General features: G+C 42.2%; 51 protein-coding genes and 4 pseudogenes (2 of these 55 running past the window's edge). 35 read left to right on the top strand and 20 right to left on the bottom strand.

Annotated elements, in window-relative coordinates; translation table 11 throughout:
* The 5 genes from CKO50_RS08605 to CKO50_RS08585 all read left to right on the top strand — a co-directional run.
* Positions 1-1,306, top strand: the 3' portion of a protein-coding gene (locus CKO50_RS08605; RefSeq protein ID WP_255229501.1) for an ABC transporter permease. Its footprint begins 1,148 nt before the window's first position; only the last 1,306 of its 2,454 coding nucleotides appear in the window; its start codon lies beyond the left edge, outside the window; it ends in the stop codon at positions 1,304-1,306.
* Positions 1,296-2,363: a lipocalin-like domain-containing protein gene (locus CKO50_RS08600; protein WP_095727816.1), complete on the top strand. Its 1,068-nt coding sequence runs from the start codon at positions 1,296-1,298 to the stop codon at positions 2,361-2,363. The genes CKO50_RS08605 and CKO50_RS08600 overlap by 11 nt, the downstream gene beginning before the upstream one ends.
* 178 nt (positions 2,364-2,541) lie before the next feature.
* Complete coding sequence (locus CKO50_RS08595) at positions 2,542-5,820, top strand: MHYT domain-containing protein (RefSeq protein ID WP_095727815.1); 3,279 nt, start codon at positions 2,542-2,544, stop codon at positions 5,818-5,820.
* Complete coding sequence (locus CKO50_RS08590) at positions 5,820-6,803, top strand: HD domain-containing phosphohydrolase (RefSeq protein WP_095727814.1); 984 nt, start codon at positions 5,820-5,822, stop codon at positions 6,801-6,803. The genes CKO50_RS08595 and CKO50_RS08590 overlap by 1 nt, the downstream gene beginning before the upstream one ends.
* A gap of 173 nt (positions 6,804-6,976) precedes the next feature.
* Positions 6,977-7,672: a hypothetical protein gene (locus CKO50_RS08585; protein WP_255229499.1), complete on the top strand. Its 696-nt coding sequence runs from the start codon at positions 6,977-6,979 to the stop codon at positions 7,670-7,672.
* A gap of 271 nt (positions 7,673-7,943) precedes the next feature.
* Here CKO50_RS08585 and CKO50_RS08580 read toward each other — a convergent pair whose 3' ends face one another.
* Genes CKO50_RS08580 through CKO50_RS08570 form a run of 3 tightly spaced genes read right to left on the bottom strand, consistent with a single transcriptional unit; the run spans position 7,944 to position 10,367 of the window.
* Positions 7,944-8,474 (bottom strand): GNAT family N-acetyltransferase, encoded by a 531-nt coding sequence (locus CKO50_RS08580; protein ID WP_095727813.1) that lies wholly within the window; start codon positions 8,472-8,474, stop codon positions 7,944-7,946.
* Positions 8,474-9,808: an FAD-binding oxidoreductase gene (locus CKO50_RS08575; protein WP_095727812.1), complete on the bottom strand. Its 1,335-nt coding sequence runs from the start codon at positions 9,806-9,808 to the stop codon at positions 8,474-8,476. The genes CKO50_RS08580 and CKO50_RS08575 overlap by 1 nt, the downstream gene beginning before the upstream one ends.
* A gap of 1 nt (position 9,809) precedes the next feature.
* Positions 9,810-10,367 (bottom strand): GNAT family N-acetyltransferase, encoded by a 558-nt coding sequence (locus CKO50_RS08570; protein ID WP_095727811.1) that lies wholly within the window; start codon positions 10,365-10,367, stop codon positions 9,810-9,812.
* A 210-nt stretch (positions 10,368-10,577) separates the two neighbouring features.
* On the opposite strand from CKO50_RS08570, the gene CKO50_RS08565 reads away from it, so the two are divergent.
* Positions 10,578-12,017 (top strand): chitinase, encoded by a 1,440-nt coding sequence (locus CKO50_RS08565; RefSeq protein WP_095727810.1) that lies wholly within the window; start codon positions 10,578-10,580, stop codon positions 12,015-12,017.
* Positions 12,018-12,523: 506 nt separating this feature from the next.
* On the opposite strand, the gene CKO50_RS25085 is transcribed toward CKO50_RS08565, so the two are convergent.
* Entirely contained in the window at positions 12,524-12,796 is a 273-nt protein-coding gene (locus tag CKO50_RS25085; protein ID WP_176474632.1) for an ISAs1 family transposase, read from the bottom strand.
* A 337-nt stretch (positions 12,797-13,133) separates the two neighbouring features.
* Between CKO50_RS25085 and CKO50_RS08555 the strand changes: the two genes are divergently transcribed.
* From CKO50_RS08555 to CKO50_RS08545, 3 genes are all read left to right on the top strand, one after another.
* Positions 13,134-14,687, top strand: coding sequence for a hypothetical protein (locus CKO50_RS08555; RefSeq protein WP_095727808.1), 1,554 nt, complete (start codon positions 13,134-13,136; stop codon positions 14,685-14,687).
* Between the two features lie 154 nt (positions 14,688-14,841).
* Positions 14,842-16,041 carry an RsmB/NOP family class I SAM-dependent RNA methyltransferase gene (locus CKO50_RS08550; RefSeq protein ID WP_255229498.1) on the top strand — a complete coding sequence of 400 codons (1,200 nt, stop codon included), beginning with the start codon at positions 14,842-14,844 and terminating at the stop codon, positions 16,039-16,041.
* An 8-nt stretch (positions 16,042-16,049) separates the two neighbouring features.
* Entirely contained in the window at positions 16,050-16,301 is a 252-nt protein-coding gene (locus CKO50_RS08545) for a DUF2999 family protein (protein ID WP_095727807.1), read from the top strand.
* A gap of 54 nt (positions 16,302-16,355) precedes the next feature.
* Here CKO50_RS08545 and CKO50_RS08540 read toward each other — a convergent pair whose 3' ends face one another.
* Both CKO50_RS08540 and CKO50_RS08535 read right to left on the bottom strand, forming a co-directional pair.
* Positions 16,356-17,108 (bottom strand): DUF3667 domain-containing protein, encoded by a 753-nt coding sequence (locus CKO50_RS08540; RefSeq protein ID WP_255229497.1) that lies wholly within the window; start codon positions 17,106-17,108, stop codon positions 16,356-16,358.
* 50 nt (positions 17,109-17,158) lie between these two features.
* Positions 17,159-18,148 (bottom strand): WD40 repeat domain-containing protein, encoded by a 990-nt coding sequence (locus CKO50_RS08535; RefSeq protein ID WP_095727806.1) that lies wholly within the window; start codon positions 18,146-18,148, stop codon positions 17,159-17,161.
* Positions 18,149-18,293: 145 nt separating this feature from the next.
* Between CKO50_RS08535 and CKO50_RS08530 the strand changes: the two genes are divergently transcribed.
* The gene (locus CKO50_RS08530; protein ID WP_095727805.1) at positions 18,294-19,178 is read left to right on the top strand and encodes a DMT family transporter; all 885 of its coding nucleotides are present in this window, start codon (positions 18,294-18,296) and stop codon (positions 19,176-19,178) included.
* A gap of 171 nt (positions 19,179-19,349) precedes the next feature.
* Here CKO50_RS08530 and CKO50_RS08525 read toward each other — a convergent pair.
* Positions 19,350-20,553: pseudogene (locus tag CKO50_RS08525) on the bottom strand (NupC/NupG family nucleoside CNT transporter).
* A gap of 12 nt (positions 20,554-20,565) precedes the next feature.
* A complete protein-coding gene (udk, locus tag CKO50_RS08520) occupies positions 20,566-21,195 on the bottom strand; it encodes a uridine kinase (RefSeq protein ID WP_010603723.1) in 630 nt (209 codons plus the stop codon).
* Between the two features lie 308 nt (positions 21,196-21,503).
* Here udk and CKO50_RS08515 point away from each other — a divergent pair, with 308 nt between their 5' ends.
* The 5 genes from CKO50_RS08515 (at position 21,504) to CKO50_RS08495 (ending at position 26,323) form a co-directional block, all read left to right on the top strand.
* On the top strand, positions 21,504-22,715 hold the full coding sequence (locus CKO50_RS08515) for a phosphopentomutase (RefSeq protein WP_010603722.1): 1,212 nt from the start codon (positions 21,504-21,506) through the stop codon (positions 22,713-22,715).
* Positions 22,716-22,729: 14 nt separating this feature from the next.
* Positions 22,730-23,431: a purine-nucleoside phosphorylase gene (deoD, locus tag CKO50_RS08510; RefSeq protein WP_095727804.1), complete on the top strand. Its 702-nt coding sequence runs from the start codon at positions 22,730-22,732 to the stop codon at positions 23,429-23,431.
* Between the two features lie 194 nt (positions 23,432-23,625).
* The gene (locus tag CKO50_RS08505; protein ID WP_095727803.1) at positions 23,626-24,591 is read left to right on the top strand and encodes a hypothetical protein; all 966 of its coding nucleotides are present in this window, start codon (positions 23,626-23,628) and stop codon (positions 24,589-24,591) included.
* Positions 24,592-24,660: 69 nt separating this feature from the next.
* The gene (locus tag CKO50_RS08500; protein ID WP_095727802.1) at positions 24,661-25,401 is read left to right on the top strand and encodes a ferredoxin--NADP reductase; all 741 of its coding nucleotides are present in this window, start codon (positions 24,661-24,663) and stop codon (positions 25,399-25,401) included.
* Complete coding sequence (locus tag CKO50_RS08495; protein WP_255229496.1) at positions 25,346-26,323, top strand: hypothetical protein; 978 nt, start codon at positions 25,346-25,348, stop codon at positions 26,321-26,323. Before CKO50_RS08500 ends, CKO50_RS08495 begins: the two co-directional genes overlap by 56 nt.
* Here the strand turns inward: CKO50_RS08495 and CKO50_RS08490 are convergent.
* The gene (locus tag CKO50_RS08490; protein WP_095727801.1) at positions 26,301-27,179 is read right to left on the bottom strand and encodes a tetratricopeptide repeat protein; all 879 of its coding nucleotides are present in this window, start codon (positions 27,177-27,179) and stop codon (positions 26,301-26,303) included. The two genes, CKO50_RS08495 and CKO50_RS08490, sit on opposite strands and share 23 nt — an antisense overlap.
* A gap of 89 nt (positions 27,180-27,268) precedes the next feature.
* Between CKO50_RS08490 and CKO50_RS08485 the strand changes: the two genes are divergently transcribed.
* Positions 27,269-27,994, top strand: coding sequence for an ABC transporter substrate-binding protein (locus CKO50_RS08485; protein ID WP_095727800.1), 726 nt, complete (start codon positions 27,269-27,271; stop codon positions 27,992-27,994).
* 218 nt (positions 27,995-28,212) lie between these two features.
* Here CKO50_RS08485 and CKO50_RS08480 read toward each other — a convergent pair whose 3' ends face one another.
* From CKO50_RS08480 to CKO50_RS08470, 3 genes are read right to left on the bottom strand one after another with little or no spacing between them, the layout of a single operon-like run.
* A complete protein-coding gene (locus CKO50_RS08480; protein ID WP_095727799.1) occupies positions 28,213-29,118 on the bottom strand; it encodes a histone deacetylase in 906 nt (301 codons plus the stop codon).
* Between the two features lie 39 nt (positions 29,119-29,157).
* Positions 29,158-29,784 (bottom strand): response regulator transcription factor, encoded by a 627-nt coding sequence (locus tag CKO50_RS08475; protein WP_095727798.1) that lies wholly within the window; start codon positions 29,782-29,784, stop codon positions 29,158-29,160.
* Positions 29,777-30,889 carry a sensor histidine kinase gene (locus CKO50_RS08470; RefSeq protein ID WP_095727797.1) on the bottom strand — a complete coding sequence of 371 codons (1,113 nt, stop codon included), beginning with the start codon at positions 30,887-30,889 and terminating at the stop codon, positions 29,777-29,779. The genes CKO50_RS08475 and CKO50_RS08470 overlap by 8 nt, the downstream gene beginning before the upstream one ends.
* Positions 30,890-31,118: 229 nt before the next feature.
* Between CKO50_RS08470 and CKO50_RS08465 the strand changes: the two genes are divergently transcribed.
* The 3 genes from CKO50_RS08465 to CKO50_RS08455 all read left to right on the top strand — a co-directional run bounded on the left by CKO50_RS08465 (position 31,119) and on the right by CKO50_RS08455 (position 34,806).
* Positions 31,119-33,884 carry a methyl-accepting chemotaxis protein gene (locus CKO50_RS08465; RefSeq protein ID WP_095727796.1) on the top strand — a complete coding sequence of 922 codons (2,766 nt, stop codon included), beginning with the start codon at positions 31,119-31,121 and terminating at the stop codon, positions 33,882-33,884.
* A gap of 178 nt (positions 33,885-34,062) precedes the next feature.
* A complete protein-coding gene (locus CKO50_RS25080; protein ID WP_010369908.1) occupies positions 34,063-34,260 on the top strand; it encodes a hypothetical protein in 198 nt (65 codons plus the stop codon).
* 63 nt (positions 34,261-34,323) lie between these two features.
* Entirely contained in the window at positions 34,324-34,806 is a 483-nt protein-coding gene (locus CKO50_RS08455; RefSeq protein WP_095727795.1) for a hypothetical protein, read from the top strand.
* 78 nt (positions 34,807-34,884) lie between these two features.
* Here the strand turns inward: CKO50_RS08455 and CKO50_RS08450 are convergent, their stop codons facing one another.
* Complete coding sequence (locus tag CKO50_RS08450; RefSeq protein WP_095727794.1) at positions 34,885-35,631, bottom strand: alpha/beta hydrolase; 747 nt, start codon at positions 35,629-35,631, stop codon at positions 34,885-34,887.
* A 63-nt stretch (positions 35,632-35,694) separates the two neighbouring features.
* Positions 35,695-38,283 carry a M1 family metallopeptidase gene (locus CKO50_RS08445; protein WP_095727793.1) on the bottom strand — a complete coding sequence of 863 codons (2,589 nt, stop codon included), beginning with the start codon at positions 38,281-38,283 and terminating at the stop codon, positions 35,695-35,697.
* Positions 38,284-38,804: 521 nt separating this feature from the next.
* Between CKO50_RS08445 and CKO50_RS08440 the strand changes: the two genes are divergently transcribed.
* The 4 genes from CKO50_RS08440 (at position 38,805) to CKO50_RS08430 (ending at position 41,321) form a co-directional block, all read left to right on the top strand.
* Positions 38,805-39,707, top strand: a complete 903-nt coding sequence (locus CKO50_RS08440; protein ID WP_095727792.1) for a LysR substrate-binding domain-containing protein — start codon at positions 38,805-38,807, stop codon at positions 39,705-39,707.
* 201 nt (positions 39,708-39,908) lie between these two features.
* Positions 39,909-40,256 (top strand): hypothetical protein, encoded by a 348-nt coding sequence (locus CKO50_RS24540; protein WP_255229495.1) that lies wholly within the window; start codon positions 39,909-39,911, stop codon positions 40,254-40,256.
* Between the two features lie 74 nt (positions 40,257-40,330).
* Positions 40,331-40,726 carry a hypothetical protein gene (locus CKO50_RS24535; protein WP_255229494.1) on the top strand — a complete coding sequence of 132 codons (396 nt, stop codon included), beginning with the start codon at positions 40,331-40,333 and terminating at the stop codon, positions 40,724-40,726.
* Positions 40,727-41,072: 346 nt separating this feature from the next.
* Positions 41,073-41,321 (top strand): hypothetical protein, encoded by a 249-nt coding sequence (locus CKO50_RS08430; protein WP_255229493.1) that lies wholly within the window; start codon positions 41,073-41,075, stop codon positions 41,319-41,321.
* 488 nt (positions 41,322-41,809) lie between these two features.
* On the opposite strand, the gene CKO50_RS08420 is transcribed toward CKO50_RS08430, so the two are convergent.
* Entirely contained in the window at positions 41,810-42,121 is a 312-nt protein-coding gene (locus tag CKO50_RS08420; protein ID WP_255229492.1) for an MgtC/SapB family protein, read from the bottom strand.
* 137 nt (positions 42,122-42,258) lie between these two features.
* Between CKO50_RS08420 and CKO50_RS08415 the strand changes: the two genes are divergently transcribed.
* On the top strand, positions 42,259-42,417 hold the full coding sequence (locus CKO50_RS08415; RefSeq protein ID WP_010369885.1) for a YqaE/Pmp3 family membrane protein: 159 nt from the start codon (positions 42,259-42,261) through the stop codon (positions 42,415-42,417).
* Between the two features lie 45 nt (positions 42,418-42,462).
* Here the strand turns inward: CKO50_RS08415 and CKO50_RS08410 are convergent, their stop codons facing one another.
* On the bottom strand, positions 42,463-43,068 hold the full coding sequence (locus CKO50_RS08410; RefSeq protein WP_095727790.1) for a LysE family translocator: 606 nt from the start codon (positions 43,066-43,068) through the stop codon (positions 42,463-42,465).
* Positions 43,069-43,286: 218 nt separating this feature from the next.
* Between CKO50_RS08410 and CKO50_RS08405 the strand changes: the two genes are divergently transcribed.
* Together CKO50_RS08405 and CKO50_RS08400 are read left to right on the top strand one after the other, a co-directional pair.
* Entirely contained in the window at positions 43,287-44,639 is a 1,353-nt protein-coding gene (locus tag CKO50_RS08405) for a YncE family protein (protein WP_095727789.1), read from the top strand.
* A 96-nt stretch (positions 44,640-44,735) separates the two neighbouring features.
* Positions 44,736-45,188, top strand: a complete 453-nt coding sequence (locus CKO50_RS08400; protein WP_095727788.1) for a GNAT family N-acetyltransferase — start codon at positions 44,736-44,738, stop codon at positions 45,186-45,188.
* 12 nt (positions 45,189-45,200) lie between these two features.
* Here the strand turns inward: CKO50_RS08400 and corA are convergent, their stop codons facing one another.
* From corA to CKO50_RS08380, 3 genes are all read right to left on the bottom strand, one after another.
* Positions 45,201-46,157: a magnesium/cobalt transporter CorA gene (gene corA, locus CKO50_RS08395; RefSeq protein ID WP_010603700.1), complete on the bottom strand. Its 957-nt coding sequence runs from the start codon at positions 46,155-46,157 to the stop codon at positions 45,201-45,203.
* Positions 46,158-46,242: 85 nt separating this feature from the next.
* Positions 46,243-46,734 (bottom strand): GNAT family N-acetyltransferase, encoded by a 492-nt coding sequence (locus CKO50_RS08390; RefSeq protein WP_095727787.1) that lies wholly within the window; start codon positions 46,732-46,734, stop codon positions 46,243-46,245.
* Positions 46,735-47,352: 618 nt separating this feature from the next.
* Entirely contained in the window at positions 47,353-48,213 is an 861-nt protein-coding gene (locus CKO50_RS08380) for an alpha/beta fold hydrolase (RefSeq protein ID WP_095727786.1), read from the bottom strand.
* A gap of 781 nt (positions 48,214-48,994) precedes the next feature.
* Here CKO50_RS08380 and CKO50_RS08375 point away from each other — a divergent pair.
* The 9 genes and pseudogenes from CKO50_RS08375 (at position 48,995) to CKO50_RS08335 (ending at position 56,406) form a co-directional block, all read left to right on the top strand.
* On the top strand, positions 48,995-49,870 hold the full coding sequence (locus CKO50_RS08375; RefSeq protein WP_095727785.1) for a helix-turn-helix domain-containing protein: 876 nt from the start codon (positions 48,995-48,997) through the stop codon (positions 49,868-49,870).
* A 271-nt stretch (positions 49,871-50,141) separates the two neighbouring features.
* Positions 50,142-50,408, top strand: a pseudogene (locus tag CKO50_RS08370) (helix-turn-helix domain-containing protein); the annotation flags it as partial.
* A 156-nt stretch (positions 50,409-50,564) separates the two neighbouring features.
* Positions 50,565-51,185 carry a hypothetical protein gene (locus tag CKO50_RS08365; protein WP_095727783.1) on the top strand — a complete coding sequence of 207 codons (621 nt, stop codon included), beginning with the start codon at positions 50,565-50,567 and terminating at the stop codon, positions 51,183-51,185.
* A 224-nt stretch (positions 51,186-51,409) separates the two neighbouring features.
* Positions 51,410-52,273, top strand: coding sequence for a helix-turn-helix domain-containing protein (locus CKO50_RS08360; protein WP_095727782.1), 864 nt, complete (start codon positions 51,410-51,412; stop codon positions 52,271-52,273).
* Between the two features lie 45 nt (positions 52,274-52,318).
* On the top strand, positions 52,319-53,185 hold the full coding sequence (locus CKO50_RS08355) for a helix-turn-helix domain-containing protein (protein WP_095727781.1): 867 nt from the start codon (positions 52,319-52,321) through the stop codon (positions 53,183-53,185).
* Positions 53,186-53,713: 528 nt separating this feature from the next.
* Positions 53,714-54,091, top strand: a complete 378-nt coding sequence (locus CKO50_RS08350; RefSeq protein ID WP_095727780.1) for a hypothetical protein — start codon at positions 53,714-53,716, stop codon at positions 54,089-54,091.
* 401 nt (positions 54,092-54,492) lie between these two features.
* Positions 54,493-55,734: an AAA family ATPase gene (locus tag CKO50_RS08345; RefSeq protein WP_176474631.1), complete on the top strand. Its 1,242-nt coding sequence runs from the start codon at positions 54,493-54,495 to the stop codon at positions 55,732-55,734.
* 155 nt (positions 55,735-55,889) lie between these two features.
* A pseudogene (locus tag CKO50_RS08340) lies at positions 55,890-56,145 on the top strand (type II toxin-antitoxin system Phd/YefM family antitoxin).
* A pseudogene (locus tag CKO50_RS08335) lies at positions 56,138-56,406 on the top strand (Txe/YoeB family addiction module toxin). The pseudogenes CKO50_RS08340 and CKO50_RS08335 overlap by 8 nt, the downstream one beginning before the upstream one ends.
* A 296-nt stretch (positions 56,407-56,702) precedes the next feature.
* On the opposite strand, the gene CKO50_RS08330 reads toward CKO50_RS08335, so the two are convergent.
* Positions 56,703-57,671, bottom strand: partial view of a transposase gene (locus tag CKO50_RS08330; RefSeq protein WP_095727778.1) — the 3' portion only. It continues 9 nt past the right edge of the window; 969 of the gene's 978 nt are visible here — the last part of the coding sequence; the start codon falls outside the window, past its right edge; the stop codon is at positions 56,703-56,705.

Raw genomic sequence — 57,671 nt, 5'->3', positions numbered from 1 at the left:
AAGTCTACTGGCAGTGGCCGCTGGGTATTTTTATCTTGGTAGCGAAGCGCCATTTCATGCGCTCGGGTTGTGCGTTTGCCTTCTGTTACTCTTTTTTATGATAACACCAGTGGTACTGCGAGCCGCGTTTAAAGGCATTCCAAGTCAGCATCCATTAGTTAAATGGATGAAAGCAGACAGTGGCGAGCAGATCAGAGTACTTGCAATCAGTGTTTATGCCGTATTGCTTGCGGTTGGCACTTCCGTAGGGTTACAAATTATGGTGAGTAGTTTTAGTTCAGCATTGCAGATCCATTTAGACACTCGTCTTAGCGCAGATCTATATGTGCGGCCCAGTGAAGTCTCTGATGTGCAACATCAATGGCTCTTAAGCCAACAGGATATCGACAAGGTCGGTGTATTCTGGCGTGCAGAGATAAGTTATGGCCTGAGCTCCCGTCAACGAGATACTCAATCAGCGAGTTTGATTAGCTTCGGCCGTTCTGGCAACCATCACTACAATCTTACGCTACTTTCGGGAGCCGCACCTAACAACGAAATGCTTTACTATGATGCGAATAAGGATGTGAGTGGGTGTCTTGCTAATGAGCCAAGTAAATTATTGTATGGCGTTAAGCTGGGGCAGCGTATTCGTTTGCAGCAAGGAAAAAAGCATATTAACTGTGAGATAACGGGTTTTTATTACGATTATGGCGAGCAGCGTGCGGTGTTTGTCACCGTTAGTGACGCAATTGAAAACGTTGGGCTTAACTTTGAAGCATATGGTTTTTCAATTGTTCTAAAGCCAGATATTGATACCGCTTTATTTAAGCAAAAGGTCATGCAGCAATTCCATTTAAACAACTCTCAAGTGGTTCAAAATCAGCGCTTTAAACAATACGCTACGCGTTTGTTTGAACATACGTTTTACGCAACGCACGCATTAAATTTAATGATAGTTGCTATCGCGCTATTTGGGTTGTGGGTATCATTACTGACACTCGGCACTAAGCAAATTCAACCTTTGGCCATCTTAAAAACATTAGGCGTTACAACTTGGCAAGCGTTTGCCATTAAATTAGGGCAGAGCGCCGTTATTCTGCTTGTGAGTTTAGTGCTGGCGACAATACTCGGGGGAATGATCGGGTGGATATTGCTTAAATTTGTGATGCCAATTGGCTTTGGTTGGACGATCCCTTTTCTTTTACCTAATCTTGAGATCGCAGTCTTTATTACCCTCATTTTTGCTTTAGCTTTGCTGGTTAGTGTGCTACCTCTACTCAAACTGAGTCGTTACGATACTGCGGATCTGTTGTATGAAGACTAATTATTTTATCGTTTTATTACTGTTATTCGTGGGAGTCGGCTGCACACCGGAGCTATCAGAAGCGCCTGATTCAAAAAGTGATTTTTTCAATCTTGAGTTGGGCGACCCCGTTTCTCCTTCATACCGATTAAGTTTTCCACTTGATCACGGCAGTCATCCGGACCAAGGCATTGAATGGTGGTATGTTACTGCAAACTTAAAAAGTGACTCAGGGCAAGAGTTTGGTGTTCAATGGACGCTATTTAGAACCTCAGTTGTCAGCGTTCAATATGCCAGTCCATGGTGGGATGATGAACTATATTTTGCCCATTTTGCAATTCAAGACAATGCAAGGCACCAAGCCTTCGAACGTTACGGTAGAGCAGGGCAAGTAAAAATTCAAGCTAACCCATTTATCACGCAATTAGATAACTGGTATTTGCGCAGCGAGACGGACACATTTTTTCCGTTAACGCTCCATGCTGAGGAAGGAAAAAACCGTGTTAATTTAACACTGAGAAAAAGTCCGATAGTGCTTCATGGGAACAATGGCTACAGTGAAAAAACATCTGATGGTCATGCCTCTATATATTATAGCTACCCTTTCTTAACGGTTACGGGCGAGCTCACTTTTCAAGGTGAAACACATCAAGTCAGCGGAGACGCGTGGCTCGATAGAGAATGGTCTTCCTCGTTTATCAGTAAAGCACAACGCGGCTGGGACTGGTTTAGCATTCGGAGTCAAGATAGGTCGAATGGCGCACTAATGGTATTTTGCATTCGTGATAGCCAACAAGTCTACAAAGATTGCCGAGGCACTGAAATTACAGCTGAGGGTAGAGCGACGGAAATAGCGCATAAGGATATTCACTTACGTGTTTTGGAGCTGGTTTCATTAGATGGAGTAAGTTATCCATTTAAATGGCAACTACGGGTAAAGCACAGTCCTGTTATTCAGATCGAAAGTACAAATCCTGATGCCAGAAATCAGCTGACTATCCCGTATTGGGAAGGAAGAGTAAAAGTGTCCGGCGGCTATACCGGTGAAGGGTACGCTGAGCTAGTCGGATACGAATAGCCCGCATTAGCTATACCGATTAACTTGTACCTATATTGTCTTTAAATTGTCTAGTGAGATAGTACTAGTCCATAATAAACATGAATTTATCCTGAAATCTTGTTTTGACAGCGCTTTTTTCTGTCAAACTCAGTCCTAGAAAGCTAGACTCTAGGAATATCTTACTATCTGTGTTGCTATGTTAAATACGTTTTTTGTAACCGATCCCGCACCAGAGTTGCTACTCAACGGAACTTATGATGCTACGCTTGTGGCGTTATCTGTGCTTGTTGCTGTTATCGCCTCTTTTTTCACCCTTATCCAGATCGACTTTGCCGAGCAAAATCAAAATAGCCGTATAAATCAGCTCGCAAAATTTGGCGGTGCTGTGGCCATGGCTGGTGGTATTTGGAGTATGCACTTCATTGGCATGTTAGCGTTCTCACTCTGTATTGAGGTGGATTACGATCCTTGGCTTACTGCGGCGTCTATTTTCCCTGCTTTCTTAGGCTGTTGGGTTTCGTTTGATTTGATAACTCGACCAAATGTCACACTTGCAGTAAAGGGGCTCGCCGCTGTTATTTTGGGGGCAGGTATTGGCACTATGCACTATAGCGGTATGGAAGCCATGCAGCTTGGTCCTATGTTAGGTTATGACCCTACACTTTTTGGTTTATCAATTATTGTTGCGGTGTCACTCGCCTTCATCGCAATTCAAACGAGAAGTAAGCTGCGCGATTATGTCAGCGACAACAATATCAGTGTCGTGAGGTGTTTAGGTGCTTTGGCGCTCGGAGCGTCGGTGTCTGGAATGCATTACACGGGCATGCAGGCGGCAAAATTTGTATCTGACTCACCAATAATCAGCCAAGAAATGCAAGATCAGCACACACAGTCACTCGCATTGTTTATTGCTGCTGTCAGTATGATCATTAGTGCTTTATCTGCGCTTATTCATACCGCGAGCAAGTACCGCTCGGTGGCAGCAGACAAAGCCGCTAATGAATCTAGACTTGCGGCGATTCTAGAAACAGCCGTTGATGGGATCATCACTATCAATGGCGACGGTATCATTAAGAGCTGTAACCCGTTAGTTGAACGAATTTTAGGATGGTCTGAGCGAGAAACGCTTGGTTGTAATGCTGCTGTGTTTTTACCTAAAGAAACGCAAACGAAAGTATCATTCGACAGCGCTTACCTTGAACAATTTAAAGGGGTTGGCCGTGAAATCAAGGCGCTACACAAGCAAGGGCATCTGGTGCCTATTCGGCTGGGAATAGGAGAGGTTGAGTTAAAAGATCAACGTGCGTTTTACGTTGGTTTTATCACTGATCTAACAGCCCAAAAGCAAATGGAAAAAGCGCTGATTGAGCAGGAAACCCGTTATCGGACACTATTAAATAATATGCCTGGCGTGGCATTTCGTTGCCGGATTGATAGCGAATGGACAATGTCGTTCGTAAGTCCCATTGTCGAGCAGCTTACAGGCTATCGAGCAGAAGAGTTTATTTCTGGGCAAGTTCATTTTGCCAGCTTGATTATTGAAGACGACAAAAGATTAACGCACGATGTGGTTGAACAAGCACTGCAATGCGGCAAAGCCAGTTACTCTCAGGAGTATCGAATATTGCACAAGTCTGGCCATACCAAGTGGGTGCTTGATAAAGGCTCGTTTGAATACGATCAAGTGGGTAAAGTTGAGGGCATTGCAGGCGTATTACTTGATATTAGCGAGCGCAAGAACATGGAAGACGAACTACGTGCCGCGAAAGGTATTGCTGAGAGCGCAGCGGCTTCCAAGCAAGCATTTTTGGCGAACATGAGTCATGAAATTCGTACGCCGATGAATGCCATTTTAGGGTTTAGTGAGGTACTTAAAGAGTCTGAGTTGAAGCCAGACCAAAGTAAGCATGTAAATACGATACTTACCAGTGCAAAGGCGCTGTTGCACTTACTTAACGATATATTAGACTCCGCTAAGCTGGATCAAGGTAAGCTCGATCTGATTGAAAATGATTTCTGTATTTCAGAGTTACTCGACAACGTGGTATCGACGTTTTGGTATCAAGCAAAGAAAAAGGGCTTAAAACTAGAGCTTACGATGAGTCACAGTTTGTATCAAACTTATCATGGTGCTTCCGACCGTTTACGGCAGGTATTGGTTAATTTATTGGGTAATGCCATTAAGTTTACTGCGCAGGGTAGCGTAGAGCTTAGCGTTGAGTCTTCTCATGACAATTATGTACTGTTTAAAATTGCGGACACAGGTATAGGGATTGCTAACGATAGACTAGATTCAATTTTCAATCCCTTTGAACAGGCTGATGAGAGTATGAGTCGCCGCTTTGGTGGCACAGGTCTTGGGACGACCATTAGTCGCCAGCTAGTCGAGTTAATGGGTGGAAAAATATGGGCTCACAGTGAGCTTGGAAAAGGGTCTACCTTCCACTTTACAGTGCCTCTTAAAAAAATCGCGGCATTTACAATAGCGCAAGATGTTCACGTCGAACTTCCGCCGTTAAATATTTTGGTTGCTGATGATATTCAACAAAATACTGAATTGTTGAGCTTATTACTTGAAAAGCAAGGTCATAGTATAGAGGTCGCAGGAGATGGGCTTGAGGCCATCGAAAAAGTAAAAGCGCAACAATACGATCTTATTCTAATGGATATTCATATGCCGGGTTGTGATGGACTTGAGGCGACGCGCGCTATCAAAGCATATGAACGAGAAAATAGGCAACAAGAGACACCAGTAATCGCGCTTACCGCGAGTGTGTTAGGTGAGGATAGAGCGGCTGCAAAAGCTGCTGGCATGGCTGCGTTTGCCTCAAAACCGGTGGTGATAGAAGATTTAACTCGGACCATTGCTGAAACGCTCAATATCAATATTGCTCATACGGCGATTGGAGTAAGGCAAACCAGCAACAAACAGCTTATAAATAGAGCTAGAGCAATAAATTTGTGGGGCAGTGAGGCTCGGTTTTTAAAAGAATTGGCGCGTTTTTGGGATGGGAAAAGAGAGGAAGTGGTAGCGCTCTTTGCCCATGAAGGTCAGTTTACGAATGATTTACTACAGAATATTCATACCATTAAAGGCGTTGCCGGAAACTTGGCGTTGGAGACGCTATTTGGTCTGCTAGAGCAAATAGAGCGTAAAAAGGAAATTGACGAGCGGCTGAGGGCCAAAATGGCGCTCATTATTGAAAAATTAGACGACGTGGTTGGACTGAGTGATGAAGAAGTTGTAACCAACGCGTTGAGTGAGGGCGACGTTTTTTTGTTTAAGCAGAACTTGCCACAAGTAAAAGAGATGATAGATGAGGCGCAGGTCGAGGATGATGTGCTTGACGCATTGTTAGAGAGTGCGCCCCTTACTTACCGAAGCCAGGTAGAGGCGTTGAAACATGCATTGGATGATTTTGAATTTGAACGTGCGGAGGAAATTCTCGCACAATTAATGAGTACTGATGTGTAATGATAAATGACCATAAGCCTCTGATCCTAGCTGTTGACGATGAAGCGACAAATTTGCAAATTCTAAAGCAAACGCTGGGTAATCAATATCGTATGAAGTTTGCTAAGTCAGGAAAGCTGGCGTTGGAGCTAGTAGATAAGGAACTACCTAACTTAATTTTACTCGATGTTATGATGCCTGAAATGACAGGTTTTGAAGTCTGCTCTAAATTAAAAGAAGATCCTACCACAGCGAGGATCCCGGTGATTTTTGTTACCGCCTTGAGTGAAGAGTTTGACGAAGCTCGAGGCTTCGAGTTAGGTGGTGTTGATTACATCACAAAGCCAATTAGCCCTGCGATAACTAGAGCGCGAGTGAAGACGCACTTGTCTTTAGTCAGTGCCACTGAGCTTAAAAGTGCATACGTTGAACTGATGCAGCGGCTCGGTCAGGCGGCGGAATACAAAGACAATGAAACAGGCCAGCATATTGCGAGAATGAGCCGCTACTGCTTTGTGCTAGCTAAAGCTTGTGGTTTACCGGAAGCGTATGCAGAAGATTTGATGCTCGCCGCCCCGATGCACGATATTGGCAAGGTCGGTATTGCCGACAGCATTTTGCTGAAACCTGGACGTTTAGATGCCGAAGAATATGAGGTGATGAAACAACATGCTGAGCTGGGTGCAAACATACTTGCGGACTCTGATTCAAAACTCGTCAAGCTTGCATATTTAATGGCGATGGAGCACCACGAGAAATTTGATGGAAGCGGTTATCCAAAAGGATTAAAAGGAGAAGAAATCTCACTTGAAGGACGGATCTGTGCGCTTGCGGACGTGTTTGATGCACTTACTTCAAAGCGTCCATACAAAGAGGCTTGGCCTATCGAAAAGGCATTGGCTTTCATTCACTCTGAAAGTGGTAAGCACTTTGACCCAAAATTAGTTGAATTGCTCGATGAAAACTTACCAGAAATCATAAAAATTAAAGCGCAGTATGACTAAGGGGAGCTTATTTTTTGCTGGCTAATTGAGATTGCTCGATTAATGCTTTTGAGTATAGAAAGGGGGAAGTGGTAAGGTATTTTTAGGTTGCTTATATTGTAAAGCATTTGCTATATGAATAGTTTGTATCTATATTGGGTTCTAACCATGGAACTATCAACAAGGATACGATTGTGAATTCAGTTTCAATTATTGCAATAGGTCTTACCGCCATGTTAGCTTCACTACCTAGCATCGCCAGTTCAACAAATTTTATGGAGCTTGGATTTGGTCGGGTAGCGTTCGATAGTGTCAGTGAGATTGAGCCTAAAGGCTTTGTCATTACGGCAAATATAGAGTTTGGCGGGCTTTACCTTGAAGGCGCTTCCGCTCTTATGGCTGATGACGTAGCGGTTACCGGATTAGTTTATGGTGCAGAAGAAGACGTATTAACCACATTAGACTTCGATGTTGACTCTAGAATTTATACCCTATTGGTCGGTAAACAGTTTGATTTGAATGATCATAGTCTTATCGATATTTATGGCGGTTATTCTAGGCATAGATTAGAAATAGCTTATTCAGGCTTAGTCAATACGACGTACTATGATGGTTACACCAATAAAGAGCTTATATTATTTCTTGACCAAGGGAAAAATGAGTCAAGTGATCATTATCATTTAGAAGCTGCTTATGACTATACACATGTAGACCTTAATTTCAGGGTAGGTGTCGGCTTTGAGCGGATCCAGGATGATGAAAGTGAAAATAATTTAGTGTATCTGGCTGAGGTTGGATATCGTTTTACCAATAATATTTCCGCAAACGTGAGCTATAGAAATGCTGAGATCTACAATACTCTCAGTCTGAATTTGAGGTATAGCTTCTGACGACAATGTCCTCGCCATGTTATTAACGGCATGACATCTACTTCCAAAGCGCCTACGTCTGCTTGGTTGATGACACTGAATTGAGCTTGAGCAAGTTAATGCATTGTATACTTAGCCAAGTTTAGTTACCAGTTTACCGATAGCATTTCGGCTAATGCCAGCTACAAAAATGTAGACCAATACGATAACTTTGGTGTGAACCTAAGATGTAGCTTTTAAACTAGTGTGATACCAGTCGCTAACTGGCGACTGTATCTACTCACCTTTTATGTTACCTTTGCGTGATATCTGATAAGCGTTTTTGAGTATCAGATGAACGAAAAACGTTATTTTCAATTTCCCATTCACAGAATGTAAACGTGAATTTTCCAACATTGGTTAATCCATGCTTCTCATAAAATAGGTTTGCTTGATTCTCGACCCAAGTATAGAGCCAAAAACAAGAGCCGAGTTTTATAGATGCATAGTTCAGTAGTCGAGAACCTACACCTTGTCCCTGAAAATGTCTTAATACATATAGTTTTTCAATTTCGTAACCATAATTTTCGTTATTATAACCTGAGTTGTGATTGGTCAAAATGAAACCTAAAAGGTGACCGTTTTGCTCTGAAACGAAAATACTAAATTCGGGCTTTTCAATACGCTCTAAAAAGTAAGCCGATGAAAAAGTTTCTAGCGCGAATTGAGCATGTTCATGGCGGATCCCTTTTTGCGCATAGGTATCAAGCCAAACTTGAATAGATATCGCGGCAAGTGCCACTGCATCAGAGGGAACTGCCGGACGAATGGTGGCGTTGAGCATTACGTAACCTTGTCCATTATTTGTGCATATTGGTAATACGCGAGTTGGCCTACTCTTCTTAATTGTGGCATCGGAAACTTAGGCAGTGGCTTAGTATAAATTGGTAAATCAGGCACTTTATGACCCATTAATTTTTCAGCAAGGCGAATACTTGCCTGAGCACTAAACGCCACACCTGAGCCGCAATATCCAAGTACATATCCAGTATTGTTTTCGCTGTAGATATGAGGAAGATCATCAAGCGCAGCGGCAATATAGCCACTCCAGAAGTAATGAACTTTAGCATTGAGGTTAGGAAAGCAATCGTTAAGCGCTGAACGCAAGTTGTGTTGGTATTTTGCGTTATCCTGATCGTGGCCAAACACCGCACCTCGTCCACCAAACAAAATGCGATTGTCAGGAAGGCGACGATAGTAGTATTTAAGCCGTCTGGTATCCATGACGACTTGCTCTGTGATTAAGCCATTGGCAGCGAGTTGCTCATCGCTGAGAGGTTCGGTCACGATAATACTGCTTAAAATAGGTAGATAGCGCCCTTGAGTTAATGGCGAAAAATGTCGTTGAGCGTAGGCATTTGCTGCGATCACGACTTTGTTCGCCGAGACTCTGTGGCCATTCACTTCTAGCTGGTGGTTGCCATTTTGGTTCTGGTAATGAGTTACCAAACTATTTTCATAAAGTTGCACACCAGCTTGCTGTGCTAAAGCCTTGTAACCTAGTAACAGTTTCAATGGGTGAACACCAAACGCGTTGTTAAATCGCAATGCGCCAAACCCTTGCTGGTTGTGCATATAGGTTTCGGTCAGCTGTTGCTGAGACAGTAACTGATGGATCTTGCTACCTATGGTCGTTGTGAGAAATTCGGACTGGGCTTTTAGCAGCGAAAATGCTTGTTGATTGTGTGCAACTTTCAAGTACCCGGATGCCTGTACATTGCAATCAATGTGATTGGTGTCGATATGCTCTCGCACTAAAGCAACGGCGTTGTTGTACTCTTGATATATGGCTTTACTGACATCTAAACCATACTTTTTGGCCAGTTGCGCATAACCAAGCCGTCCCGTACTTGGGAGCACAAATCCCGCATTTCTCGCGCTCGCGCCAAAGCCAACTTGATTTGCTTCAAATAGCGCAACGCTTTGATGATGAGTAGTTGCTAAATGGTAGGCAGTAAGTAAGCCTGTAAAACCACCACCGATCACCGCGATATCTACTTGTAATGGTTTATCTAGCGAAGGGGTGGGGGCGCCTAAGGGGCAGGTTGCAGCCCAGTAGCTGTTGGCAAAAGCTTGGCCTTGGCAGTGTGGCTGAATGAGTGGATCAAACCCTGACATCTTAAAACTCCAATACCATTTCTGCTGCTTGGCAGTGGCATTCAGTACCGCAAATAGTGCAAACATAGCCGTGGTAGATACAGTCGTCTAACCACTTATCATTATGGACTTTGATCAGTTTGCCACCGGCTTTAGTGAAGTATTTAACTGCGCCGTTACCAGGGCTTTGTTTCCAAAGGTGTGAAACGCCGGCCTTTGCACCTTGTTGGCTCAGCGCTTCCACTGAGTATTTTAATAATTGCGGGCCAATGCCTTGTCCCTGAGCTGAAGGTGCGATAGCAATGCACTTAAAGTAAGCCATATCAGCTTTGCCAACTGGCCACAGCGTTGGCGAGCACCACTTATCGATTGGCCATTGTCCGGCACTATATGATGTTCTAAAACCGAGTAATTCCCCTTCATCGTTTAGGGCAACAAAGGAAGCATTAATTCCTTCTTTACAGCCCTTTTGGTGCATTTGTTCAATGCCCGCGTTATCAAGATAATTATCACCATGAACGAGATTACCAAGTGCGATAACACGCTCGAAATGTTCTAGTTGTAGAGGAGTTATTTTCATAGGTTGCTCTGTTGCTGTTATTTACGGTGAGGCCCTAGCATACCACTTTAGATTATGTACCAAAAACGCTAAGGTTCATCGATTTGAGTAAACGTTATTACATATGTTGTAAGAATAAAGAGTGAACAAAATTTGACAGCGATGTCATTTTGTTAATAATTGTTGAATTGGTGGGGTTCCACTATTAACAACAACATGTAAAGGAAAAGTATGAACAGTCTAAAATTAGCGACCGCAGTTTCGCTTGCCATAACTGCAAGTCAGGTAATGGCCATGAGTCCGCAACCCGATCCACAAAACCCCAATGGTTATATTGTTTCCCGAATAGAATTGAATAATGCCCAGAACGCGAAGACCAACAACCCTATGTATGCGATTTGGTCTAAAGCACTGGAAACAAGAGATAATGCCGTTGTAGAGGCTATTGCGCCGGGGCTTGCCAATAACCCAGATAATGTAAAAAGAGCTGAGCGGGTATTTGGTCAAACCCAGTGGCAATTTCTTACGCAAATGGCGGCACCTGAATACACCTACACTCGCTTTTTGCGTGCTATTGGTAAGTTTCCCGCATTTTGTGGCGACTATATAGATGGGCGAGACGCCGACGCAATCTGTAAACGCTCCATTGTCACTGCATTTGCGCATTTTGCCCAAGAAACAGGGGGGCATATTGCAAAAGACAACACTTCTGATAACCCTCTCGGGTTAGAAGAGTGGCAACAAGCTTTGGTTCATGTGCGTGAAATGGGTTGGTCAGAAGGGCAAGTTGGTTATACCACAGGGTGTGGACAAAATGACTGGCAAAACCGCCGCTGGCCATGTGGGGCGGGACAAGGATATTTTGGCCGAGGCGCTAAGCAGCTTTCATATCACTTCAACTACGGCGCGTTCAGTGAAGTCATGTTTAACGGTGATGCAACGGTGTTATTAAACAATCCGGGCTTAGTGGCTGACTCTTGGCTAAATTTAGCGTCTGCGATTTGGTTTTTCTTAACGCCGCAAGCGCCAAAACCTGCAATGTTACACGTTATTGATAGAACTTGGACGCCATCACTGCGTGAAAGTGAGGCGGGGATTGGTTATGGCTTTGGTACCACGATTAATATTATCAATGGGGGGATTGAGTGCGGCGCGCAAAATAAAGACAAAGGCCAGCCCGTTAACCGTATTCGTTATTGGGAAGGACTCTCCCATTATTACAACATCACCATTGAAGCCGATGAAGAAAATACCTGTTGGCAGCAAACACCATACGGAAGCTTAAATCTTGACGGCGCAACTGATGTCCTCTACACCAACTGGGAAGGTGATTGGGCTTATTATGCAGATCGCCCCGGAGGATATTCATTTGAGTGTAAACTCGTGGGGTATCAAACGGCTTATTCAGCGCTTGTGCCGGGAGACTACGAGAAATGCGTGACAAACTTTTATCAATCACACGCAAGCTGGCCTGAAGTTCGTGTCGTTGATGACTTACCAACCAACCCGACTGAACCGCCAGTGGATGGGGTAGCGGCTTGGGATCCCGACAAGGTTTACTTAAAAGGTGATAGAGCGAGCTACAATGGCGTGATCTACGAAGCCAAGTGGTGGACTAAAGGCAATATACCTGCTGCCGATGGCTCTGGCCCTTGGTTGGCTGTTAACTAGATAGTGTTGGCGGGTTTCCCGCCTCTATTCTTAATAGATTTATTTTTTCCTAAAACTCACCTTGTATTACTTTTAGTTCTATTTATTTTTTAAAAACACCCCGTCTTATTACTACTGAAATTTTATTGTTATTTATTTAATTTTTTGTTTTTATTAATTGTTTTTTGATGGTTTTTGGTTTTTTTATAGTTTTTAATATTTAAAAAACTGTATGTTGTGTTTTTCAAGTTTTTGAAAAAAATTCCCAAATTTGTTCTTTGTTTCGCTTAATTGAGTTTTTATTGATGTACATTTTGTTGTTTTTTATATGTGACTTTGTTGTGGCTAAGGTGCTAGGATGGGATTCCCTTTTGCTCACAGATTAACCAAAGAGTAACTCCGTCCTAAAATCACCTTTCCAATCTGTTCTTCTTCGTTTCGCAGCTAAACGGTCTTTTTACCTTGATGTTGCGCAACTTGTTGAAATAAGGCTAGCCCATTATCAAAATCAAATGCACTAACCACATTTAGCGCATTGTACACATTGTCTTTCCAGCATCCTCGAAGCATCTATCAATTGCTATGTGTGGCTTTTGAGGTGCTTCTCGACGAGAATTAATCCATTTTAACAGTGCCTCGAGTAAAGTATCTGCATCTAATGCTCTGATTATATTAGCAACACAATGACGTTTTGGAATGTCATTTTCAAAGGAACAATGATGCCTTAGCCAATCCTGTTGCAGCTCACCAAACTTTTGAATTGATTTCCATCCGTCAGCGCCACTAAATATGGCAATCAAAGTTAATATGTCGACAAGACCATTACATCAGGTTCTTTAATATTAACATCAGTTCTAGGGTCTTCAATCCAGCCTAAATGTGCAATGATGCTCATTGTAACGACCTAAAAAATTGCGATGCTCAATCAGATCATAAAAGCCCAATACTCGTCAATTTACAGTTCGCTCCCGTCCTGAGTAGCTAATTAGGATTTTGTACTAATTTGTTACTTTATAGTACCTGTTTGAAAATCCATGATATTCTCTTCGAGAAATTTTTTGTTAATTTATTGCGTTTGAATATTTTGCTTGGTAGGCAAAATATAATGCATCGAGCATCATTCTAAGGATAGGTTTTATGGTTAAAATAACAGGTACTTTATTTGCCATCTCGTCTTTGTTATTTGTTTCTGGTTGCGGTGGAGGGAGTGATTCAAATGATCCTATACCGGATCCAATTAAACCGCCGCCAGATCCAGTTATAGTTGAACCCGATCCCAGTGTGTTTATGGACGTAATTGAGCAGCAGGGTAAACAGTACGTCTCTGATGCTATTGAAGTAATAATCTCGCAAGATATAAACTGTACAGATACGACCGCGACCCATGAAATGTGCGATATCGTTAATGTAAAGTTTAATGATGGAGTATTTGACCAATCTCGGACAAAATCATCACAAACATTACTAGTTTTAGATTATGGAATGGACTTTCATACGGCGCTGAGATACCGCTCTCGAGTCAAGGCTGCGTTTAAATATGACCCTCAATCCAAAACTTTTATCGCGGATAACCCAGAGGTAAACCTTTCTAAGCTGGGGGTTAAGTTATTAACAGAAGTCAATCAGTTTACCTTTACGGATGAAAAATTTGACTCTCCGCAGCCTGCATTTTTACCCGCGGCGTGGTTATCTGATCTCGCTATAAAATATAGGGCGGTAGTGCCTGATGATAAAGCAGACAGAGTTACAAAGCGCAATTTTAATAGTCATGGCACGAAGGTGTTTGGTTATCTTGCTCAGCATAACCCTGAGACAGAGTTTGTTGCTATCGATACCGAGTCTTTCTCACCTTTTATTCAGCATAAAAACGCTCTATGTGCGCGAGATATCGGCGAGTTTTCCAGCTACATGACAAGTGCAGCAAGCTCGTTAACGGCGGATATTATTGAAGCGAACGAAGTTGAGTTTATTAACTATTCGGGCGGCTTCACCCAGCAAGATGTATATATTGCATGGGAGCAGAATCAGTGTACGGGAGAGCTGAGTAATGAAAAAGCTGCTGAATTTTTATATGCTTTGAAGCCTGTGTATGAGGCTTTATTTAACTCACCTAGAGCGCTTGCATTTCATGCTGGCAATACGGATGCAGTGACAAGCAAGGATGAGTTGGATCTCATGCCGTTTAGCAACCGTGTTCGGGTATATCAGTATTCGACTTCAGCAAAAAACACGACTATCCAGCCATTTGGAAAGTCTGAGTGGCAACAGGTTTATGTAGAACAGCCAGACAGTTTTGTCGGTAATGAAAGCATAGATTTGTATATTAATGTTGGTTATGACCCATACGACAGCACGGCAAAAAATAGTACGCCTAAAATGGAACCTGATGTACTTGGTATGCGTTATGGTGTAGAGCAAGCCTTGTATGGCTCCTCTTGGACAACACCAATTGCAACATCATATGCGATAAATGAGCAGGTAAAGCTTGCTACTGAAACGGGTGTGAGCACCTTTGACCCTCAGGTGTTAAAAACAAGACTACTACCTGACTCTTGTAATGATTCTGGTGGCTATCAAGGAAACGAGACGCTCGCTAAGTTTATTGAACAAGGGCAGGGGATGTGCCGTATTCAGGACCCATTGCGTCACCGAGCTGATGAGCTCAACCGTATTGGATATTTAAGCCGATAATCGACTCGCTGTAATAATGCATGAATGAATCGAAGTCGCCTATTGTTGTGTGCTTCGATTCATTACCTTAATTTCAGCTAATATCATAAACTCCAATTGAAGCCCCTTAGTATGCGCGCTAAAATAGTGTTTTAGCAATAATCGAGACCATATCGTGTCTGTAACTCGCTCGTTAGTCCAAACTCTGTCTGAGTGCATTGAACATGTGCTAGATACTTCTCTTCATGCCGATAAAGCATTAACTCAATTACTACAGAACAACCCTCAGTGGAGCCTTGATGAAAGGCAGTATGTGGTGAGTAACTATTACCATATCTTCCGCTTTAAACGGTTACTGGCTTACCTACTTGAGCATGAAGAAATGCCGCTAGATGGCTTTGGCTATTGGCTAACTTGCCAAGTTGTTACAGCGCAGCCGCTACCTGAGTGGGTGGACACTGAGCGCTATAATCTGGAAAAGCTACAAAGTTTAATCGAGCAGGTGCCTCAAGCTGTTCGCTTATCTTTACCAGATTGGTTAAACGAGGTTGCGCATGAGCAACTGGGTGAGCAGTGGCCTGCGGTTGCATCCGCGCTAAATCAAAGTGCTCAACAATATTTGCGAGTCAATAGCTTAAAAAGCGATATTGCGACAGTGACAGAGTCTCTAGCAAAAGAAGGGATCAAGGTTTCACAGGTTGCACTTGATTCTCATGTCGCGCTAAAAGTTGAGTCCAATAGCCATCTATTTCGCTCTCAAGCATTTCAGTCTGGTTGGTTTGAAATGCAAGATGCAGGTTCTCAGCAAATTGTACCTTTTTTGGAAATACAGCCTGGTCATAAAGTGGTTGATGCCTGTGCAGGCGCTGGTGGCAAGAGCTTACATATAGCGGCCCTAATGGAGAATAAAGGTCGCTTGTTGTCTATGGACATCCATGAACATAAGCTTGAAACGCTAAAACAACGAGCTAAACGTGCAGGTGTGCATGTTGCTGAAACGCGCGTTATTCAAAACAATAAAACCATTAAGCGCCAAAAAGAGAAGTTTGATCGTGTGCTACTGGATGTACCGTGCTCAGGTCTTGGTGTATTAAAGCGTAATCCCGATGCGAAGTGGCACTTGAATTCGCAAAATTTAGACACACTTATTGCTTTGCAAAGCGATATTCTGGCGCGCTACAGTCAAATGTGTAAGGTGGGCGGCAAACTGGTGTATGCAACTTGCTCTATTCTCCCTTCTGAAAATGAGCAGCAGGTTGAACGCTTTTTAGCAAATAACCCCAATTGGCAGTTAGAAGATTCACTACGTTTACTTCCAGGAGTAAATTCAGAATTTGACGGTTTTTACGCCGCACGATTAGTAAAAAATAGTTAGGAAACAAGATGAACCCAATCATTGCATTACTTAAAGAGCACAATATTTCGGATGAACAGATCCAAACGGTATTTACCCAGCTGACTGAAAATCCAATGATGGCGATGGCGACTATTCAGCAACTCGGTATTCCACCCGAAAAACTTCAACAATTGATGGCTTTGGTAATGCAAAACCCTGCATTGATCAAAGAAGCTGTTAATGAATTAGGCCTTGATTTTGAAAAGGTTGAAGCGGCAAAAGCACAGCTAAAGCCTTAATTTCTTGGCTAGACAAGCCCAGCCTTGTCTAGCCAGATAACTCGCATGAAGTACTTAGCTGGTAAAACCACTGTATACCCCAAATAAAAATCCGAGAATAACTGAAAATAGTGACGAGCCTATTGCATAGGCTAGGACTGCCTTACCCCAATTTCTCCACTTTACCAACTCATGTTCCGCCATTTTATAGTTAAGTATTATGCTGTAAAAACCAGAAAATAAGAGCGAAAAAATTGCGTAAAGCTGCTCGCTGAAGATACCCAGCATTAGAGGAATCGAGAATATCAGTATGCTCAGGGTTAGAATAAGTAGGTGTCCTATAGCATACTCCAGCATTGTGTAGGGCGCAGAACGATACACTAGCTTAGAGGCTAATCCGAGTAAGAATGCCAGAATAAAGACGCGATAAATGTGTGTTGCTTCATATAGTGCGATTTCAGATTGCCATTTGAGTTGATCTTTCGATTCCAAAAGTTGACTGCTGGATATGAAGCTGATTTCAATTAGATGCGAGGCAAGCACGATAACGGTGAGTAGAATAAAACTAAACTTGAACGGATTACCAAAACGGCTTCTCTGTCCATTCAAATATCCAAGAATGGTCTTAAAAGGTCGAAGTAATAATCCAAAAAGTAATTTAAAAAAAGGGGATTCGAGTTCAAGCAGTGCGCTTTGAAGCAAAATGCGTAAGTGTTTAAAGGTCAGTCTCGACGCTTTTTTCTGTCCGCAACCTGAGCAGTACTCGCCAACAAGTTGAGTGTGACAATTTAAACAGTGCGATTGATTGTCAAAATTTGCGTGATCCATAGATGTATTTATTATTTTTTAATATCGATGAATGCTACCTTTTTTTGTCTCTAATAATCAAACAAAATAGGTGTTAAGGCCCACTTTTCCAGCACCCCATCTGAACTTATCGTCGTAAGCACATTACTATCGGAGATGTGCATATCATAAACGGTGCTGCCCAAATTCAGTTGTGCAATTGGCCAGCTGACAATTTCTTTTCCCGACACTAATTCCCATAGCGAAATATATTCCTTGGAAGAGGTGGTTAGCAGAAATTTGTCGTTAGCGACGAACTGTGCACTCCGAAAAAACTTGAAGCGCTGAGGGTAGGATAGAGATAACACTTGTTCACCTGTGCGCGTATCAATGAACTTTTGGTCTTGCAGGGCGTCTGACACGAACAACCGGTGTTCATTTTGTGATAATGCCAAACTGGTAATACGATGCGGCAGCTCATAATCTACAATGACTTCTTTACTGTGTAACTCAAGCCTTTTAGCGTGACCGTCTAAAGAGGCCGAGTAGAGCGAGGTCAAACTCCGGTTAAAAATCAAATGTGTAATGCTGCTTCCATGAAGGTTTATTCTGGTGATGCTCTGCTCATCTAAACTCAAAAGCAGTACGCTACCATCATTGTAGCCAAGGGCGATAAACTGCTCGTCACTGGACCACAGGGCCTTGGTAACGCGAATAAATGAGTCAAACTTAGGTAATTGATAACTGACAACGTCGTTTGAGTGCAATTGCCAGATGTTGAGTTGGCTGTCCGAAATACTCAGAATACTTCGCTTGCTCGGCGCTATTAAAGCGTCACGATAAGTAAGTTGGTATTTACTTCCTTCAATTTGTTTAATCAGCTGTTGGCTTTGGTTATCCCATACTTGTAGTAAATGATCGTCAATAAGTAGTAAGGTTAGCGCCGCGTCACTTGAAAGTTGAGCGAGGCTAACTGGCAACTGAGTCAATTGTATTTGCTCTGTTGGCTCTAGAGTTTGTCTTTTGCTGCATCCGGTGAGGATAAGCAAAACGACTATCATTGCGTAAAAAGCGAGTCTCATTCTGTACCTTAAGTTTTAGCCTTTGCTTTTCTTCTTTCTTAAAGAAAGTTAAACACATCCTAATGACAGTACCAAAAATGGCTTGTGCTGTATTTATATATCGGCGTAAGGTAAAGCTCCATTAATATTAACCTTGGAGTATGGAGTGAAAGGGTTTCTTGGTTTAGTGTTACTTGCCGCAATTTGGGGTGGCTCATTTTTATTTATGAAGGTGGCTGCCGGTGTTCTTGGTCCTGCTGTACTCATTGAATTTCGAGTCTTATTTGGTGCGTTAACGCTCGCCGCGGTTGCTTTAGTACTAAAGCGTAATTTACATTTTTGGCAGTACAAAAAGCACTTTTTAATCCTCGGACTGTTTAACTCAGCGTTACCTTTTATGTTATTCGCTTATGCCGTGCAAACGCTTGATGCTTCTATGCTCTCAATTTTAAATTCAACCGCACCATTTTGGGGGGTGTTAATCAGTGTGTTTTGGTTAAAAGTGCCGACTCAAAAGTCGGTGTGGCTAGGATGTGGATTTGGGATTGCAGGTGTTATCACACTAGTCGGGTTGGATAGCACTGTATTGGACGAGGGGGCATGGTTACCTATTATTGCAACCCTGTGTGCGACTCTGAGCTATGCGGTGGCCTCTCATTACACTAAAACGGCACCAAAAATGAGTGCATTCAATCATGCCCATGGGAACTTATGGGGCTCTGCGCTATTGGTATTGCCTTTTATTTGGTTTATGCCAATGAGAGAAACGCCTGACTCTACAGTGATAAGTGCGGTAGTTGGACTTGGCATATTATGTACGGGCGTTGCCTATATTCTCTATTTTAAGTTAGTCGAAGATCTCGGCGCGGCGTCTGCTTTATCTGTTACCTTTTTAATTCCTGTGTTTGGGATTTTATGGGGGCATCTCTTTTTACAAGAGCAAATAGGTGCTAACACAATCCTTGGCAGTATTTTAGTTTTGCTTGGAGTCAGTTTAGTAACTGGGTTACAAGAAAAGATATTCCCACCAAAAGTGATGAAGGAGTCGTAGATGAGACGTGACGGCCTCTTAACATGGTGCTGTCAAAAAAGCGTTTCTCAGAAACGATAAAAGGGCCTAAAAGGCCCTTTGGTGAAGTATCGTTCAAGTTAGTGTGGTCACTTTAACCCCTTAAAGCAACCAACCAATTGTTTTGCAACTGCGGCTTATCTCAATAAGTTTCTAAGCTAGCGAGAGGAAGAAACCTGCAATTGCTGCACTCATGAGGTTAGCCATAGACCCTGCTAACACTGCTCTGAGCCCTAGGCGAGCGATATCCTTTCTACGACTTGGGGCCATACCACCAAGTCCGCCTAGTAAGATGGCAATCGACGATAAGTTAGCAAATCCACATAAAGCAAATGTGACAATTGCTTGAGTGTGCGTGCTCAACGTATCGCGATAATTCATATAATCTANAAACTCGTTAACTACCAATTTTTGGCCGATAAAACTACCTGCCGTCACGGCTTCCGACCAAGGTACCCCAAGTAGCCAAGCAACAGGGGCAAAGACGTAGCCTAAAATTTCTTGTAGCGTCAGTGTTGGGTAATCAAAAATTCCACCAATACTGCCTAGTAAACCGTTTAGTAGCGCAATTAGTGCCACAAACGCAAGTAACATCGCACCTACGTTCAGTGCTAAGTGCATACCGCTTGATGCACCAGATGCTGCCGCATCAATTACGTTTACTGGTTTATCATCACCACTATCTACATCTGANTGGCTTCTCGGTTTCTGGCACAATCATTTTTGCCATTAAGAAACCACCAGGAGCTGCCATAAAGCTCGCGGCAATGAGGTATTTAAGCTCAACACCAATCGCCACATAGCCCGCCATAACAGAGCCTGCCACCGTCGCCAAACCGCCTACCATAACTGCAAACAACTCTGATTGCGTCATTTTTGGAATAAACGGTTTTACGATCAAAGGGGCTTCCGTTTGACCGACAAAAATATTTGCCGTAGCTGAAAGCGACTCTGGTCGTGACGTTTGCAGCAGCTTTTGTAAGCCACCACCCAAAATTTTAATGATCCAGTTCATAATACCAAGGTGATACAACACAGCTACGAGCGCTGAGAAGAACACGATCACTGGTAACACCTGAATCGCAAAGATAAATCCTAGCGAGTCTTGTTTGGCTAATGGCCCGAACAAGAAACCGATACCGTCATTAGCATAGCTAATCACTTTGGCAACTGCGCTAGACATTGAAGCTAATACATTTTTACCCGCTTCAATAAAGAGTACAAAGCCACCAATAAGGACTTGCAGTAAAAATGCAACGCCTACGGTACGCTTATTAATAGCACTGCGATTTGTCGAACACGCAAATGCTACGCCTAGGAGCATCATCATGCCCACTAAGCTCATAATTGTTGTCATGCCAATTTCCCGTTATTCTTGTAGCAAATATTTTATTTTACTTTTAATAATATCAATCGCAACGCGATTCATACCGCCACGGGTCACAACCAAGTCGGCATTATGCTTGGATGGCTCGATAAACTGATAAAACATCGGTCTTACCGTCGCCTGATATTGTTCTACCACAGATGACAGACTTCTTCCTCTGTGCTCTATATCTCTTTGCATGCGACGCAGCAAACAAATATCCAAAGGTGTATCAATGAACACCTTGATATCAAACTCTTCACTTAATGCAGGATCGCTCAGTAGTAATATACCCTCGACGATTAGTATCTTAGCAGGGTTTACTATTCGGGTTTTATCACTACGTGTATGCTGTCCGTAATCGTAGGTAGGAACCTCTACGGATTCACCTAGGCGAAGCTTAGTTAAATGCTCGCGTAACAACTCGTGTTCAAACGCATCAGGATGATCATAATTCGTTTGAGTACGATGCTCTATAGGTAAATGCGATTGATCTTTATAATAGGCGTCCTCTTCGATTACCGCGATAGTGCCTGAGGCAAGCTCATTCACTAATTCGTTGTAGATCGTTTGACTAAAAAGAGACTTACCAGACGCAGATGCGCCAGCTATGGCTATAATAGTTCGTGTCACTAAAGTTCACACCCAGCAGTTGTTTATGTTGGAAGATCACAATAGCAAAAAAGACACGATTAATCTCTTTTGCCTCGCTTAATGAGCAAATTTAACGGGTTTGGCGGACTCAAAACAGGACTTATGTCCGCTTAAGGGCGACAGAGCCAAATTAGCAAGATCGCAGCTTTTCGTGAATTTTGTGACTATTTTATGACAGCGGACTTATGTCCTGTACGATTTTTTTAACCAAACATAAAGTAACCAACGCTTAAGGTAACCATGTATTTAAGAATAAATAACAGCCTGAGCAGTATAGAGAGGTATCTATGGCAAGAGCAATCATTTTAATGGCGGATAGCCTAGGCATTGGCGCAGCACCGGACGCAGAAAAGTTTGGAGACGTAGGCGCTAATACTCTCGCTCATTTATTACAGGCGTATAAAGAAGAAAAAGGACAAGCGTTAGACTTACCTAATCTTTCTAAACTAGGCCTTATTGCAGCATGTGAAGCTGCAGGTAAAGAAACCTGCGCCGTGGCGCAAACCATAGAACCAAGTGCTGCTTGGGGATATGCAAAAGAATTATCGAGTGGTAAAGACACGCCGTCTGGCCACTGGGAAATGGCAGGGGTGCCAGTATTGTTTGAGTGGGGTTACTTCCCAAATACTAACCCATGCTTCCCACAAGAATTTATAGATGAGTTGTGCAAACGTGCAGACATCCCAGGTATTTTGGGTAACTGTTACGCGTCGGGCACAACGATTTTAGAACAGCTGGGTGAAGAACACGTACAAAGCGGTAAGCCGATTTGCTACACCTCAGTTGATAGCGTCTTTCAAATAGCCGCTCATGAACAATCGTTCGGACTTGACAAGCTTTATCAAGTATGTGAAATCGCACGGGCACTGCTTGATGAAATGAATATAGGGCGAGTGATTGCGCGGCCATTTATAGGCACTTCAAGTGCCGACTTTATTCGTACTGGTAACCGCCGAGACTATTCGGTATTACCGCCTTCGCCGACTGTGCTAGATAAGCTAGCCAATGACGGTGGCGAAGTAATTAGTATTGGTAAAATTGCAGATATTTATGCGCATCAAGGGATCACACAAAAGCACAAAGCGCCTGGTCTTTTGAATCTGCTAGCAAAGACAAGCGAAGTGATGGACACAGCGCCAGACCATAGTCTTATCTTCACCAACTTAGTCGACTTCGACGAAAAGTTTGGTCACCGCAGAAATGCAGTGGGATATGCAGAAGCACTTGCTGAGTTTGACGCATTTTTACCAGAAATTATTGCCAAACTAAAAGCTGATGACTTGCTTTTAGTGACTGCCGACCATGGTTGTGACCCAACCGCAGAAGGCACAGATCATACGCGAGAGTACGTGCCTGTATTGGCATATACACCGGGTATGAACAATACTCCGTTAGGAGAAAGACAAAGTTTTGCTGACATAGGTCAAACGCTTGCCCAGTGGTTTGATCTAGATGCAACGCAGTACGGTGAAGGCTTTAAGGCCGAGATAAAAGCCTAACTAAAGGAAACAATATGAGCACTCCACACATTAGCGCAAAGCTAGGTGATTTTGCAGAAACGGTATTAATGCCGGGCGATCCACTAAGAGCAAAATACATTGCAGAAAACTTTTTGGAAGATGTTCGTCAGGTAACTGACGTTCGCAACATGTTTGGTTTCACTGGTACTTACAATGGTAAGCCAGTTAGCATCATGGGTTCAGGCATGGGTATTCCATCTATGTCTATTTATGCTCGTGAGCTCATTGTTAGCTTTGGCGTCAAGAACCTGATCCGCATTGGTACATGTGGTGGTATTAGTCAAGACATCAAGATCCGCGACGTGATCTTTGCGCAAGGCGCAAGCACAGACTCAAATGTAAATCGCGCTCGAGTGCGTGGTTATGACTTCGCTGCGATTGCTGATTTTGGTCTATTAGAAAATGGCGTAAACGCTGCTCGCCGTTTAGGCATTGAAGCAAAAGTTGGTAATGTTTTCACTACTGATACTTTCTATCAAGCCGATGGCGAATTTTATAATGAATTAGATAAGCTAGGCGTAATGGCTGTTGATATGGAAACAGCTGGTTTATACGGTGTAGCGGCTGAATATGGTGCAAAAGCGATGGCACTGTTCACAGTAAGTGACCATGTTATTACTGGTGAAGCAACACCACCAGAAGAGCGTCAAAGCACCTTCAATGAAATGGTTAAAATTGCGCTAGAGTCAATTTAATACAATTTGAAAAGTTCCTTGGTAACGTAATCGCAGAGTTTTGGAGACACGCCTAAAACAACGCGAATCACACCCAAAAAAGCCGCTTGAAGCGGCTTTTTTTTTGATCTTTTTCCATCCAAAATTCTCATATCTAGTTTACACTGTATAAAGGTGGTAGAGTTTTTCTAGTGAAAAAGTATTGGTGTTGGGTGATGACGATTCTGGTTCTGGGCTTGTTAGCATTAATGTCGAATGCCGAAGTTGACATAGATGCGTTTGAATCTCTGGTTAAGAACGCGCCTGATGAAGCGCTTAAGGCATACCAAAATGAGATTGCTCGGGCGGATCTTGCTGTTACAGATTTATATCAACTTCATTACCTAGCGGTTCGAGCGAGCGCCAGAACATTCAATAATCCCATTTTTATTAAAGCGCTAGATATGCTTAAAGCGCCGCCCTTCAAGACTTTGGCGGACGAAGACAGGGCGAAGATTCTGACTAATATTGGTGTTGGTTATCGCCGTCGTAACCAAAATGAACAAGCTATTTGGCATTATCGATGTGCGATGAATGCTCCGGCCAGCTTACAGCATAAGTCCGCACTTAAAGTGAATATAGCGATTGCGTACACGCGCCTTGAACAACCCGCAATTGGCTACAATCTCTTAAAAAGCGTGGATAGAGAAATGTTACCAAGCTTTATGCAGGCAGGGCTGTTAACTGCGCTTGGCAATGCAACATTTGCAATGGGCGAAGCAGATACGGCGCTGAGCTATTACATTGATGCGGCGACCCATTACGCAAAAGATGAAAACTATAGAGCTGTGAAGCAAGTATCAATCAATAGTCTTGGCATATATGTACTCCACTCAGACTTCTCCAGCTATCATAAGATGCTTGCTGACATTACAGCTGAACCGTCCCTAATAGAAGATAATCAGCATTACCTTGGTTGGTTGCGGGAACTGGTACAACAGTTGGAGCAAAACAAACAAGCCTTAACCGTGTCGACAACCATGAAAGCCTACTCACTTGGCGCCGCGAATGCAGGATACGCTTCTATGGTGAATGCGCATATCGACAAATTTAATTTGTCGCTGCCGAAGGTCACTTCACAGCTTACTATCAGAGATCCGCTTCCTGTTGAATTGGGGAAAGCCTGGTGTCCGAACCGTTGACAAAGCTAATTTTTTTGCCATGGTTATGTTATTGCTAAATAAATACAGCTTGTGAGTCTAGGAGAAATAATGTCGCAATGGGTAAAAGGAGAAATCGTCGAAGTCATAGATTGGACGCCAACATTATTTAGTATCAAATTTAAAGCAGACATCGCACCGTTTAAAGCGGGTCAATATACTAAATTGAGTTTGCAACAAGGGGATAAACGCATTGCACGAGCATATTCCTTTGTAAACCCGCCATCAGAGTCAATTCACGAAGTTTTGTTAGTTGAAGTGCCTGACGGTAACCTTTCTGTGCCCTTACATCAGCTACAAGTCGGTGATGAGTTCGATGTATCTGACCAAGCAAACGGTTTTTTTATATTAGATGAACTACCACCTTGCGATACGCTTTGGATGATAAGTACAGGTACGGCGGTTGGCCCATTTTTGTCTATGCTCAGAGAAGGTGAAGTGTGGCAGAAGGTTAAACAGGTGATCCTTATTCATGGTGTGCGTCTAAATGCAGATTTGTGTTACCGTGAGCAGCTCGAGCAGTTGCAACAACAAAGAGACTGCTTTACTTATGTGCCGCTTGTTACACGGGAACAACCTGAGATAGGTTGCCAAGGGCGCGTCACTGAACTGATAGAAAACAAGCAATTATTAACTCACCTTGGCTATAAGCAGTTTCCAAATAACAGTCATTTTATGCTCTGTGGTAACCCCGAAATGGTGAAACAACTAAGCGCCCAATTGCAAAGTATGGGATATGAACGCCACAGACGAGCCAAACCTGGGCATATCACCGTTGAGCAATATTGGTGATCCTATGTCTGGTGATCCTATGCCGGCTCGTGTTTTCTATGTCATGTATTTGTTGCTCCTAGTCGCTACTTATTCTGTTTCTGCAGAATCGAAGGTCATCAGAGTAGTGGACGCCGCAAAGGAAAATGGCACGCCGCAGAACCAGTATTTTTTGTCAGTTTTGCGGTTAGCATTGGATAAATCACGCGAACGTTATGGCGAGTATTGGATAGAGCCGATTGATTTACCAATTAGTCAATCACGACAATTTAAGGAATTGCTAAAGCACAATGTTGATGTGTTTTGGACGGTTTCAACAGCCGCTAGAGACACTCAGGCAAAGCCGGTGGCTATTCCCATAGCATTTGGCAGCTTTGGTATAAGAGCACTGGCAATGAACGTGACCGACAGCGGCAAGCTGAATGTGCATTTATCGTTATCAGAGCTACAAAAATTCAACGTAGTTTTGGGGCAGGATTGGCCTGATGTTCACATTTTTGAAAAGGCAGGTTTTACGGTAGAAAAATATGTTGATGGGTTGGCAGTTTACAGAGTGCTTGCAAATAGTGCCGGTAAAATTTTTCCACGAGGTGTCATTGAAGTAGTACCTGAGCTCAAGGCGTTTAATAACAAGCAAGTGACTTATGGCGAGAAGAACCTGTTACTCTACCCTTCAATGGTGTACTTCTATGTCCGCAAAGAGGATATTAAACTGCATAAACGTCTAGAGTATGGCTTAACACAAGCGTTTGAAGACGGCTCTTTGGCTGCACTTTTCTATGATAGTAATATGATGGTTGAGTTGAAAAAGCACTTTAATTTGCAAGGCGCTGCAATCCATCAAATTGAAAATCCGTTAATTATCTCTAAGAAGCAGCTCGACGTGATTACGCAATTACAAATCGAGCTGCTAAAACAACTTAGCTATTCACCAGCTCGTTAAAACTCTGGTTGTCTGCAAGGCTCGCAAACGCAGGCTCATGTTGTAATTCGTTCTTTAAGTTAGGCGCATATTCCAAAGCCATACGGATGTCGGCCATCGCATCTGCATGCTTGTAAAGCATCGAATAAGCACATGCGCGTTGCCAATAAGCATAACCATAGTCACTGTCAATTTCTAATGCTTGATTGCACAAAGCAATTGCTGTGTTGGTTTGACCAAGCTCTAATAAAGCATCTGCTTTGTAGGCAATCGCCTCGACATCTTCAGGTTTGCGATTTAGGATCTCATCGTAAATTTCAATTTTAGAATTCATGTCACTCTCAAGATTTGCCCGCATCCACAGCGAGTGTACTTCATTCGTTATAGAGATTTTCTTCTGGTTATTGAGGATTTCTTCAGAGCGTTCGCGTAATTTCTCTTCAATAACCTGAAGGCGCTTTTCATATTCATCGGTGATCGTGCCAACGCGCAGGCTAACAATATCTTCAACTTTACTCTTAATATCTCTAAAAGAAGTCCAACCAACGACAACTAAGATAGAGGCAGCTGCTGTGATCAAAAAGAGTACATTATTAATGGTATCTGTAGTATAGGTGATTGCGCGATCTGCAGTATCTAGTTGGGAGTGGCTGATTTTTTTCTCTATATCAGCTCTCAAGCGCATTTGATCTTCTCTGACAGCTCTTAATTCATCAAGAATATAACGCTCAATTAAGGGCCTATACATGGGCTCTTGTAATTGTGATAAAGCCTGTTGTTGTTGGTTTTCTGTCGGCTTCTGTGATGTTGCTTGTTCATTCGCCATGCTCGTAAAACTACAAACGACGAGAAGGATAAATAGTACTATGCTTTTCATATTGATGTTCTTGAAACTTTATATTTTTAATATGGTGCATGAGTTAAGGTAGAATTGCAAAAAGCGGAGAAGAAATATTGGCTTATGTAATGAAATTAGCGAGTTATAGCCTGATTATAGTCTCTTTAACGAGTTTGAGTGCCTCTGCAAAAGAGCTACTGGTGGTAACCGAAGAGTGGAAGCCGTACAACTTCACCAATGACAAAGGCGAGGTTGTTGGGAGAGCAACAAAAAAGGTAAGGGAGGTGCTTGCAGCAGCTGAGATTGACTATGAGATAAAAGTCTATCCCTGGGTACGGGCAATGAAAATTGCCAAAGAGCGCCCAAATACAATGATTTACTCGATTTATCGTACCGCTGAGCGTGAAGCTGACTACGAATGGGCATGTCCTTTGATCCGCCCTGTGGGGGTGTCTTTCTTCAAACTTAAAACGCGTAAAGATATTCAAGTTGCTTCATTGGAAGATGCCAAGCAGTACACCTCCGCAGTAGTAAAAGGAAATATTTATTATGATTTTTTGATTCAACACGGGTTTAATCAAGGAGAGCACTTAGTCGTTGCCGCCGATTCTAAAAGCTTTTACAAACTCTTTTTCAAAGGACGGATAGATCTTGTGATGTCAACGGAATATATTATGAGTGAGGAACTTAAGGCCGCTGGGCTTAACGATGATGAGGTTGTACCTCTGATAGAAGTAACCAAAGCTACTCAACAGCGTGGCTGTATGGCATTTAGCAAAGATACAGAACCTATGTTAATAGAGAGAATTAGGCGTGCGCTGGCGAAGCACAATCAAGAATTTGTTGGACCATAACGAATAGTAGCAATTTGATCGTTATAGGTAACAACTCATCTTTAAAGGTTATTTGTCGGTCATTTTGCTTGGAGCTTGACTCAGTAGTAGAAGAAAAGCGCACAATACGGTGCGCTTAATCAGTGCCATGGTGAAGGGGCAAGTAAACTAAAGGTGTTACACCAATCAAACCCTTCATAACACTAAACGAGTGCGCAACATAAAAAGATCATCATTTTTTAAAGTTTTGCAGCTTGTTGCACCACAATCGCGTGGCGCTTTGCTAATCTTTGGTGATCTTTATCGTATCCGCCACCAATCACGGTTGCGACAGGGACACCATGCTTTTGACATAAGGTCAGCACCAGTGCATCTCGCTTCGCGATGCCAAGCCATGAGATATCCAATTTACCTAAGTTATCACCTTGCCAAACATCGACACCAGCGTCGTACAGCACAATATCTGGATTTAGAACCGTCAATAATGACTCAAGCGTATGTGCGACAATTTCTAGGTAGTGTGTGTCACTGATCCCTATTTCTAAGCCAATATCTAAATCGCTAGCATGTTTACGAAAGGGGAAGTTTTTCTCGCAGTGGATTGAGCAGGTATAAACATATGGGTTGTGCTTTAACATGGCGGCGGTGCCGTCACCTTGATGAACATCCAAATCAAAGATTAGGGCATTGGTGATCTGATTGCTGTTGAGCAAACGCGAGGCTGTAAAGGCGAGATCGTTCACCATGCAAAAACCAGAGCCAAAATCATAATGTGCGTGGTGTGTGCCACCGGCTAAATGGCATGCAATACCGTGTTTAAGCGCAAGTTCTGCTGTTTTTAGCGTTCCAAGAGGCGCAGTAAAAGTACGTGCCATAAGCTGCTCCGACCAAGGCAGACCTATACGACGCATCATTTTAGCGTCGAGTTGATTACGCCATAAGTCCCAAATATATTGCTCGCAGTGCACGCTTTCAAGTGGCGATGGGTCACCGGCTTCAGGGCTATAAACATTGTTGTGAATGAGCCCTAATGCATTTACTTCTTGGTATAGACGTGCAAATTTACTCATCACGAATCGGTGCTTTGGATCAAAATTGAATGAGTAATTAGAATGATAAACTAGTGGTAAATTTGGGTTGTTCAAAAACGGCTCCAAAAATGGCGATACGGCAGTGTAGCAATATCAATCTCCGAAGCCGAGCGCTTTAGCTTTTAGTGTTGCTTGCGTTCTGTCTCGTACTTGTAGTTTTGCGAGCAGACAAGAAACCGAGTTACGGATGGTACCTTCCGCTTTATATAACGTATTGGCGATTTCCTTATTGGAATATCCCTTCGCGATTAGTTTTAAAATATCCTTTTCTCGTGTGGTGAGCTTATCTAAAGTGGGGTCAGGATTTAGTAAGGTCTCAGCTAGTTCTTCTTGGATGATGAGTTCACCTTGATGGACTTGTCGAACGGCATCAATTAACTCTTCCAAGTCAACATCCTTAAGAAGGCAGCCTTTCGCGCCAAGCTCTAAGGCTAATTTTAGCTTCGCAGTATCGTTGAAGGTTGTGAGGATAATGACTTTAAAGTTTATTGCCAAAGGCAAAAGCTCGGTGAGTACATCGACACCATCTAGCTCAGGCATTCGCATATCTAAAAGTACAATGTCAGCTGTAATTTGGTTTAATCGAACCTGTTGGATGAACTCACTGCCACTGCCACAACTTCCAGAACAAACAATGTCACAACTTAGCGAAAGGAGTGCTTGCATACCCTGGCGCACAAGCGCCTGATCATCGACTAGGTAAACTGATATTTTAGCCATTTGTCGTCCCAAAATGGATAGTTAATGTTACGCCTTGATGAGTTGATACATCAAGACTGCCGCCGAGTTCTTGGATCCGTTCCTGCATACCAGTCAGACCATTGCCAAATCGAATACTATTTAAGGTAATACCGTTGTCGCTTATTTGTACTTTTAACCCTTGTTGACAATACACTCGTACATGCATTTTATCCGCCTTGGCGTGCTTCAAAGTATTGGTAATGGCCTCTTGGCAGCATTTTAAAATGCAATTGGCATAACTTAGTTTTTCGAGTAACGGGTGGTGTTCATAGTCGAGCTCGATGTTAAGACGAGGGATAGATTCAGTAAGCCTCAGCAATGCATCGTGGAGATCGATATGCTCGTTGCTACGTTTGTCGCTGACTAAATCGCGAATACATTTTAGGGTGTCTTTAGCTTGCAAATAGCAGCTATCTAATAGCTCGGTTAATGGTGCCGCCGCAGTTCGTCTTGCGACATCTAAATTTACAATCAGACTGGTTATTTGATGTCCAACATCGTCATGTAACTCTCGTGCTAACTGAAGCCGCTCTTGTTTAGCAATACTTTGGCTTAGCAGAGACTGCGTTGCAGATAGCTGACTATGGGCGAGCTGTAGTGCTTCTTTGGCTTCTTGCTCTTTTTGCATTCTTTTACACACCACGTACGCAAATAGCTGAAAACAGGCAAATAACACGGCGTTGAGATATTCAAAACCATGTCCCCAAAAAAAGTATTGCGACGCAACATACAAGCAGGAGGTAACTAGGATATACCCAAGCGCAAAGCTCAAAGGAACATAAAAAGCAAGGATCCCAACGAGTTTTACGTTGTAAATGAGATGAGTGGCGGCGGGGGAGGTAAGGTTAATTGACTGGATCAAAAGCGCCAGTATAAACAGCATCAAATATCTAACCTTGTAGCCATAGTATTTTTCGGACTCATTGATACATAAAAGTACGAGGATCAAAACGCTGATATGCTGTATCCAAGGCTGCCATTGTGCTTTTTGCTGAGCATAAACCAAACTTGGTATTGCAACGGCTAACCAAGTGAAAATGGTTGTTACCAACCAAGCCGTCGGATAGCGAAAAAACGCCGACATCTACTTACTCCGCTAAAAACCTGCTCTGCAGGTATTATTCCTTTATTCTCTTACGAACCTATCCTAGCAGATATTTGTGGCGCTGTGATGATGACGAATGTCATAAATTTTACATTGTAAATCAAAGTGCAATGACGGTTTTTCACCCAGGGTAGTGCATTGATTTGTGGCACCACTATTCCTGTTCTATCTTTATGTAACAATCTTTTCATAATTAGGGATACTCAGAATGAAAAGTGTTAAGGCAAAACTTATTTCTGCGGTAACAGCGGGTTTAGTAGTAATGCTTATCGGCGCGATGCTCACCATTTTTGTGATGAAACGTGTTGCAGAACAGTATGACAGCATGATAGACAATGAATTGGCTGCTCGCGAGCAAATAAACATAGTGCTTGATGACTTTAAAACGCAAATACAAGAGTGGAAAAATGTGCTTATTAGAGGAAAAGAGCCTGCTCAGCTAGATAAATATTGGTCGAGATTTGAAACCAAAGAAGCTGAGGTACAAAAACAACTCAGTTCAATTGTTTCAGCCTATACTTTACCATCTACCCTAGAAAATAAGTTACGTGAATATCAGAAAGCACATCTCACCTTAGGACAAAAATATCGTGAAGCGCTGAAGCGATTCAAAAGTTCAGGCTTTGATATTGACCTTGCCGATGCCACAGTGAGTGGAATAGACCGCCAAGCAAGTGTGTACCTACTTGAAATTAATGAGCAAATTAACGCGTTAGTAGACACGAGAACAAGTGAAATTGTTGCGACAAAAAACCAACTTATCTTTTTCAGTACCTTAGGGCTCATCATTATTGCACTTGTGACTTTGGGGTTACTGACTTGGTATATGCAGCATTTAATTACCCGCCCAATCCGCCGCGCATCAGATGTGGCAAAGGCAATTGCGAGTGGTCGACTAGACAACAAAGTTGTTGTACACAGTAGTGATGAAATAGGTAACTTACTGGCAAATTTACGTCAAATGCAAACTAGCTTACTTGATGCGACTCAAAAGTTAGAGTTACAAGCAAAAGAAAACTTACGGATCCGTTATGCGCTAAATAACGTGGCTGCACCTGTACTTTTGTGTGATGACATGAACCAAGTGATTTACGTAAATGCACAATGTGATTCTTTACTTGATCGTTACCGCACCGCGCTAAACGTGCCTGCTGACGTTGTTAATCATCCAATTCCCGAAGCTTTACTTCACAGCTCTAAAGCACTGCACCAGGCCGGGGGTCAATTAGTGCGTCAGTTAGAGTGGGAATGGTGCGTAGGTGAGGTTATCATTGCGGCAACTGCCAACCCGGTTTCCGATCAAAATGGTAGGGTGTTAGGTACGGTATTTGAATTTAAGGATTTAAGCCAGACAAGATGTGCAGAGCAACAGGTTGAACAGCTCATTAAATCTGCTTCCGATGGCAAACTAAGTGAACGTCTAAACCTTGAGGGATACGTTGGTTCCATGAAATTAATAGCCAGCGGACTTAACAAACTACTTGATGCTGTTGAGCAACCTATTAGTCAAACAAAACAATATCTTACTTCGCTGTCAAAAGGAGAAATTCCTGAGCAGATTAACGGTGAGTTTAAGGGCGAATTTGCGCAAATACATATGGCCTTACAACGTGCCACGTCTTCGCTTTCGTTACTTATTGAAGATACTTACAGTTTAGTTGCGGCGGCAGGAGAGGGGAAGCTTTCTACTCGGGCGGATGAGGCTAAGCACCAAGGTGAATTTCGAAAAATCATTCGTGGTGTCAATGAAACACTTGATGCGGTCTCTAAACCCATTGCACTTACTAGTGGATATCTAGAAAGTATCGCAAAAGGAGAGTTACCCGCCTTAGCAAATGATGGTTATAAAGGAGAATTTGATAGTATCTATCAAAGCCTCTTTGCTTGTGTTGGTGCAATTAAATTGATGCTAACCGATGCCGAAAGGCTTGCTGAAGCGGCCAGTGAGGGAGACTTACAACATAGAGCTGATGCCAGTAAACACTATGGCGCATACGCCAGCATAATAACAGCCATGAATGAAACGCTGGACTCCATTGAAGCGCCACTTAAGGAATGCATGAATGTGATGGATGGGCTGTCTCAAGGCAATTTAACACGGCAAGTTGAAAAAAGTTATGCAGGTGATTTTGCGCTGTTGAAACAATCGGTGAATACCAGCGTTGGCAACTTAGCCAATATGATGCAAAAGCTGCTGGCCATGGCGGAATCCATCACTGTCTCGGTACAGCAGATCACCACAGGTATCGAAGAGTTAAGTGAGCGTTCCTCTTCTCAAGCCGCTTCTATTGAAGAAACACGGGTATCAGTTGGTGAGATCACCGAAACTGTACACTCAAACGCCACTAATGCACAATCGGCTAATCAGTTGGCAATTGAAGTGAACCAGCAAGCACAGCAAGGTGGAAAGGCTGTTGAGTCAACGATTGAGGCAATGACCGAAATTAGTAAGAGTGCTAAAGAAATACTTACCGTCATTGAGGTTATTGATTCTATTGCATTTCAAACTAACTTATTAGCGCTGAACGCCTCTGTTGAAGCTGCACGAGCGGGAGAAAAAGGAAAAGGTTTTGCGGTCGTAGCCTCAGAAGTGAGAAATTTAGCGCTGCGCAGTGCAAGTGCCTCAAAGGATATCTCTGAGTTGCTGGGAAGCAGTAACATCAAAGTGAAGCAAGGATCTAAGTTAGCCTCAGAATCCGGTGAGACGTTAAAAACCATCGTGGAAAGTGTCTATGGGCTTGCATCGCAAGTGCAAACTATCGCAGAGGCCTGCAATACGCAATCAAGTGGTATTGAGCAAATTAATCTAGCGATTAAACAAATTGATGGTATTACGCAGCAAAACAATACTTTGGTAGAGATGACGAATGCATCGGGGCTGTCGTTGTTGAGTAAAGCCAATGAATTGCGAGAGATGGTTGAGCAGTTTGATATCGGCAAGACTAAAGCGGAGTTGATGAAAGTGGTGAGCTAAAGATCAGCAAAATCTAGGGCCTGTTGATCTTTCAAGTTTGTTTTTGCAGCAGTTTGATTGGAATTTATACAAGGCAGAGCCAGCGTAGCATAGTCATTCTATGTAAGTCTGGCGATAAAGACTTTGTGCTCCTGCAAAGTCACCTTACCCCACATCCTTGTGGGGCAACACAGAAGAAATGCTAATCAAGCGCTGCCCTTTGGGTTCATCTGAGTGCGCTTTGTTCATTGTTGCTCAACTTTTGCCTAGATTACTAGGCGGCAAGTCGAGCGTCGCGACCAAAACACACTCAGAAGAACAAAAATCAAACAGCAAAGGTCAACAGGCCCTAGCACATACGGTTGCTAACTTTATTGTTTTTAGGAACATCACGTGACATGATTGGACTAATTTGGTGGCTTTTTAGCCGCTAACAATATTTAGGGATAAGGCATAAATCATGGTTACACCAATCATTATTATACTGTTACTTTGCGGCCCGTTATTACTCGGTGTTATCTATTCAAAGATAAGAGACGTACAGGTAGAGAAAACAACGCTTGCCTGTTGGGGTCTAGGTATCGCCTTTATATTCTTTTTTATTGGTCATATCGTAAAAGCACAGGGGATGGTAGAAATGTTGCCTAGTTGGGTGCCGTATAGACTCCCTCTAGTGTACTTCACTGGAGTTGTTGAACTCGCAGTGGCTGTTTTGTTATTTATACCAAAATACCAATTACCTGCAGCAAAAGCGGCAATTGCCGCTTTTATCCTGTTTTTTCCTGCAAATGTGTATGCCGCGCTCAACAGCGTTGGATTGGGAGGGCATCAGTGGGGACCAGTTTATTTGCTAATTAGAGCACCACTGCAAATCATATTGATTGCTTGGGCATATTTTATGTGTGCAAAACCGCTATCAATGCCTGTGGCTGAAATTAAATAAAGCTCAGCTCAAGCAGAACACATAAACAGAAAGGGGTGTGAGATTTACCCGCTTCCCTTTCTGCATTTCGCGACTAGACTATTGGTCTTTTACTTTTTCATTCTCTAGGCAAGGTTTACCAGCTAAATGACCAGCCAAAATTTGTGCTATTTTGTCGGTTAGCCAGCTCGGACCTTCGTCAGTCATGTCATTGTGTTTTGCGTTCGCTATCGTGACAACACAATCCTGATATTTGTGCTTTTCAGTACGACTTGGCAACACCCCTTTGTCCGCTGGAAAGTCACTTGCTCGTATCGACAATACCTTTACATCAAGGCTTCTCGGTAATGGCACTCTGCGATGATCTAGCGTAATGATTTGGCTTACAAATTTAGCGCCGCGATTGATGAGCCATGCTGAAATGTCACCGCCATTAGAATGGCCAATTAAGAGGATGTGCTCAAAATCAAAGGTAGTGAACTTCGGCTTAAAGTAATCGTGAATAAACACTAGCGTATCAGCGCCCCGTTGCCAGTTTTCTGCACGTGTTTCGTATAAGTTCCCTTCGACGGAAAGAGGAGGGTCAGTTGCAAGCTCATGGCCTACTGTAATAACCAAATATCCTGCTTGGTTTAGCGTCTTGACCAAGAATTGATATTCGGTATGTGAGACACCATAGCCGGCGCTTAGCAGTGCAACGGGACAAAGCGCTGTAGTTGAGCAGTTATCAGTATTGGATGGCTGATGAATTTCTACAGGAATTGCTCTATCACGAGCTGGATCAATTACGGTTTCAGCGGCCAAAACGAATGGCAGACATAATAATAATAAAAGTGGGCGTAACATATTTATCCTAAAAAATAGTGGCGCTCGGCAAAAGCCAAAAGCGCCACAACTGGTTGGAGTCTTTTACAGATTATTCAAAAATTGATTGACTGAAGCTAGCTCTCTTTGCTTTTGCATGATGCAGGTATTTGTTGCCAGTTCCAGCTGCTTAAGTGATTTACTTAAACCTTCTACTTCTTTTTGCATCGGTTCAAAAAACTGCTGAGCTTGTTTTAATGCATCCGCGTCACAATACGTAAATAGGTAAAAAGGTAGCTGTGGCTTTGCAAAAGGAGGGAAGCGCTCCTTTAAGCGCTCAAAGTGCTGATAAAACCACTTTTGATAAAGCGCTTTTCGCTCATCGCCTTTACCATTCCCGCTTAATATGTAATTAAAGTCGGAGGCCGTTACATGCTCGCTTAGCGCATAATCTAGTACTTGTTGTTGCAAGTCTTGTGGACCAAAATAACCCATTGCAAGCAATAGATTAGTACGTTGAGTTGGGTTATTGGTGGTTTCAAATACTTTTTTGTATGACTTCAACAGCTCAGCATCACCGTAGTAGGCGGCAATTTGCAGGAAGCTTCTAGCTAAGTAGGGGTCAACTTTATCAGGTGATGTTAAATATAAACTCGCTTGCTTTTTTGCATGCTTAATAATGGTTTGATGCTTTGTCTCGAAAGCCAGTGCTCTAACCAATGCTGCACGTATTTCCGATGTGGCAGCTGGTTCATTTGCATTTGCCTCAAGTCCATATCGAGAAAACGCAGGCTCAACATAAGTGGTATAAAGTTTCTCCCAAAGTAACTTATTTGAATCGTCTTCATACTGTTTATGTTGTGATAGTAATTGAGTAAGAGCGGCCTTTGCTACTTTGGGATGAGTGTCGTTAATAAACTCACTGAGCGTTAACATCAACGCATTGGCGTTTATTTTTCCAGACTCCATCAGCGCGTCAACATTGCTTAGTAAGTCTAATCTCTCCCGCTCGTTTAGCTTGTTTGGGGCATGTGATATTAGGCTTGCGAGTTGAGACTCAGAAAGATCCCAGCGATAATAACCTGTCGCGTTGTCGTTTGGTAAGATCCACTCAGGCTCAAAGTCTAATTTAATCTGTTGCGCCTTGGAGTCTAAAAGTATTGTCTTAGTGGCTGTTTTGTCACCTCTACCATAGCGCAGTGTGATGGGGATATGCCAAGTTTGTGCTGCTGTTTCTTGTCCTTTTATTACAAAACGTTGTTGCGACACGGTGGCATTCTGGCCATCTAACTTAATCGTCAAAAGTGGAAATGAAGCTTGTGATACAAATGAGTCTAGCACTGTCGCTACATCTTTATTAGATACTTTACCCAGCTCATTCCATAGATCTTTGGCTTCTGCATTCTTATACGCAAATTTACGGATATAATTGCGCATGCCTTGCTTAAATACCTCTTCCCCAAGCCACTGTTCAACCATGTAAAGTACCGCGCTACCTTTGCTGTACGCAAGTCCCAAGCCGTCCGTTACATCAGACTCTGTAATAACCGGTTTGCGGATCGGGGAAGTAGTTGCTTGAGCGTCATAGGGCATTGCATTGTGTTGAGGTAAGGATAAATGTGTCTCTAGCTCAGGAAACAGCTGTAGTGTGATCTTTGCAGCCATCCAAGTGGCAAATGCTTCGTTTAACCACAGGTCATTCCACCATTTCATCGTAACTAGATTACCATACCATTGGTGTGCAAGTTCATGAGCAATAACGTTCACATGCGAAGTTTGGGCTTGTCTTGTCGACGTTGCTGGATCGATAAGTAATATATCTTCTCGGTAAGTCACAAGGCCTGCGTTCTCCATTGCGCCGAACGGAAATTCAGGAACAGCGACTTGGTCTAGTTTTTTATAGACATAGGGTAAATCAAAATAGTCTTCAAGCGCTTTGAGTATCTTTGGCGTGTTTTCGATGGAATAAGCGGCAAGATTTGATTTCTTTTGTGGGGTAATAATGTTACCCGGAACCGACATCCCTTTCACATCAAGTACTTCGAATGGACCAACGGACAAGGCAACTAAATAAGAAGGAAGAGGCGGCGTTTTGTCGAAGTAGTGGGTGGTCATGCCATTTGACTTTTTGGTCTCTAAAACAGGCGTGTTGGCAAATACTTTTTGATCGTCAGGGGCAGTAATAGTGAGTTGGAATGGGATTTTATACTCAGGTTCATCAAATGTAGGCATTGCTCTTCTTGCATCACTCATCTGAAACTGAGTAAATAAGTAAGGCACGCCATTGTCAATGGTTTTATAGAGACCGACGCTATTACGATTGTAAGGGGCGGTATAGTCGATAGTAAGCGTGTAGCGACCGGGTTGCAGTATTTTTTCGCAACTCAATCTCACTTTACCGGTTTCGAGCATTTTTTCTCTGAGTTCACACGACGATTTTCCGACTAGCTCAGCGGTATCTATCGCATAGTCTAATCCGTTAAGCTCAATAAATTGGGTGGCTTTGAGCACCTCTAGTTTTATAGTCGTGTGTCCTGAAAAACGTTCTTTAGAAGGATCTAAGTTAAATGTGACGGCTTGCTCTATAGGCTTAGCCACGGTGGCTAAACGATGAAGTTCCGCATTTGATTGAGCCTGAACGGAAGCGCTGATAGACAGTAAAATAGCACAGCATATTAAAGACCTAGATAGCATAAAAATCCTTTATTCATTTTGTTATTGTTGATTTATCTTGCGAATCAATGCTCTGTATGTTGTCACTTGGTGTGATAAAAGCATAGATAGTTAGCGCAATGTTCCTTTTACTTTAACAAAACTTGTTGCAAAAAGAGTGGAGGTAAAGGTTTACTATCGGGCTAATATTTTAAATATTAAGTAATATCAATAAATTGAAGAGGTGGACTAGCCGACTTTTTGTGTAACAAAATTTGTAACAGACTCCACCGTACTTAATTAACCTGAGGTTTGGATAAGGAATGTTCCCACATATTGAAACTACTTATGTTTCACTATGTGTTCTAACTTCAGATAGGCCCCGATTATAGTTAACCAGTGTAATAACTGTGACTTTGGCTTTGGTTTACAATAATTCATTGTTGCTCCTGTCGTAGTAGTGAATAAACTGCGTTTAGGTTAAGTAATTTATGACTGTATCTTGGGTCAAAATATGGCAGGATACCAACGATAGTTAATTACAATTAATATAAGTTGAGCTTATGGATAAGAGGTTAAGGCACTTAAGTGCACTACGCTGTTTTGAGAGTGCAGCTCGGCTCCAAAGTTACACTCAAGCTGCACTCGAGCTAAACATTACGCAAGCGGCAGTAAGTCAACAAATGCGGCAACTGGAACATGCACTTGCAGTTAAGCTTTTTGTCAGAAAGGGCCGCAATATGCATTTGACTGAGGCCGGAGAAGTGTTGTTAATGTCTACGCAAGGTGCGTTTAAGCGTATTATTGGGGGATTAAATCAAATTCAAACACAAGAATTGGCTGGTAGCTTAACTATCACATCAACCCAGTCTTTTTGCTCTTTATGGCTAATGCCTAATCTGAGCTCGTTTTATGAATCTCATGACGATATCCAAATTCGCGTGCTTGGCTCTAATCGCTTTGAAGATATTCGTTTAAATCATATTGATATCGCGATCCGGTTTTCTACCAAGCGAGAGTTAGCCTGCCCCGCTGGACTTGAGCAGTTATATCTTGGGGAAGATAGCAACTACCCTGTTTGTTCACCAAGCTACAAAGAATCGCTGCAAATTAAGTCTCCGAGTGATTTAGCAAGATGCAACCTTATCCACCACGACGATGATAAAGTAAGCTGGGAGCAATGGTTTGAGTCTCAGGGAATATGCGGTTCAAGTATTTGTGCCAAAGGCCCACACACTCGAGTCTCTTCTAATGATATGGCACTGAGCGCAGCGCTTAAAGGCCAAGGTGTGGCAATCGTCTCCAAAGAACTATTTTTAGACTTTCAACAAGCTGGACTTATTGTGCAGCTTTTTGATACCCCTCACCCTGTGGTATGGCAACGCTATGTGTTATTTGATCCCTATTCACCAAAAAGAGCTCGGATCCAAGTATTTATTGATTGGCTTATCAATCACTTGCCATAAGGCCTCGTTATGGCTCATTTATTGAGCCACTTTCTTATTATTTCATGAATGCGGAAGTGAATATGAACTTGAGGTAAATATTAAACCAAAATTTAACATTGCCGAATTAGACGCCGTTCCCGCAAGGAAAACTAGCAAGGATGCCAACATTCAAATACCGAGGAAACGATAAAAACTTATACTCTCACGCCAGCCGTGTTGATGCTCGTGAGCAGCGTTGCTAGTGCGCAGCCCGAAGTGCACTACGAGTCTTGTAAATCCACTTTTAACTATCTAGCCGCTCAGTATCAAGGGACGACGGATAAAAATAATTCAGGTTCGCAGTGGTGCTATTTAAAACAAAGCATCGAAGGCGCAACTTGGGGTCATGTCAGAACAGAAACCATCCCTGAATTCAAAACGGTAACCGGAAAAGCGTGTAAAGCGCCATCGGAGTATCAGGGTGAAAAGTTTTATGGCTGTACAACCCAAAATCACACAGTACCTTGGTGTTATGTCGAAGGGGGGGTTGGGAAGAGTGTCAACCAGAAGCGCCGCCAACGCTTTTAGCTCACACTCACCCCCTACAAAGTAAGCGATTAGATAGAGTTGCGTTAGGTTCATGTTTCAAAACCAAAGGAAATATGCCAGAAGCGCTCGCCAAGTTAATTGGCCAACAACCGGATCTGTTTCTTTGGTTAGGAGACAATATCTACGCAGATACCACTGATATGGCAGTGATGCGCCAGAAGTACGATGATAAAAAGAACAATAGTGAATATCGCAAGTTTTTAGAGGCTAAGATCCCTGTGATGGCGACTTGGGCTGAAATGCCAGCGCAAAGAGAGCGCTTGCTGAGGTTAGTACAAAAGGCGGTGAACGAAGGTAAGACTAAAGCCGTTGTATTTTTGTCTGGCGATCAACATTGGGGAGAGCTTCTGCAAAAGACAATTCCCGCAAGCAGCACATATGGTCAAGCAGTTAACGTCTACGAAGTGATGGCATCGGGGTTTGGTCAAAACTGGCCTTATCATAATTGAAAACCCATTACGGTTACCTATTTACGCAGATGACAAAGGGGATGGCAATTTTGCTAAAGTAACCTGAGGTTTGGATAAGAAATGAGCTAACTAATTGTTTTTAAACATACATTAAATTATTTCCTTATCTAGCCAGAGAGTTTTAGGGATAACTAGACGAATTTACGCACCAATAGCTGGCTATTGGAAGTGAATTCAACGCAGTTAGCGCTAAAACTGGCTGCTAGAAAGGCATTAATTATCCGAAGCTCAGGTTAAAGTATGTCAATTACTATTCAAATATGCAGGTGCAACCTATCAAGGTTGTATCACGCGAGACAACGATAAACCTTGGTGTTATACCCAAGTGGATGATAACCAAAACGGTATCGAAGGTGAGAGGGGCAACTGTGCGCCAGCAGGTGCCAGTACTCCAAGCGGACGAGTTGGTGCGATAAGCAAAGACATCGCAAAGTTGACAACATCTAACCGCCATTTGATTAATAAATCGGGAAGTAATTACGGCTTGATAGGCATTGATTGGCAAAATCGTGAGCTGAAAATATCTATCGAAACGGCAAGCGAGGAAGCGGTTTCGACTATCATTAAGTTTTGATGTTTCATTATCGGCTGGGCTTAGTGCTTAGCTGATAAGTAAGATAGTAACTCTTTGTAAACTATCGAAATAAAATGTATATTGCGTGCAATCTAGGAAGAAAGCAGGTAAACTGCTCTTCGGATAGTATCTCAGGCAAATTAAAAGGACGTTAATTTGAAATTTGTTATTTCACTTTTCCCCGCACTTTTTTTGACTAAATTAGTTTTTTATCTTACCGATTTTGAATATTTTTTATTCGAAGATCCCTTCGATTTCGGTAAATTGCTTATTGATATCAGCGTTTTTGGATTCTTTTATTTTATCGCTGTTTTAGTTTACGAGTACTTCTTCGGCGAAAAGTTAGAGCTCAAGCGTGAAGTCTCAAGCAAAAAAACGAAAGGTTCAACGTAAGTTTATTGAGAACTCGAAAGCTTTTTACAAGTCTCTAATAAGCGAAACACCAAAAACCCGAACGCGCTTGGTACAATTGCGATTTCATATCGTTGTTATGCGCTTAAGCTCCCTATTGCCCCGGTCAACCAAATACCTGCAGCGGTTGTTGTGCCATGTGTGGAGTTATCGTTTTTCACAATTGAGCTGCCACCAATAAAACTGATCCCAGTAATGACACCGTACATTACTCTTGCTTGCGCTTCATTTGACTCAAAGGCATCCACATCTGACTCAAACATCCGTGACTCAAAGACATCTATACTTGTTAAGATAAATGCACAACAGGAAATAGTGAGTAATGGGAATGTTCTTAGCCCAGCGCTATCGGATCGACTTTCTTGATTTTTTGCTAAAAGTGATACCAAATGAGTGCAAAATTAAGATTAATTCAATCTGGCATTTTTTATCTCCTATACTGTTATTGGGTTAATGCGAAAGGCATTCCTTTGAGTTGGCATAACCCATGCTACATGAAAGCGTCTATAACTTTTAGGAGAGAACAATGGATTTATTGAGGATCATAATTGCAATATTGCTTCCACCACTCGGTGTATTTTTACAAGTCGGTCTTGGCGGGGCTTTTTGGTTAAATATTTTGCTGACATTGTTGGGTTATATACCAGGAATTGTACATGCAGTGTGGGTGATCGCCCGTCGGTAAAAAGAGGACAACAAGTAACAATAACACGGTAATCTTTGCAGAGAATTATCCTGCAAAGATCTCCAGCACGATAGGCATTACAGACAGTACAAGTAATGCAGCCATCACAAAATTAAACCATCTACGACTTTGCTCATTTTTTAACACGTACTTGAGTGATGAGCCAAACACCAACCAGATCCCAACACAAGGAAATGACACCAACAGAAAGACAATGGTGATCATCAAGTTTTGACTCATGAAGTCTGCGTCAGCGGAGGTATAAGTTGAAATAGCACCTATTGCCACAATCCATGCTTTTGCGTTTACCCACTGAAATAGCGCGCCTTTTAAAAACGAAAAAGGTTGAGGGCTTGAGTCTGCATCAGTCGTGGGTGAAGACATCGCGACAAGGTAGGCAAGGTATAGAAGATAAATGACGCCAATGCACTTTAAAATAAAGTGCAAACTAGGAAATAGCTCAAAAAGCTGCGCAAAACCCAAGCCGACCAGCAACAGCATGATCGAAAAGCCCACACAAATACCGCTTAACAGGGGGATGCTTCTCTGTAAGCCAAAATTAACGCCAGACGTCATTACCATAATATTGTTTGGCCCGGGCGTTACGGAAGACGCAATAGCAAATAAAGTGATAGCAACCAAATAGTCCATTAAGTAGTCCTTTTTATATAGCCGGAGTGTTACATCAAGGCATTTGTTATCTTGAGAGTGTCTTTTGTCTGGTAATGCCAAGTGGATTTCATACTTCACTATTGGGTTTGCGCGCAAAATAGTCAATAGGTGATTAGTCGAGGTGTTGTTTTTGGTTTTGTTATAAGATAACATATTTAAAGTTATGGTATAACATAAATAAAAATAGGATCTCTCTCATGGTATTAAAAGGTAAACTTTTGGCAGTTGCCATTTCCGCAATTCTTCTTTCTGCATGTGGTGGTACTGAGCACACAATTGTAAAAGTAGACCCGCCAGCACAAGATAATGGCAATGATGACGATGGTCATGATGATCATGATCATGGAGATGCGATCACAGACGCAAATGGTCGCCTGTTAGTCACTAGCGCAGAAAGTAACGTTGTGAATGTGTACTCAACGGCGGATAAATCACTTATCGACTCGATTGGCGTTACACACTATCCAAAATATGTATATAGCTCTGAAAATCACCGCTTTGCTGTCTTGGTACAACGTGACCAAGGTTTAGTGGAGTTTATTGACGGTGGTTTATATGAAGAGGAGCATGGCGACCATCACCATACTCACGAAGAGTCGCCTGCACTTGCTTCGTTCCATTTAGAATCAGTGAAGCCAACACACGTGACTGTCGGTGAGTCTGGTATTACTGTGTTCTCAGATGGCGACAAAGACAGCCAACAAAATGCCAGTGCCGCGATGTTTAGTGAAGCGCATATTAGCGGCGAGCAAAGCGAAGTCGCTGCATTACATTACGACACTTACATGCACGGTGCGGCGCAAGCTCGAGGCGAATTTCTAATTAGCACGATCAGAGACCCTCAAACCGAAACTTCTCTACCCTCGCAAATTGGTTTGTATCATGCGCATGGTGACCATTTTCATCAAGAGCAGGTATTTAACGTAAGCTGTCCAGCACTTCACGGCAGCGCACAAAATGAAGAAGCAGTGGCATTTGGTTGTGGTGATGGTGTTGCGGTTATCACTCAGCAAGGTGAAAGCTTTAGTGCAGTAAAACTAGCTAATCCAGATTACTTTGCTGACGGGCAGCGAATTGGCACCCTCAAAGGCCACCACGATGCAGAACAATTTATCGCATCAGCAGGTAATGATGTGCTGATGGTTGACCCAGAGCATGGCCATATCGAAAAGCTTGAATGGCAAGTAAGTGATAACTATCGCATCGCGAGCTTTGGATTTAGCTTTGCGGGTGAGCATGTTGTGGTGATGGATACCGCAGGTAAACTCAGCATTTTTGCCGGTCATGAGCATGATGGTGAACACCATTTTGAAGCTGCAGGTGAAGTACAAGTAAGTGATGCTGATTTAACTACGATGCCAGAAGGTCACGGCTTTCAAATTACATTTTCTCATTCAGAGCAAGCGGTATATGTGAGCGACCCAATCGCAAAACAAATTAAAAAGTTTGATTTAGAAGAAGCCAAACTGGTAGACACATTTGAGCTAGATTACGTACCAGAAAAACTAGTATGGCTTGGTATTGCAGCAGAGGAGTCTCACGACCATTAATACTTAACCTCATGTAGTCCCTGACAATTTTTAACACTGTAGATAGTGGCTTTGCCACCTTAGTTAAGCTAAGGTGGCTTTTTTTAAGGAAAAAATATGATAGTTAGACCAGCCACCATCAACGACTTAACCACTCTTCTAGACCTAGAACAGCAAGTGGTTGAAGCAGAGCGTCCGTATAACGCAGCAATCAAATCGCAAGACGCCAAATACTATGATTTTGAGAAATTACTCACTTGTTCGAATACGTTAGTGGTTGTTGGTGAAGTATCAGAGCAAATAGTGGCAACAGGGTATGTGCAGATAAGAGCATCTAAACAGCAGCTACAGCACACGCAGCATGGTTATCTTGGGTTTATGTATGTAACACCTGAGCATCGTGGTAAAGGTTTGAATCAAGCGATCATGGAGCACTTAATCGCTTGGTGTAAAACCCAAAACGTCAACGACTTCTACCTTGATGTATACAGTAGTAATGCCGCAGCAATTCGCGCTTATGAAAAAGCGGGATTTACACCTTGCCTGCTTGAAATGAAGCTACACCTCTAGATTAACCAAAGTTTACAGCCAACCTTTGTGTTTAAAGAATAAATAAGGCGCAAAACCAGAGAGCAGCATAATAGCAATGGCAAAAGGATAGCCCCAAGCCCAGTTTAGCTCTGGCATATTATTAAAATTCATTCCATACACACTGGCAACCACAGTGGGTGGCAAAAATACGACAGAGGCAATGGAGAAGGTTTTAATAATTTGGTTCTGTTCGATATTGATAAAACCCTGCGTAGAATCCATCAAAAAATTCACTTTATCGAAGAGAAAGGCACAGTGCGACATTAGCGTTTCGATATCTCGTGTGACTTCCCGTAGCGTTTCTCGCTCCTCAGATTGCACCCCCACATGACGCATTAAAAACGAGATATTGCGCTGCGTGTCCATCAAACATAAGCGCACTTTACCGTTAGCATCTTCTAGTCTTGAAATACGACTAACAGCTTCTTCTAGATCTGAGTCTTCTTCCTCAAGTACATAGGCACTGAGCTTTTCAAGCTGGTGGTGCATATCCTCAAGCATATCCGCGTGGTTTTCGACTTTTTGGTCGAATAAAGTCACTAACAGCTGTTTTGGGTTATCGCACGCCACTTGCCCTTTGCGCGCACGCAGTCGCAGCAACCTAAAATCCGCAAGCTCGTCATCACGAATGGTTAATAAGCAGTTTTTTTGTAATAAGCAGGCCACGGTCACCGTATTAAAACGCCCGTCATTGGGAGACATAAATAAAGCGTGTACATGCAGACCTTCGCTGTCGATAAAACAGCGCGAAGAGGCCTCAATTTCCTCTACATCATCCGCACCAGGAAGGGTAATATTTAGCGTGTTTGCTAGAGCAACTCGCTCCTCCTCAGTGGGATTAATAGTATCTATCCAATGGGCGTTTTTGATTGCTATTTCAATCGGGGTGTCGGCGCTTGGTTCCATTTCGGAAATTACACCGTGTTCAATCGAAAAAAACCTCAGCATCTCATTACTCTACACGACGACTCTTTGGCAAAGTATAAGAGTGAATGTATTAATCAACAATGACAATCCAAGGATTATCCGCAGATTATTCAGCTTGATAGGTGTAGATATTACGCGCCGCAACCGAGTTATTCATAATTGTTGTGTAATTAGCAACCAATTTAAAGCCATGGCGCTGAAATAAATGATTCACTGCTAAGGCATCTACTCGACAACGAGTGTGGATAGGTTGGCGAGTAGCGGCTAAGGTGTCTTGTAGTAATTGCTTGCCAATTCCTTTGCCGCGAATATTCGCATCAACCATAAAGTTCGAAATATACAGGCCTGACGTAAGATCAAAGCGCGCTTTATCTTTAAAATGCGCGATTGGCACTAGCGACAAACTGCCTATAAGTTGCTGTGTTGAGTCATCAAAAATAACACGTACTTCGCCTTCTTCGATTTCCTTTTCCATAAGCAAGCGAATGGCTGCTTGGTCTATTTCTTCATTGCGTGGCGGCGCTGAAAAGGTCGCGATGTATAGCTCAGTAAGCTGCTCAACAATATCGCAGGTTGGGGTAGAGATTATTTCAATCATGCAGATACGCTCCGTGTTTTTGGATCAGCTTGATAACTTTCGAGTAAGTGCTCAATATTACGTTTAAACAACTCGCTGGCATGTTCTGTTAGTACCGTATTTTTCGCTATCGCATGGCCTAGATACAAGTTGTATAGCTCGTACGCCGCGCACTGTGCATCAAGCTCAGGATGAAAAATACCGCTTTCTATCCCTTGCACGATTTTATGCTTAATATAGCTAAATAATCGGTTATGTTGCTCGGTAACTTTGGTATGAATAGGGCTGTCTGTATGGCAATTAAATTCAACCAACGCTTTGATAAACGGGCAAGTTGAATGTGGCTCATTAAATAGTTCACGAGTCCAGTCTGCCCAAATAGAAAAGAGCATTTTGAGTTGTACAAGGGGATCTTGGTGTCGTGCCGGTGCGACGACATGCAACATAAATTGATCTTCACAGTAATCGAGGATCGCCAACTGCATATCTTCTTTACTGTCAAAATGCGAGATAAGCCNAAAAAAAGCCACAAAGCTTTGCCATGGAACCAATCGTGACTTCTATTAAGCCATATTGGCTACTAAAGCGCATACCTTGTTCTAAAATGGTTTGTCTCGTTCTCTCGCCTTTATTCATCACTTATGCAGTTATTCTTTGAGTAATACGTTGAATAACGCCAGTATCGCCTAAAATGCGGCGATGTCCAAGGCCTGAGGTTTGGATTAAACGCTCAGGAGTGGCAGCGATAAGCGACTCTACGTGTTCAAATGGCGCAAATCTGTCCTCGGTATCGTGAATAAATGTCGGCTTAAACTTAATTACACCGTCGTGGAATTTATCTCGGATCAAATGCCAATGCGTGCCATATCTTGTGGTGATAGCGCCTAACACTTGGTGCAGCATTTTTTCAGAAATACCCGCTCGCGCAACGCGCTCAAACATCAGCTCAAAAAACTGCACGGGAGTTGCAACATTTATAACCACACGATTTTCTAGGCGATAATCCGGTAAGTTCATCAGCGCCACAGCGCCCATAGAATGCCCCACCAAAGCCACGATATCATGGCGATCGGCTTCTAGCTTCTCAATCAGGGTATCCAGTGCTTCAACAAAAGCCAGCAAATGGGCTTGCTTACCATGAGATTGTCCATGACCAACATGATCAATCGCCACAACGCAAAATCCCGCTGCTACGAGTTCAGGGATCAAAGTATCAAAGCAACTGCTGTTATCGGCCCAACCATGACTTAACACAACGGTCTTCGGACCAAGGCCAAACACGTTTACATGAACGCGACCAAGCGAGGTAAGAATATTGAACTCACCATTGGGTTTTTTATTTTTAAACTGATACTGACGCTTACCATGCGGGCTCATCAGTAATACCTGACCTAACCTCGAAGTAATAGGTGGCGCAAGCGTGCACATAAGCCCTGTGACCCCCCGACTTATCTTGGTAATAAGCGAGCCGTCTTTGTCATTAAAGTAGCTGAATTTCATCCTGACCTCTAAAAAAGAACACTTGTACTTTTATTAAAATAGAACAACTGTACTTTTTTGTAAAGCATAACAATCACCTTTTAATATTGCAGCTGGTTTACCCAGCGATACACCTCCTCGTAGGATCTGGTTCACCCAGCGACACACCCCGCGTAGGAGCTGGTTTACCCAGCGATACACCTCCGCGTAGGAGCTGGTTTACCCAGCGATACACCTCGCGTAGGAGCTGGTTTACCCAGCGATACACCTCCGCGTAGGAGCTGGTTTACCCAGCGATACACCTCCTCGTAGGATCTGGTTCACCCAGCGATCTTTATGAGGCACCAACCGCTGCACAAAGCACTTTATACTGACTCCACAAGCGATACACCTCGCGTAGGAGCTGGTTTACTCAGCGATACACCTCCGCGTAGGAGCAAGTTTACCCAGTGATACACCCCGCGTAGGAGCTGGTTCACCCAGCGATACACCTCCGCGTAGGAGCTGGTTTACCCAGCGATACACCTCCGCGTAGGAGCTGGTTTACCCAGCGATCTTTTTAAAACGCCGGCTGCGGATTACTCACGGCTATGAGGGGCATACCCTCAATAAGGTTTGTCTTTAAAGAGCGGTTAAACGTGAAAAACGATGAAAATGTTTCAAATTACGTAAAGTTGGTGAAGTATTGAGTGTTTTATTGTTTTTTCATTGCAATTTATCGAGAGAAGCTTGTCTTTATATTTAACTAAATGTAATGTTTGGGTTAATTTCAAGGGAGCTAACGTAAAACAATGGTGGACAGATGCAAACGCCAGAGGAATATGAGGTAAGCCAGCGGATAGGTAGGTTAATACTTGGGTTAAAGCGTACCAGAGGTATGACCCGAGAAGATGTCTGTAAACGTTTAGGTATAGGCTCACGAACGTTAGACAATTATTTAAACGGAGTGAGCTCATTTAAACTTGGGACATTGTTAAAGTTTGCGGATCTTTGCAAGGTAAAGCTGGCTGATATTTTGGATGATACCGACGCGCTGAAGCGCTTGTATCCTGAGAATTTTAAAGACAAAGGCAATATCTTTTTACTATTTATGAGTTCTATTGTCAGCGTTTTAGTATTTGAAGTTATCTTCATTGCACTACTGATCTTGTTATTTTTTTATGCGCGTAATGACAAGAATAGCCAAAGCATTGTTGCAATTTTTATATTTGCTTTTTCGTTAGAAATCGCCGTTGTTTACTGGCTTAAATTTGTATTGATCCCAGCTATTGAAAGCTATTACATTGAAAATATCTATGCTTTTGCGACTCAATTTTTACTGAGTTTACTGCTGGCGTTAATGATCAAATACAGAATGTTTTTAGGTGCGTGGTTTACCAAAGGGAATTCAGCCAGCATTTTTGAGAAGAACCAAGTAGATGCGCCGCTTTATGCACTCGCATGTACGTTAGCTTTGATTGATTTTGCCGCATTGATGGAAAACTTTATCCGTAACCTAGAGCATTTAGGTATAGATGAAGAAGTTGCCAAACCATTTTGGGAGCTGACCTTTATGTTTGATTACTTTGCTTATATAAAGGCCGTGCCTTATCTGCTCTGCATGTTTGTTTTATACGCAGGAATAACAGCGCGCCGTAAGCAGGTTTTAAATAAAGCAAATGCTGCGCCTACACAATAATGTGAAGATTTTCACATAAAAATAGAGAAGTCTGTGTGTTTTTAATTATTGATTTTAATGGTCTGCAAAACAACAAATAAGCAGGTTTAGTGAGGGTTGCTTGAATCAATTGATACCAAAAATTCAAATATAATGATAAGTTTGTTTCTGTTTTGGGTTATTTTGCGAGTGTGCACCTAAAAATAGTACTGTCATCTACTTGTCTTTACATTTAACTGGATGTAAACTTTTGGTTAACTTGGTTGGGGTGATTGAGAGATATGGTGGGGCGATGCAGACGCCAGAAGAATACGAGGTAAGCCAACGTATCGGCCGATTGATACGGGGGCTAAAGCGCAAAAAAGGGATGACCCGAGAAGAGGTTAGCCGGCGTTTAGGTGTGGGTGACAGGACCCTTGATAACTATTTAAATGGCTCTAGCTCCTTTAAGCTTGGGACATTGCTTCGGTTTGCTGAAATCTGTAAAGTAAAGTTATCAGATATTTTAGAAGATACAGATAAGCTCTCTGGCCTGTATGGAGAAAAAAGTGAGGAAAAGAACAATGAAGGCTGCACAGAAAAAGCCAATAAAAATAGTCCTTAGTCGCTCTTTGTGCAAGCAAATTTATGGTTCTGGAGCATCAAAAGGTGGCGGGACGAAAGATCAACAAGTACAAGCGGAAGCAAATAACTCAAGTGGTTAGGATGATATAATATGAGAAGTCTATTTAGTTTATCGTTATTAACAAGTATGGTAGCTGTGGTGCTCGCTTATGTTGCTAAAGCTACTGTTATTGAGCCAATCGTTTGCGTATCCCTCTTTATATTAGTTTTTTCTTCCCGAAAAGACGAAAATAGTCTGCTGTTAACGCTTATTTTTGCAGTCGTTTTTGTGCTAGAAGTTCTTGTCGCATTTGGGTTGAAGTATATGGTTTTTCCGGCTGTAGAAAGTTATTACTATGAAAATATCTACGCTTTTTCAATTCAACTCATTTTGAGTTTGCTCCTGTTGTTTTTGCTTAGGCACAGAATGACGATTTCAGTGATACTTACGCGAGGAAAATCAGCCTCAGTCTTCGAGAAAAATTACGCTGAGGGTCCGCTATACTTTTTAGTGATTATTTCGGCTCTAGTTGACTTTTTAGCTTTAATGGAAAACTTTCTTCGTAATTTAGAACGTTTAGGAGTCAATGAGGAAACCGCGAAATTATTCTGGGAGTTTACATTCTTCTATGATTATTTTGAATACCTTAAAGCTGTCCCTATGTTATTGTGCGTACTTCTTTTATACGTAGGCTTGATTGTTAGGACAAAGAGGCAGCCAATCCAAAATTAGCTAAATTTTATGTAAACGCAGTAGCTTTCGAATACTGCGTTTCAATTTTATATTGCAAACACCCGCCACAGTTAGAAAACATGAGCATTTTATTCTCCTAGTTATGTTTCAACCTCAATACCTATGCTGCTCTCATCTATTTAGAACATGTACTTGTCTTCATATTAAACAGAATGTAATGTTTGGGTTAATTTGGTGTTTTGATTAAAGGGAAAAACGGGGCGATGCAAACGCCAGAAGAGTACGAAGTAAGCCAGCGTATAGGACTACTAATAAAGGGCCTTAAGCATAAACGCGGGATGTCGCGAGAAGATATATGCCGCCACCTCGGGATTGGCATGCGAACACTAGACAACTACCTTAATGGCGTTAGTTCCTTCAAGCTTGGTACGTTAATGAAGTTTGCTGACCTCTGCAGAGTTAAACTCGCTGATATTTTGGATGATACCGAAGCGCTCTCACGACTGTATCCTGACAATATGAAGGACAAAAGCAGTATTCTTACATTGCTTTTGGGTTCTCTTGCTTCCGTTATGCTCTTTGAATCCGTTTTCTTAGTTTTACTAATTTTACTGCTTTGCTACTCACATAAAGATAAAAATAATCAATGCATAGTTGCTATTTTTGTTGTGGTCTACGTGCTAACTAATATAGGTGGCTACTGGCTAAACTATGTCGTTTTTCCTGCAGCTGAAAACTATTATATGCAAAATGTATATGCATTTTCACAGCACCTATCATTAAGTCTGTTACTACTCTTTCTGCTCAAGTACAGGTTGATGTTCTCGGTATTGGTTACTCGCGGAAAATCGGCAGCTGTTTTCGAAAAAAGCCTTATTGAAGCTCCTCTCTACTTTTTGGCTACGCTGCTAGTTGCTATAGACTTTTTGGCGTTAATGGAGAACTTTATTCGTAATCTGGAACGATTAGGAATCGACGAGGAGAAAGCTAAAATATTCTGGGAGTTAACCTTTTTTTACGATTACTTTAGGTATCTTAAGGCCGTACCATTATTACTCAGTTTAGTACTCCTCTATGCAGGAATACTCGCACGGAAAAGAAATACGCAGCAGCCCCAAAGCGCGTAATAATAAGTCGATAAGTAAATCACGGAATAAGGAAATGGTAGGTCGATGCAAACGCCAGAAGAGTACGAAGTAAGCCAGCGCATAGGGCTGCTAATAAAAGGTCTAAAGCATAAACGCGGGATGTCTCGAGAAGATATATGCCGCCACCTCGGGATTGGCATGCGAACGCTAGACAACTATCTCAATGGTGTTAGCTCTTTTAAGCTTGGCACGTTAATGAAGTTTGCTGACTTATGTAGAGTCAAACTCGCTGATATTTTAGATGATACCGAAGCGCTCTCACGATTGTATCCAGACAATATGAAGGACAAAGGCAGTATTCTTACGCTTATCTTGGGTTCGGCTTTTGGCGTAATTATTTTTGAGTCCATTTTATTTATCTTATTGTTGGTTTTGTTCTTTTACTCTTACAAAGACAAAAATAGTCAGCTACTGACGTTATGTTTTGCAGTGCCTTACTTTCTTGCAGTTGTAGCGATATACATGCTTCGCATCGCGATCTTCCCTGTTGTGGAAAGCTACTTTATAGAAAATATATTTGCGTTTTCAATTCAGTTTTCTCTCAGCCTACTGTTGCTCTTTTTACTCAAGCATCGTATCGAGATAGCTATTATTTTAACTCGGGGAAAGTCGGCTTCTGTCTTTGAAAAAAACTATGCTGAAGGGCCATTATATTTCCTAGCAATTGTTTTAGCTTTCGTAGACTTTCTGGCATTGATGGAAAACTTTCTCCGTAACCTAGATAGAATGGGTATAAACGAAGAAACCGCAAAGGTATTCTGGGAAGTAACCTTTTTTTATGACTATTTTGCTTACTTAAAATCAGTGCCTATGTTGCTGTGTGTCGCAGTACTTTATATCGGTTATATCGCACGTAATCAAGTATCAAGATCGGCTGAACATGTTGAGTAATAATGGTAGTATCTGATGTCGATTATACTGATTTTTCGTTTATGAGTTGCTGCTATAGTTTGGTCTCCTCAACCCTTTGAGGATAGCGTTAAATCATAGATTACTTTGCAAAAGCACACAAAATCGTCTGCTGTGGGTGTCAGTGATTTTTCGGCTCAATTTTTAGGAGTTAAATTGAAGCGTAGTTTACAGTTTAAGATTCATTTGGCTCTACTCGTAGCCTGTATTATAGGTTTTCAATTTCATAGGGGTACGATTGATAACTTCTTTACTAACCCTTTTTATATCGGTTCAATGCTTGTTGGTGTTTTACTTGTGTTAAAAGCTATTTTTTACTCGTGCCAAAAGTGCCGAAGAAATCAAGTAATACTGGGGTGGTATAGGTATAGGTTGCCTAAAGAAAGGTGTTATAATTGCGGTCATAACATTGACAATAGTCGCTCCTAATAAATTAACGAAATAGGGGGCGCAACAGTAGGTTTGTGCTTTTTTAGTATAAAATCAGAAAAACTGGATAAGTTTAGCTTTATGGAAAAGTTTTGTATCTCAATTATTTCACTGTGTCTTGCTCTTGGTGGTGTCACTCATATTTTTGACAATGTATACTTTGGACTTCTACCATATAAGTTTGCACCAAATTGGGTGAATTTATACTGGACATCCCTTGGTGTTATTGATTTTTTAGCTATTTATATTCTGCTAAAGAATAGAAATCTGGGGATAATTTTAACTTTGATAATAATGATAAGTGACGTAGTTATTAATTCAGCGGCTTACTATTCTATGCAAGTTATTAAAGACCCTATAGCATTGCAGCTACAAACACTTTTTCTCGGCTTTTGTCTTGGCGCGTGCATGTGGTTATGGAAAAGCAATAGCAGTAACTCTGTTTCGCCTGTTACTTAACATATATGTTCTTTCTAAAGAACAGCAAAAAAACAAAAATAAGTGAAAACAAAAAGAAAAAATAAAAAAATAAGTGACACCCATTACTATTAACATCAAAGCTGAGGAAGCAGAACTAACGTGGGCACCCACCATAACTAACACTACAGAACGAAGGGTATCAGCTTAAGGTTATGACACCCAGCCATATTTGAAATTTGTGGGTGTCAGTAATTTTTCTCGCAGACAAGTTATAACTCGTTTTTTCAGGTAATTCGTATGTTGAATGACAATGTTTGACTGGTAATTTGCTAAAATTATTAAATAAAGTTTCTTGAATATTGCGATTTTTCTCTTGTGGATAAGTGAGATATTAAAGAATTTATACTAATGAGCTGTTAAATTTCTAAAGGAGCATCAAGTTGGCAAATGGAAGTTTTGGTCTCGATAACGAGGCTTTAATTATTAAAAGTGGTATAAGAAATGTTTTTACGCCTCATATTCCGATTGACGAAATATCTCATTTTTTTGGGCGTGAAGATGAAGCAACAAGATTAGTCAGCGTTATTAATTCTCCCGGCCAGCATATCCTTCTTTACGGTGATCGCGGTGTTGGGAAAACATCTCTTGCGAAAACTACTTGTAAACTAATTTTACATAAACTTCAGCGCGGGCATTTTTTTGAGAAACGTTGTGATTCTGGAGATAGTTTCTCTTCTATTTTTGTTGAAGCACTTGAAAAATGTGGGATTGATTTGTCGTTCAGAGAAGCAACTCAAACGCATAATCAAGGTGGTGGCGCAGTATTAAATGCAGTTTTCGCAAAGGCTGACCTGTCCTCTAAAAGGGAAACAAAAACTACAATAGTAACCACATTTAAACCTGACTCTCCATCTTGGGTTGCGAATCACTTAAAGTCCCTTTCAGGAATTATGCTTATTGACGAAGCTGACGCACTTCAAGATGAATCCGATAAGAAAAAAATTGCAGAACTCATTAAATTGCTTAGCGATCATAAGTCCAATTTCAAATTGGTGGTGGTAGGTATAGCGGCTACTGGGGAAGAGTTAACAGCTGGTCATCCTTCAGTAGAAAGATGCTTAAAAGAAGTTTCATTGCAACGAATGTGCGACGAAGACCTAAAGAAAATAATTCTTAATGGCATGAATTCTTTAAATCTTCGCCCTGATGATAGCGTTGTCGAAAAGATAGTAGATATAAGTGCTGGATACCCCCACTTCACTCATTTAATTAGCTTAAAATGTGGTGAGGCTGCAATCGTTAGAGGCAATAAGCATATAACAAAAGATGTACTCAAAAGTGCACTCAATGAAGCGGTGAAGGATTCTGAGGGAGCATTACAAAGAATGCTTGAGTCTACACTTCGCGTATTAAACACTCCACAGGAGTATAAGTTCCTGCTTCTTACAGCTTCTTATTGTAATACACCTGAATTTCGTAGCTCTGAGTTAAGAGAAAAATTAAAAAGTAAATTTGGTGTCATCGTTGATTCGCAGACTTTAAGCCGAAGACTAACAAAATTAACCAAAGGGAGTGAAAAGACAATTCTGTATAAGCCCGCGAGGGGGTGCTTTCAATTCACAGATCCAAGAATGCCTAGCTTCTTAAAGATGGCTTTGAATGCTGATGATGACGTAATGTAACAAGCCACCACACTCGGAAATTTCACTTACTCCGCTCCCAAAATTCCGGTGAGCGGAGTGTTGGTTACCTTATCAATATTACATGCTCAACTTACTGTACAAGTAGAATGGTGAAGACTATACTTGTTCCATTAAATGTACATGTAGAGGTTCTTATGAGAATTGTATCTTTTACTGAAGCTAGAAATAGTCTTAAAGCTGTTCTAGACGGTGTAGTTAATGACGCAGATACAACAGTCATTACACGTCGTGACTCTGAGGATGCTGTGGTTATGTCTTTAGATTACTACAATAGCCTTATGGAGACTGTCCACTTACTACGCTCTCCTCAAAACGCTGAACACTNTAAATCGTTCGATTGCACAGTACCGTGCTGGTAAAACAACAGCACGAGAGTTAATTGATGAGTAGTAGTCAACGTTTACTGTCGTGGACTGATGACGCTTGGGATGACTATCTGTATTGGCAAACTCAAGACAAGAAAACACTCAAGCGCATCNAACAAACTCATCAATGATGTTAAGCGCTCCCCATTTGAGGGCATCGGTAAACCAGAGCCGTTGAAAGAGAGTTTATCTGGTTTTTGGTCTCGTCGTATTGATGACACTAACAGGCTTGTTTATGCAGTTGATGATCAAGCGATAACGATAATTTCNTCGTTACCACTACTAAATTAGAGGCGGCGATAATACAGCAAGTAAAAGAAGTGACACCCACCACTATTAACGTCAAAGCTGAGGAAGTGAAGTAAAATAAAAAATAAGTGACACCCATTACTATTAACATCAAAGCTGAGGAAGTGAAGTAAAAACGCATAAAATTACTTCAATCACTTTGGTCAAAAACGTTTATAGATAGACTAATTTTTAGCGCCCAAGCGTATCTCTACATCAAAACCGAGTTATCGTGCACGACAAAGCGCTGTAAATACAGAAGTAAGAAATTCTAGAGTTGAAAAGCTTGCTCTGCTAAGCCAACAAGCGCTCACAGTTTGTTAGGTTTGTCCGTCGTCGTTTTTGCAGTGTTTCACAGTAAGCGGTTATTGTTCGCTCTCGACCAACAGCACCGTGAAATACCCGAGAAAACTGCGTGGTGAGTTTTATCCAGTTCTCAGGGTCTATATTTAATCGAGTAAGAATGGGTTGCGCTTCGTTTATATAACCGGGTTTATCGACCCGAATGCATTTTCCCGTGAGCTCAATTAATTCAATATAGGACTTGAGTTCAAAGGGCAGGCCTTTAGGCATATGTTTTCGTGGGCTGCCAGCAAAGCGTAGTAGGCTTTTTGGTTGTTTGCCTAGCTTAGCGTGGTCGATGCGTTTTTTAATGCTGGTGTAGTCTGAGGTTTCAGGCGTTGCGGCGACTTTGGCTCTAATGGGGTTTAGGTCTACGTAGGCTAGACAAGCTGCCAATGCTGCCTCGTCTAGTAATGCTTGGGATTTGAATCGTCCCTCCCAAAAACGGCCTGTACAATTATCTTCTTTATTTGCTCGGCGGGCGATGTCTTCGTTAAGCACTCGCATAAACCAGCTAATATCTGCGAGCCTTTCTCTGTATTTGGCGACATGCTCATTGAGTATCAATTGTTCCGATTCATTGAGTGGCTCACCTTCAGTAAATTTTTGGCTTATCCAATTGCCTTTAAACAACTTGTGCCATCGAATAACAATCGCTTTATCAGACAGGCGCTTAGCCTTTTTATCATCAACATATAAAACAATGTGGGTGTGATTACTCATCACGGCATAAGCACAGACATCAATACAAAACACGGAGCCCAACATCAGGAGCTTTTCTTCAACCCAATCCCGGCGGTGTTCATATGATTTTCCGGTAAATTTATCTTCACCGCACAGAAAGGCGCGCCTTACGCAGCGGGAGATACAGTGGTAGTATTTGGTGTCGGTTAAACTGATCTGTCTTTTACGGGCTGTAGG

The organism is Pseudoalteromonas sp. HM-SA03 (assembly GCF_002289345.1).
Taxonomy (GTDB): domain Bacteria; phylum Pseudomonadota; class Gammaproteobacteria; order Enterobacterales; family Alteromonadaceae; genus Pseudoalteromonas.
Note: the sequence above shows the minus strand (reverse complement) of the source record. Positions and strands in the feature narration are given on the sequence as shown.

Excerpts from the sequence above, each read along its gene's own strand:
- CKO50_RS08540 (WP_255229497.1), bottom strand. The coding sequence starts at position 17,108 with ATGGATCACGCAAATTTTGACAATCAATCGCACTGTTTAAATTGTCAC.
- CKO50_RS24535 (WP_255229494.1), top strand. The coding sequence starts at position 40,331 with ATGCCAGAAGCGCTCGCCAAGTTAATTGGCCAACAACCGGATCTGTTT.
- CKO50_RS08600 (WP_095727816.1), top strand. The coding sequence starts at position 1,296 with ATGAAGACTAATTATTTTATCGTTTTATTACTGTTATTCGTGGGAGTC.
- CKO50_RS08485 (WP_095727800.1), top strand. The coding sequence starts at position 27,269 with ATGAAATTAGCGAGTTATAGCCTGATTATAGTCTCTTTAACGAGTTTG.
- CKO50_RS08440 (WP_095727792.1), top strand. The coding sequence starts at position 38,805 with ATGGATAAGAGGTTAAGGCACTTAAGTGCACTACGCTGTTTTGAGAGT.
- CKO50_RS08445 (WP_095727793.1), bottom strand. The coding sequence starts at position 38,283 with ATGCTATCTAGGTCTTTAATATGCTGTGCTATTTTACTGTCTATCAGC.
- CKO50_RS08410 (WP_095727790.1), bottom strand. The coding sequence starts at position 43,068 with ATGGACTATTTGGTTGCTATCACTTTATTTGCTATTGCGTCTTCCGTA.
- CKO50_RS08355 (WP_095727781.1), top strand. The coding sequence starts at position 52,319 with ATGCAAACGCCAGAAGAGTACGAAGTAAGCCAGCGCATAGGGCTGCTA.
- CKO50_RS08500 (WP_095727802.1), top strand. The coding sequence starts at position 24,661 with ATGTCGCAATGGGTAAAAGGAGAAATCGTCGAAGTCATAGATTGGACG.
- CKO50_RS08470 (WP_095727797.1), bottom strand. The coding sequence starts at position 30,889 with ATGTCGGCGTTTTTTCGCTATCCGACGGCTTGGTTGGTAACAACCATT.
- CKO50_RS08545 (WP_095727807.1), top strand. The coding sequence starts at position 16,050 with ATGAACCCAATCATTGCATTACTTAAAGAGCACAATATTTCGGATGAA.
- CKO50_RS08375 (WP_095727785.1), top strand. The coding sequence starts at position 48,995 with ATGCAAACGCCAGAGGAATATGAGGTAAGCCAGCGGATAGGTAGGTTA.
- CKO50_RS08575 (WP_095727812.1), bottom strand. The coding sequence starts at position 9,808 with ATGTCAGGGTTTGATCCACTCATTCAGCCACACTGCCAAGGCCAAGCT.
- CKO50_RS08360 (WP_095727782.1), top strand. The coding sequence starts at position 51,410 with ATGCAAACGCCAGAAGAGTACGAAGTAAGCCAGCGTATAGGACTACTA.
- CKO50_RS08465 (WP_095727796.1), top strand. The coding sequence starts at position 31,119 with ATGAAAAGTGTTAAGGCAAAACTTATTTCTGCGGTAACAGCGGGTTTA.
- CKO50_RS08565 (WP_095727810.1), top strand. The coding sequence starts at position 10,578 with ATGAACAGTCTAAAATTAGCGACCGCAGTTTCGCTTGCCATAACTGCA.
- CKO50_RS08455 (WP_095727795.1), top strand. The coding sequence starts at position 34,324 with ATGGTTACACCAATCATTATTATACTGTTACTTTGCGGCCCGTTATTA.
- CKO50_RS08365 (WP_095727783.1), top strand. The coding sequence starts at position 50,565 with ATGAGAAGTCTATTTAGTTTATCGTTATTAACAAGTATGGTAGCTGTG.
- CKO50_RS08570 (WP_095727811.1), bottom strand. The coding sequence starts at position 10,367 with ATGAAAATAACTCCTCTACAACTAGAACATTTCGAGCGTGTTATCGCA.
- CKO50_RS08400 (WP_095727788.1), top strand. The coding sequence starts at position 44,736 with ATGATAGTTAGACCAGCCACCATCAACGACTTAACCACTCTTCTAGAC.
- CKO50_RS08505 (WP_095727803.1), top strand. The coding sequence starts at position 23,626 with ATGACGATTCTGGTTCTGGGCTTGTTAGCATTAATGTCGAATGCCGAA.
- CKO50_RS08495 (WP_255229496.1), top strand. The coding sequence starts at position 25,346 with ATGAACGCCACAGACGAGCCAAACCTGGGCATATCACCGTTGAGCAAT.
- CKO50_RS08405 (WP_095727789.1), top strand. The coding sequence starts at position 43,287 with ATGGTATTAAAAGGTAAACTTTTGGCAGTTGCCATTTCCGCAATTCTT.
- CKO50_RS08580 (WP_095727813.1), bottom strand. The coding sequence starts at position 8,474 with ATGCTCAACGCCACCATTCGTCCGGCAGTTCCCTCTGATGCAGTGGCA.
- CKO50_RS24540 (WP_255229495.1), top strand. The coding sequence starts at position 39,909 with ATGCTCGTGAGCAGCGTTGCTAGTGCGCAGCCCGAAGTGCACTACGAG.
- CKO50_RS08590 (WP_095727814.1), top strand. The coding sequence starts at position 5,820 with ATGATAAATGACCATAAGCCTCTGATCCTAGCTGTTGACGATGAAGCG.
- deoD (WP_095727804.1), top strand. The coding sequence starts at position 22,730 with ATGAGCACTCCACACATTAGCGCAAAGCTAGGTGATTTTGCAGAAACG.
- CKO50_RS08380 (WP_095727786.1), bottom strand. The coding sequence starts at position 48,213 with ATGAAATTCAGCTACTTTAATGACAAAGACGGCTCGCTTATTACCAAG.
- CKO50_RS08350 (WP_095727780.1), top strand. The coding sequence starts at position 53,714 with ATGGAAAAGTTTTGTATCTCAATTATTTCACTGTGTCTTGCTCTTGGT.
- CKO50_RS25080 (WP_010369908.1), top strand. The coding sequence starts at position 34,063 with ATGCTAATCAAGCGCTGCCCTTTGGGTTCATCTGAGTGCGCTTTGTTC.
- CKO50_RS08595 (WP_095727815.1), top strand. The coding sequence starts at position 2,542 with ATGTTAAATACGTTTTTTGTAACCGATCCCGCACCAGAGTTGCTACTC.
- corA (WP_010603700.1), bottom strand. The coding sequence starts at position 46,157 with ATGCTGAGGTTTTTTTCGATTGAACACGGTGTAATTTCCGAAATGGAA.
- CKO50_RS08515 (WP_010603722.1), top strand. The coding sequence starts at position 21,504 with ATGGCAAGAGCAATCATTTTAATGGCGGATAGCCTAGGCATTGGCGCA.
- CKO50_RS08415 (WP_010369885.1), top strand. The coding sequence starts at position 42,259 with ATGGATTTATTGAGGATCATAATTGCAATATTGCTTCCACCACTCGGT.
- CKO50_RS08490 (WP_095727801.1), bottom strand. The coding sequence starts at position 27,179 with ATGAAAAGCATAGTACTATTTATCCTTCTCGTCGTTTGTAGTTTTACG.
- CKO50_RS08450 (WP_095727794.1), bottom strand. The coding sequence starts at position 35,631 with ATGTTACGCCCACTTTTATTATTATTATGTCTGCCATTCGTTTTGGCC.
- CKO50_RS08535 (WP_095727806.1), bottom strand. The coding sequence starts at position 18,148 with ATGAGACTCGCTTTTTACGCAATGATAGTCGTTTTGCTTATCCTCACC.
- CKO50_RS08390 (WP_095727787.1), bottom strand. The coding sequence starts at position 46,734 with ATGATTGAAATAATCTCTACCCCAACCTGCGATATTGTTGAGCAGCTT.
- CKO50_RS08475 (WP_095727798.1), bottom strand. The coding sequence starts at position 29,784 with ATGGCTAAAATATCAGTTTACCTAGTCGATGATCAGGCGCTTGTGCGC.
- CKO50_RS08555 (WP_095727808.1), top strand. The coding sequence starts at position 13,134 with ATGGTTAAAATAACAGGTACTTTATTTGCCATCTCGTCTTTGTTATTT.